We start from the raw sequence: 56210 nt of genomic DNA on the forward strand, positions 1-56210 counted from the left end.
TGCTGTCGGGCATGCTGGCGGCCGAGAAGCTGGCGGCGGCGATCGCAGCTGGCCGCAGCCATGACGAGGTCGTCGAGATCGAGAATGAATGGCGCAAGGGTGACATCGGCCGCGATCTGAAGCGGGTGCGCAACGTCAAGCCGCTGTGGTCGAAGTTCGGCACCGCGCTTGGCGTGGCGCTCGGCGGGCTCGACATGTGGACCAACACGCTGTTCGGCTTCTCCGTCTTCGGCACGCTTGGTCACGGCAAGACCGATGCGGCCTCGCTGGAGCCGGCCTCGCAGCATAAGCCGATCGCCTATCCGAAACCGGATGGGGTTTTGACCTTCGACCGTCTGTCCTCGGTGTTCCTGTCGAACACCAATCACGAGGAAGACCAGCCGGTGCATCTGCAGGTCAAGGACATGGGCCTGCAGAAAAGCTCCGAGCTCGGCATCTATGCCGGCCCGTCGACCCGCTACTGTCCGGCCGGCGTCTATGAATGGGTGGAGAAGGACGGCGACAAGAGCTTCGTCATCAACGCCCAGAACTGCGTGCACTGCAAGACCTGCGACATCAAGGATCCCAACCAGAACATCAACTGGGTGCCGCCGCAGGGCGGCGAGGGGCCGGTCTATCCGAATATGTGAGGCGGATCGGCATCGCAGCCGACAATTTCACCTGCTGACGTCTTCGTGATCGGCCGCCGGCGGCGGCTCTTAGCCATTCGTTAACCATAAATTCCTTAGCTTGCGACATCTTCTCGACGCACTAAGGACACATTCATGTCGATCTCCCGCCGGGGCTTCCTGATTGCTCTGCCTCTTTTTGTGGCCGGCTGCTCTTCCACCGGTCTCAACAGTCAGACGAATTACGCAGCGCTTCCCGATGAAAAGTTTCCGCTGAAGCAGGTGCCGATCGACAAGATCAAGCCGGAGCTTCGTCGTCAGGAAGTTGCTTACGAGACCGCGTATGCTGCGGGCACGATCGTCGTCGATACGCCGGCGCGTCGAGCCTATTATGTGCTTGGGAACGGCCGGGCGATGCGCTACGGCGTGGGCGTCGGTCGCGAGGGGCTGGCATTTGCCGGGGGTGCCTATGTCGGGCGCAAGGCGGAATGGCCGAGCTGGACGCCCACCGAAAACATGCAGCGCCGCGAAGAGCGCTACCGCAGGCTCGCCGGCGGCATGCCGGGCGGCCCGAACAATCCGCTCGGCGCGCGCGCCATGTACCTCTATCGCGGCGGCAACGACACCCATTTCCGCATTCACGGCACAAACCAGCCGGAATCGATTGGTCTTGCCATGTCGAGCGGCTGTATCCGCATGATGAACCATGACGTGATCGACCTCTATAGCCGCGTCGAAGTCGGCGCCAGGGTCGTCGTCATCCAGGCTTGAGTGGTCAACACTAGCCCCATAGAAAAAGCCGCCGCAGCGATTGCTGCCGGCGGCTTCGCTATTGTTGGTCGCAGCCGGTGCTCAACGACGCGCGGCAATGCCGGTGGAAAGCGCCACGCCAATGCCGGTGATCACAGCGGCGCTGATCTCGACGATGCCGATTGCTTCGCCGAGCAGGAAACCGCCGCCCAGCGTTGCCAACACCGGCGTCAGCGCCGTGAAGGCGGCGGCCTGGGTGCCGCCCAGTCGTCTCACGGCCGTTCCGTAGGCGACCATGGCGACGAGACCGGAAAGAAGACCGTGGCTTAGCGCCTGCAGGCCGATTTCCGGCAGCGATGCTTGCGGCAGCGAAATGCCGAAGACGAGCGCAAGCGTTCCCATGATTAGGAAGGACCAGACCGCGATCAGGGCGCTCGCCTGCACGGCCGTGAGGCCGGAGCGGCGGAAGGCATGCGTATAGCTTGCCCACAGCAAAGCGCCGGCAGGCAGCAGCACGAAGCTGGTCCATGGCAGCGAGGCGTCCGCAAGGCTGTGCGTGAGCAGGATCAGCACGCCCGCGACGATCGCGACGAGCCCGGCGATACGCGTGCCATCAGGTCTTTCCCCAAACAGCGCCACTCCGATCAACGCCGTGGCGAGCGGCATCGAGCCACCAAGCAGAATGCCCGACGAGGCGGCTGGCGTCGAATGGATCGCCAGCGTGGTCAGCAGGAAGAAGACCGCGCCGGAACCGCAGACCATGATTGCCAGCAGATGAAGCGGCAGGCCTTTCGGCAGCAGTCCTGTCCTGAGCCAGACCGGCGAAAGCGCAAGTGCCGGAATGCCGAAGCGGATCAGCCCGATGTCGATCGATCCGAGCGGCGTCGCAGCACTGTGGCGGGTTACAAGAAACCAGGTTGCCCAGATCAAGACAGTAATCGCGCCGCCTGCATAACCCAGCGCCTGCGAGGGTGACTTGTCGTCCGAAAAAGCAATAGTGGTCATCGTCCTATCCTTTCCTCCGTCCGGAGCCTGTCCGGTTGAGGAAAAGATTAGCCCCAGAGGGCAGGGCATGTCCTTGCTATCTCTGGCTCAAAAATGATGCTAAACGCAATCTTCTGCCAATTGATACGACCTGGATTCTCGAAAATGCCAAATCTCGACAAATTCGATATCGCCATCCTGAAGTGCCTGCAGGAGGATGCGCGCGCCACCAATGTCGAGATTGCCGAAAAGGTGAACCTTTCGCCGTCGCCCTGCCTGCGCCGTATCCGCAACCTCGAACGGTCCGGCATCATCCGCGGTTACACCGCCGATATCGACCGCAAGGAGGTTGGTCTCGGCCTGACCGTCTTCGTCGAATTCAAGGTCGCCCACCACAGCCGCGAAAATTCCGAGGCGCAGCAGCAGACGCTGCTCGCCATCCCCGAGATCGTCTCCTGCTTTCTGATCTCGGGCACCGCCGATTTCCTCGCCGAGGTAGTGGTGGAGGATCTCGCTGCCTATGAGCGGCTGCTGACGGAAACGCTGTTGACCCTGCCTAACGTCAGCGACATCCGCTCGAACTTTGCCATTCGCAGCATCAAGACGCATGGGCCTCTGAAGCTGCCCGAGGGGAAATGATTCCCCGGCTTTGTGCTCGGAACCCGCCCCTCATCCGCCTGCCGGCACCTTCTCCCCGCACGCGGGGCGAAGGGGGCAAGCCGAACCGGTTCTGTACCCTCGACGCTGCGTTTGGCACGTCCCCTCTCCCCGTTTTACGGGGAGAGGGCTAGGGTGAGGGGCAAATTCCAGGCGCTACAGCAGCGTCCCGCTGAGGATGAGCAGCGCCACCGAGAAGTAGATGACGAGCCCGGTGACGTCGACCAGCGTGGCGACGAAGGGGGCCGAGGCGCTGGCCGGATCGAGCCTCAGCTTCTGCAGCAGGAAGGGCAGCATCGAGCCGCAGATCGAGCCGAAGGTGACGATCCCGATCAGGGCGGCAAACACCGTGACGGCGACCATCTGCCAGTGTGGGCCGTAGTCGTAGAGCCCGGCCGACTGCCAGAAGACAATGCGGATGAAGCCGACGAGGCCGAGGATCGCGCCGAGCACGATGCCTGTGGGAAGTTCGCGGAAGAGCACTTTCCACCAGTCCGAAAGCTTCAGCTCGCCGAGCGCTAGGGCCCGGATGATCAGCGAAGTCGCCTGCGACCCGGAATTGCCGCCCGAGCTCATGATCAGCGGGATGAACAGCGTCAGCACCACGGCCTTTTCCAGTTCGCCTTCGAAATGCTGCATGGCGCTTGCCGTCAGCATCTCGCCGAGGAAGAGGGCGGCGAGCCAGCCGGCGCGCTTGCGGATCATGCCGGCAAAGCCGATTTTCATATAGGGCTGGCCGAGGGCCTCCATGCCGCCGAACCTCTGGGCGGCTTCCGTCGTGTCCGAGATCATCGTGTCGATCACGTCGTCGACGGTGACGATGCCGAGCACGTGCCCATGTTCGTCGGTGACCGGCAGGGCGAGCAGGTCGTGCTTGCGGATCAGCCGGGCGACATCCTCCTGCTTCATCAGCGGATCGGCCGAAACCGGGTTGCCCTTCTGCGCCACAGAGAGGATGGAAGCATCCGGCTCGCCGGTGATGAGACGGCGCAGCGTTACCACATGCATGAGCGCATGGCTGACCTCGTCAAGCACATAGATGGCATAGACGGTCTCGCGCGAGCGTTCGACCTGGCGCACATGGTCGAGCGTCTGAGCGACGGTCCAGCTGACCGGCACGCTGACGAACTCGGTCGTCATGATGCCGCCGGCGGTGCGCGGCGGATAGCCCATCAGGTGCTGAATCGCGATGCGCACCGGCTCGTCGAGGCTGGCAAACAGCCGGGCGCGGGTCTCGCCATCGAGTTCGAGCAGCACGTCGGCGACACGGTCGTTGGACATGCCGTGCAGCAGCCGTGCTGCATCCTCGGCGCTGATCAGCGCCAGGATTTCGGCGGCGTTGCGAAGCTCCGGCCGGTCGAGAATGTTGACGGCATAGTCGAGCGGCATGCCCGTCAGTACGCGGCCGGCCTCCTGGATGCTCAGCGCGTTCAGGGATTCGACCCGTTCGGCGATCGTTGCGCCGCGGCTGTTGTTGATGAAGGCACGGGCGGCATGGCCTGCCCGAAGAGGGAAGCGATTGATATTCATGTGAGGCTCGCCTTTCCGTCGATCCGCCGTAGCGTCCCGAACGGGCGAGCCGACAGGAGTCGGTCAGCGCACGAGGGCCGCGTACGGCAAAGGCAATCGACTGCTACTGTCGCTTGGCATCGTGAAGATGGCTCCGTTGAAATCCGTGGCTAACGGGTGTCGGCCACGTGTTGCTAGGTGGTCCCGAACGCGGAAAAAGTCAAGCGGGGTAAATGCTTAACGCCACAATGTCGCACCCTGCGATGCGCGCATTGTTGACGACCTCAAATGGTCTGTGCGCTCCGGTTGCGACGCTCCAGGTGGAAGGACGCTGCAAAGACGAAGAGGCCGAGGAAGGAGAGTGCTGCGCCGACATAGCCGGTCGCGGCAAAACCGTAGCCCCAGGCGATGACGAGACCGCCGAGCCAGGCGCCGATCGCATTGGCGATGTTGAAGGCGGAATGGTTGGAGGCGGCCGCCAGCGTCTGCGCATCGGCGGCGACATCCATCAGCCGCGTCTGCAGCGCCGGGCCGGCGGCGAAACCGCAGCCGACGAGGAAGACCGAGAGGCCGAGCATATAGGGGTTGGCGGCGGTCAGCGAGAAGGTGGCCAGCACGACGATATTATAGACGAGCGAGCCGCCGATCGTGCCGAGCAGCGATTTGTCGGCGAGCCACGAACCGATGAAATTGCCGGCATTCATGCCGACGCCGAACAACACCAGCATGATCGGAACCGCGCTTTCCGGCAGCATCGCCACCTCAGTCGTGGTCGAGGCGATATAACTGAACATGGCGAACATGCCGCCATAGCCGACGGCGGCGATGCCGAGCGTCAACCAGACTTGCGGCCGGCGGAAGGCGCCGAGCTCGCGCAGGAAGCTTGCCTCTTCGGAAACCCTGTCCTTCGGAACGTAGAACCAGATCAACACCACCGTCAGCAGGCCGACGATGCCGACCGACCAAAATGCCACCTGCCAGTCGAGCGATTGGCCGAAAAACGTCGTCAGCGGCGTGCCGAGAAGCGTCGCGACGGTGAGCCCGAGCATGACGCGTCCGACGGCGCGTGCCCGCCGATAAACCGGCACCATCGAGGCCGCGACAAGCGCGGCGACGCCGAAATAGGCTCCATGCGGCAGGCCGGTGACGAAGCGCAGGAATGTGAAGGATTGGAAGGTCGGCGCGACGGCACTTAATATATTGCCGACGGCAAAGACCAGCATCAGTGTCAAAAGCAGGGTGCGGCGCGCCATCTTCGCGGCGAGCACGGCAATGACAGGCGCACCGACGACGACACCAAGCGCATAAGCGCTGATGACATAGCCGGCCTGTGGTGTCGTGACTGAGAAAGTCTCGGCGACATTGGGCAGCAGTCCCATGATCGCGAATTCGCCGGTGCCGATGCCGAAGCCGCCGCAGGCGAGCGCCAGTTGGACCAAGGCGACGGTCGTTGCCGACGGCAGCTCGTCCTCGGGCTGGGTTCCGACGGACTCATTGATGGCGATCTCACTCATGAGAGCTCCTCGGGAAGGTTTTCTGCTTGGCAATGCCTCTGGCGCAAGTGCGGCGCGAGGCGATCGTGATAGATGGCGGGAAGTGGAGACGATCTCTCCGATATCTGATCTATCCGTCATGTACCGGCGGGCGTCGAGTGCATTTTACGCAGTGCAGCGTCCTGCTATGTGCATATGTCCGTTGCAATATTTGCATTTCTGTTGTTTTTGCGGAGAGGTGGGCGCGCTTGAAATCGCCAGTGCCGCAACCATTTCAGGGCAAAGGCAGGAGCATTTCCGCGCCAGGGACGGGAGCCCCTATGAAGCTTGTAGGCTTTTTCAATCGCGACGGCGGCACCTTCAGGACCACCGACATGGTGGCCTACGAAAAGAGGGCGGAGTCGGCCTTTCGGGATGCCGGGCATGATTTCGATGCCATCGTTTTCTCCGGCAAGGAAATCATTCCCGCGATGGAACGGGCGGCCAAGCGCGACGATATCGACGGCATCGTCGCCGGCGGTGGCGACGGCACGGTTTCGGCCGCGGCGTCGATCGCCTGGAAAAACGGCATCGCGCTCGGCGTCGTGCCGGCCGGCACCATGAACCTTTTTGCCCGCTCGCTGCGCGTGCCGCTCGATATCTGGCAGGCGCTCGACGTATTGGCTTCAGGTGAGATCGATAATGTCGATATTGCCAGCGCCAACGGCCGGCCTTTCATCCATCAGTTTTCGGCCGGTCTGCATGCCCGTATGGTGCGCTACCGCAACGCCTACAGCTATCGCTCGCGGCTCGGCAAAATCCGGGCAAGCACTAAGGCCGCTCTTGGCGTGATCTTCAATCCGCCGGAATTCGAGGTCGAGTTCGAGGCGGCCGGCATGCGGGAGCGCCGCTGGGTCTCGGCGATTTCGGTTTCCAACAATCCCTTCGGCGAAAATGCGCTGCTCTATGCCGATAATCTCCGAAGCGGCGAACTCGGCTTCTATACGGCAAATCCGCTGAATCCGCTCGGCGTCGCCCGCCTCGCCATCGACATGCTGCGTGGCAAGGTCCGTGAGAATGCCGACGTCATGGTGATGCATCCGGCCGAGGTACACCTGCATTTCCCGAAACTTCGCCGCAAGGCCAATTGCGTCATGGACGGCGAATTATTGCCGCTCCAACGTGATGTTTCGATCCGGCTGCATCCCGGCGAGCTGAAGGTCCTCGTAAAGCAGGGGCTCGCGGCTCAGGTGAATGAGGACGAACGCCGCGAGCCTGCAGCCTGAGGCCGGAAGACTTCAGAGCCGCGGCAGATAGGTGCGATAGTCGAAATCCGAGACGGTGCGCAGATGCGCGAGCGCTTCCTTGCGCTTGGTGTCGCCGTAAAGCGCCTGATAACGCGTGCCGAAGATATCGGCGATGAAGGGCGAGGCGCGGAAGGTTTCGACCGCGCTCAGGAAATCATGCGTCAGCCGCGTCGTATTGGCGGACGTGTAGGAGGGCGTCGTTTCCTCGCCGGGGTCGAGCTCGCGGTCGAGACCGATGAGCATGCCGCCGAGAATCGCCGCCAGCAGCAGATAGGGATTGGCGTCGGCGCCGGCCACCCGATGTTCTATGCGTGCGGCCGCGCCGTCCTTGTCGGGTATGCGGATCGCCGTGCCGCGGTGGCCGCTGCCCCAGGTGAGGTCGACCGGCGCGAACGAGCCCGGCTGGAACCGCCGGTAGGAGTTGGCGAAGGGGGCGAAGATAAGCTGCGCCGCGCGCATGGTCTCGAGCAGGCCTGCCGTGACCGATTTCAGCAGCTTGGGCTCGCCGCCCTTGGCATCGAGGATGTTGCGGCCTTGCCGATCGACGATGCTCGCATGTACATGCAGGCCGGAGCCGGCATGTTCGGAATAGGGTTTTGCCATGCAGGTCGATTTCAGCCCGTGCCGGCGCGCCGCCTGTTCGGCGATGCGCTTCAAATAGAGGCAATCGTCGGCGGCGGCGAGCGCATCGGCGCGGTGCAGCAGATTGACTTCGAACTGGCCGGGGCCGAATTCTGCCGTCGTCGCATCCGCCGGCAATCCCTGCGCCTTCGCATAGGCCCTCAGGGTCCCGAGATAGTCGTCGAGCGCGTCGACGGCGCTCATATCGTAGAGCTGGAAACCATTCGGCTCGCCACGATAGGTGAGGCTTTCGGGCGGGGAGGGGCGGCCGGTTTCGCGCCAGTCGCCCGACATCACGTAGAATTCCAGCTCGGTGGCGACTACAGGCGTCAACCCGCGGCTGCGATAGCGCTCGACCACGGAAGCGAGGATGGCGCGCGGATCCATGAAGCTCGGGCTGCCGTCGAATTCATGCATGGTGGCAAGCACCTGCATCGAACCCTCCGGCGCCCAGGGCATCGGCGAGAGGCTGCGCCGGTCGGGAACAACCATGCCGTCGGGATCGCCGATCGTCAGAGACAGGCCGGTAATGTCGTCATTGTCGTCACCCCAGATATCGAGCGACTGCGTCGACGTCGGCAGGCGGATGTCGCCGGCCCAGACCTTGTCTTCGCCGCCGGATGGAAGCTGTTTGCCGCGTAGCTCGCCGTTCATGCCGACGATCAGGATCTCGAAACGCGGGTCGCCGCCGGCCTTGCCGTCCATCCTGTCGCTCGCCATGACCTTGAAAATCCTCCGGGACAAGGCCAAGCTCCTAACCCATCGATAGCAGCCTTTCAATCCGCGAGGGTCTTCTACCAGCCATGCCCGATACCTACCCGCCATCGAACCTTGCCGCGATTGATGCAGCCCATCATCTGCACCCCTTCGCCGACATGAAGAAGCTGAACGCCGATGTCGCCCGCGTCATCCAGCGCGGCGAGGGCGTCTATATCTTCGATGATCGCGGCCGGAAATATCTCGACGGCTTCGCCGGCCTCTGGTGCGTCAATATCGGCTATGGCCGGCGTGAGATCGCTGAGGCCGTCGCAAGGCAGATGAACGAGCTGCCCTATTACAACACCTTTTTCGGTACCACCTCGACGCCGACTTCGCTGCTGGCGCAGAAGGTGACGTCACATGCGGGCGCGCGTTTCAACCATATCTTCTTCACCGGTTCCGGTTCGGAGGCGAACGACACCTGGTTCCGCATGGCCCGTGTCTACTGGAGCGCCGTCGGCAAGCCGTCGAAGAAGATCGTCATCGCGAGAAAGAACGGCTATCACGGTTCGACCGTCGCCGGCGCCAGCCTCGGCGGCATGAAATACATGCATGAGCAGGGCGACCTGCCGATCCCTGGAATCGTCCATATCGGCCAGCCCTATTGGTACGGCGAGGGCGGCGATCTCACGCCCGAGGAATTCGGGCTGAAGGTCGCCCGCGAACTCGAAGCGAAGATCGACGAGCTCGGCGAGGAGAACGTCGCCGCCTTCGTCGCTGAGCCGGTGCAGGGGGCGGCCGGCGTCATCATCCCGCCCGAGACTTACTGGCCGGAAATCGACCGCATCTGCAAGGCGCGTGATATTCTACTGGTGACTGACGAGGTGATCTGCGGTTTCGGCCGGCTGGGCGCCTGGTTCGGCCACCAGCATTTCGGCGTCGAGCCCGATCTCGCGCCGATCGCCAAGGGGCTTTCTTCCGGTTACCTGCCGATCGGCGGCGTGCTCGTCAGCGACAAGATCGCCGACGTGCTGATCAACGAGGTCGGCGAGTTCAACCACGGCTTCACCTATTCCGGCCACCCGGTCTGCGCCGCCGCCGCCCTCGAAAACCTGCGCATCATCGAGGCGGAAGGGCTGGTCGAACGTGTGCGCGACGATATCGGCCGCTATTTCGGAAAGGCCTGGGCAGCGCTCGCCGACCATGATCTGGTCGGCGAGGCCGTCAGCATCGGCCTGATGGGCGGCCTGCAGCTGGCCGCGGAGAAGAGCACGCGCACGCGTTATGAGAAGCCCGATCAGGTCGGCGCGCTGGTGCGCAATCACGCGCTGGCGAACGGCCTCGTGCTGCGCGCCACCGGCGACCGCATGCTGGCCTCGCCGCCGCTCGTCATCAGCCACGCGGAGGTGGACGAGATGGCCAGCATTACCAAGCTGGCGCTGGATGCGGCCTGGAAGGAGCTCAGGCGCTTCGGTTAAGTGGTCTTTAGCTTTCGTGCATGACGTCTTTGAGGATATCCGCGCCGGTTGCGTATTCCTTGCCAAGGCCGGCTTCAATCTCGGAGTCGGCCGTCTGAATGTCTCTACCCAGGGCCTCTATATTCAGCTCGTGGTCGGCGAGCATACGGATGCCCGCCCGCACGGCCTCAGTCTCTGTGCCGAACCGGCCATTACGGACAAGCTCCGACAGGATTCCGTCATAGGTATCGCCAAGGGAAAAAGTCTTTGCGCGTGCCATGTCAATTGTTCCTCGCCGTCAAGCTATTGCCAAATCGAACAATCTTACATTGTCGCTTCTGACGGAAGCTAAATTGGTTTGCGCCCCTGGCCGATGTCTCCTCCTGAGTAGCATATTCTGCGAGTTTAGTGAGAACGCCAACCCCACTCTCCGTCATCCCAGGCCTTGAGCCTGGGATCCATGCGACTGCTGCTTATGGGTGCGTTGTGGATGCTCGGCTCAAGGCCGAGCATGACGTAGAGTGGGGTGGGCAGGAGAAACATTCACAGTACAGGCGCCCGTGTTAGCGAGGCATTCGCTAGCAAAACCAGACAATGCCAGTCACAGCCTAAACTGACTTTGGTGAAGAGGCGGACGATAGCCTATGCGCAGATCAAACGAGGTCGGCCACCTTAATCACGGCTACACCTATTCCGGCCATTCGGTCGCGACGTCATACTCCTATTTCACTCGGTCCGACTGCTTGACCCAAGCATACCCGAAACGGTAGCGGTCATCGCCGCGCTGATAGAAATAGGGTACGTCGATCACCGATGCCGCAGGCGCGGACACGCCGAGATTGGCCTGGAGCCATTCAGCCATGGTCGGCGGAAGCCCTTCGCTTCCCCCCTTCGGCGGGATCAGCCACACGAGAAGCAGCGGTTGCCGGCCGGTAAGATCCGGGCGGAAGCCGGGATAATCCACGGAAACGACCGGCACATCGGGAATATCCTGCCTGAGATTGCCGGCAAGCAGGCTGTCGCCGGCAACGATCGCTGCCGGTTCGGCCTGTTTGCGCAAGCTTTCCAGCATTGTGGCATAGGGCCTGTTCAGCCGTTCGTAATGGCCGGTGAAGCGTGCGGCGGCGACGCTGCCGTAAAGGGCGGCCGGCACGCCGATCATGATGATGGCGACGATGGCCATGAAACGCCGGAACGCCCGGGCTGTCTGTACGCCGGCGGCGTCGATCTTCAGGCAGAAATAGAGCGGCAGGATGAAGAGCATCGGCACCAGCCAGCGATCCTTGATGCCAGCAGCTCCGCCGAAGACGATCAAAAACAGGATGCCGATGACGAAGACGAGCATCATCCGCTCGATGAGCCGCGTCCATTCCGACCGAGCGGCCAATGCCGGGCGAAGGTTCTTGCCGAAGACGACCGCGAACACCGCCACGGTCAGTCCGGCAAAGCTGACGATGGCAAGAGCGAGCGAGCCGACGCCCATGGCGACCTGCATGGGATAGCTGGCGTTGTCGCTGGCGGTCATCTTCTCCAGGGTGCGGGCGGTAGCGAAGTCGAGATTGTCCTTCAGCCAGAAGAGATGCGGCAGGGTGATGACGAGGGCAACGATAGCGGTCACCGCCAGCCGCCGATCAAAGATCCGCGACCGCCAGCGCACATCCGCCAGCGCGCCGATCAAGGCTGCGGCCGGCAGGATGGCGAAATTATATTTGGCGAGCAGCCCGAAACCGATGCCGATGCCTGTTATCAGGTAGGAGGCAAGGCTCGGCTGTTTCAGACTGCGGATGAAGCCGTAGAAGAAGATGCTGGCGGAGAGGAACACCGCGACCGTGTGCGTCAGGTCTCGCTGCATCTCGAAAGCCATTTGCGGGATAGTCAGTAATCCGAGCGTCGCGATCGCCACCAGCGCCTTGTCGCGCAAAATGAGACGCGCGGTCAGGCCGTACAGAAGGTAGGCGCTGAACAGCAGGAGATTCTTCACCACCGAAAGCGCGACAAGCGAAACACCGGCAAACTGAAAGACGGCATATTGCAGCCAGTTGTAGAACGGCGGCTGCGGGCCGTAGCCGGCGGCGAGCCATTGCGAGCGGAAAACCTGTTCGGCCTCGTCGAGATCGAGCGAATGCGAGGTTGCGAGCCGCACACCGACCTGAAGCGTGAAATAGACGGCCAGCAGCACGAAAATCCAGCTGACGTCGCGAAGACCGGTCTTGATCATTCTATCTGGCCCCCGGCCGCACCCAGGCATAGCCGAGTGCGAAATTATCGCCCTGGCGGCCGAAATAATAGGGGAGCGACAGGGCGCCGATCTCCTGCGGCGCGATGCCTGCCGCCGTCAGTGCCGATGAAAACCGCTCCGGCATGACTGCATCCGCCGCCGTCGCCGTTTTCTTGCCGCGCCAGACGATCAGCACCGGTCCGCCTGCTGTCGTGTAGGCTGGAATGCCGGCGACGGGAAAATCGGGGATGACGACGGGCACATGGGGAAGCTGCAGACGCATATTCCCGGCGACATAGGGATCTGAGGCAATCACCAGCGCGGGTTCAGCCTGCCGGGTCATTTCGCGGACAAGGTCGGCCATCGGCACATTCGGCCGGCTATAAGTGCCGATCAGCCCGGCGCCGACGACGCGGAAGCCGAGCGCGACCAGCACACCGGCCATCAGTACCGGCACGATCGGCCGGAAGCGGCGCAGCCCGGCGGAAAAATCGAGCCCGGCCGCCTTCATCTTTGCCAGAAAGTAGATCGGCAGCACCAGCAGGAACGGATCGAGCCAGCGCTCACGCACCGTGGTAGAGCCGGTGAACAGCACGATCAGAGCGATGCCGGCAAGGCTTGCGAGCATCATCCGCTCCATCATCCCGGTCCAGCGGTTCCTGGCCGAAAGCGCCCGGACAAAATCCCGGCGGAAGGCGGCTGCGAAGATTGCGACCGGCAGCGCTGCAAAGGCGAGGATAGCGATGAGAAAGGCGAGGAGGCCTTTGCCGATCCGGGCGATGCCGGCAGGTTCGTTGCCGGCGGCCATCTTGACCAGAGTATCGGAGGAGGCGAATGCGAGATTGCCCTGCAGCCAGATCGCATGCGGCAGGACGATGACGAGCGCGACGGCGACCGCGATCAGCATGCGCCAGTCGAGCGCCCTGCGCCGCCATTCGGCGTCGGGCAGGATGGCAATCAGCGCGACGACCGGCATCAGCGCAAAATTGTACTTCGAGATCAGCCCGATGCCGGTCGCAAGCCCGAGCAGCAGGTAGCTGCCGACGCCAGGCCGGTCGAGCGTGCGGAAAAAGCCGTAGAGGAACAGGGAGCTGGCAAAGAGCAGCGCCGTTGTGTGGGTCAGGTCCTGCTGGGCCATGTAGGAGACCTGGGGCAGGGTGATCAGCGCCAGCATGCCGATGGCGGCGAGCGCCTGGTCCTTCAGTGCTTCGCGCCCGGCGAGGCCGTAAAAGAGGTAACACAGGAAGAGCAGGATATTCTTCGGCACAACAAGCGCGCCGATCGACATGCCCGTCACCGAAACGATGGCATATTGCATCCAGTTGTAAAAGGGCGGCTGCGGGCCGTAGCCCGCCAGCAGATATTGCGAGAAGAAGGATTGCTCGGCCTCGTCGAGCTCCAGCGAATGCGGAAGCGTGATGCGCAGCGCGATGTTCAGCACGAAATAGGCTGCAAGCAGCAGCGCCGCGGTTTTGATCGTCCTCGTCGCGCGTTCCAGCATCGTGCTGCCGGCTTAGGCTTGGCTTTGATCGTCGAAGATCTGCCGCACGATATAGTTCGGAGAGGCGTCGTCACGATAATAGGTGCGCGCGATCATTTCCGCCAGAATGCCGGTGGTGATCATCTGCACCGACGACAGCAGCAGCACGACGCCGACCATCAGCATCGGCCTCGTGCCGATATCATTGCCCAAAATGAATTTGTCGAAGCCGAGGTAAAGCAGGATCAGCATGGCGATGGCGCCGAGGCCGAGACCCAGCGAGCCGAAGAAATGTCCCGGCCGCGCCTTGTAGCGCATGAAGAACATCACCGACAGCAGGTCGAGGATGACGCGGAAGGTGCGCGAAATCCCGTATTTCGAAACGCCGTGCTCGCGGGCATGGTGGGTGACGGCCATCTCGCCGATGCGCGAGCTCGGCACGACGCCGGCCACCCAGGCCGGGATGAAGCGGTGCATTTCGCCCATCAGCTTCACCTGCTTGATGATCGAGGCACGGTAGATCTTCAGGCTGCAGCCGTAATCGTGCAGCTTGACGCCGGTGATGCGGCCGATCAGGTAGTTGGCGCACCAGGAGGGTATCTTGCGCAGGAACAGACCGTCCTTGCGGTTCTTGCGCCAGCCGACCAGGAGGTCGAGTTCGCGCCGCTCGAGCTCGGAGACCATCTGGGGAATGTCCTTCGGATCATTCTGCAGGTCGCCGTCCATCGTCGCGATCAGCCGGCCCCGGGCGGTGTCGATACCGGCCTGCATGGCGGCGGTCTGGCCGAAATTGCGCTGCAGCTCGACGATTCTCAGCGTCAGCCCCTCGCGCCCGACGAATTTACGGGCGTTGACGAGCGTCGCATCGGTGCTGCCGTCGTCGACGAGGATCAGTTCCCAGCGATAAGGATATTCAGCCATCGCCGCAAGGATACGTTCGACCAGCGGGCCGACGCTTTCCTCTTCGTTGAAAACGGGCACGACCAGCGACAGCTCGAGCGATTGTACCGGATCATTCGTGCCGCGAATGGGTTCTACCGTTGTCTGCAACTTTCATCTCCAAAAGGCCGGCGGCCTGGCAATCCTTACTGCCGCCACCGCGTATGCGGAAGCCTACTACATGAAGTGTCCGTCCGTTGCCAGCGGACAATGCCGGTTTCCCTCGCTCCAGCTGCCGCAACGCTATTGCGCGCCGCCCTCCACCCAGGAGTAGCCAATCGAAAAGGTATGTTTGCCGTCACCGAAAAGATAGGGCAGCGTCAGCGTGTTTATCTCTTTCAGATGAATACCCGATTTCACGAGATCGTTGGCAAAACCCGGCGAAATGGTTGGATCGTTTGCCGTTTCGCCGCGCCAGACAACCAGCACCGGCCCCTTCGCTGTCGCATATTCCGGAACCCCGGGACCGGGGAAGAACGGGATCACGACGGGAACGTCGGGAAACTCCAGCTTCATGTTGCCCGCCACGAATTTGGTCCCGGCCACGATCAGAACCGGCTTGCGGGTCGCGGTCAGTTCGGTCACGTAGTTGGCGAAGGGGACGTTCGTTCTCGTATAGGTGCCGATATATTGAATGGCGACGATCCGCAGCAGAAGGATCGACAGGATGACGATCATGAAGACCGGCACCACGGGCCGAAAGCGTGCAAGGCCGGCGGAAAGATCGAACCCTGCGGTTTCCAGTTTCAGGAACAGGTAGATCAGCAGGACGAGAAGGCACGGGTCGAGCCAGCGTTCATGGATGTCGCTCGCGCCGGCGAAGACGACGATGCCGGCGAAGGCGAGCAGGCTGACAACCATCATCCGCTCGATCACCCGGATCATTGGACTGGACGAGGAGAGCGCCCGGAAGAAATCCCGCCGGAAGGCAGCCGCGATGAGAACGATCGGCAACGCGATGAAGCCGAGCACGGCGATGACGAGGGACAACAGCCCCTGTCCGATGCGGGGAAGGCCGGCCGCGGCCTCATGCTCGGCAGTCATCCGCTCCAGCGTCGGGGCCGAAGCGCTGACGAGGTTATCGGGCAGCCAGAGCGCATGCGGCAGAACGATCAGAATGGCGATGACGGCCGCCGGCAGCAGGCGCCAGTCGAACAGGCGGCTGCGCCACTTCCAGTCCGGCAGCACGGCGACGAAGGCGGCAAAAGGCAGGATGGCGAAATTATATTTGGAGATGAGGCCGATGCCGGTGGCGATGCCGATGACGAGGTAACTGCCGATTGTCGGCTGGCGCAGCGTCCTGAAGAAGCCGAACAGGAAGAGCGAGGTCGCAAACAGCAGGGCAACGGTATGGGTGAGCTCGCGCTGCGCCATCAGGCCGACCTGCGGCAGGGTAATCAGGCTCAGCATGGCGATGGGCGGGAGCAACCGGCTCTTCAGCACCTCGCGGGCAGCCAGACCGTAGAAAAGATAGCAGCCGAACAGGATGATGTTCTTGGGAACCGAGAGCGCCCACATCGTGATGCCGGTCACCGAGACGACGGCGTACTGGATCCAGTTGTAGAAGGGTGGCTGCGGGCCGTAACCAGCCAGAAGATATTGCGAGTAGAATGCTTGTTCCGCCTCGTCGAGATCGAGCGTATGAGGCAATGAGATGCGGAGCAGGATGTTCAGCAGGAAATAGACTGCCAGAAAAATGCTGGCGCTCTTGATGCTTTTGGTAATGCGCTCCAACATCGATCTCCCAGTCAAGCCGGCAAGGCCTCGCCATCTTTCGGTCTGCCGCGCGGATCGTCGGCTTGAGGCGATCCCGCCGCCAACGCCATCAACTCCGCCGTTGTGCGCAACCTTCATTTCTCCTAAAACGCCGGGACGGAACCGATGCCCATAGCGACGCCAAGTGAGGAATGCCTACTACATGAAGAGTTCGATCGTTGAAAGCCAGCAGTCCTGGTTTATGCGCAATCGCATGACGGCGCTGACGATCATAATTGTCGCAGCCTATGCGCTCTTCGTGCAATGGTTCTGGGGCTGGCCCGTCATCATCAGCCAATGGGCCGATGTCGGGGCAGGTCCCGTCATCGGCGCGCTCGTGGCCCTAACGGGCACCTATTTCCTGCGCACCTGGCGCATCTACGACTATTTTCCGCAGGAGACCACGGGCCGGTTCGCGACCCTCTTCCGCGTCACGCAGATCCACAATCTCCTGAACATCATGCTGCCCTTCCGGACCGGCGAAACCAGTTTTCCCCTGTTGATGCGCACCGAATTCGGCATTCCGCTGACGCGCGGAACCTCGGCGCTGTTCGTCATGCGGCTGCTGGACCTTCACGCCCTTCTTGCTGCCGCCGGCATCGGCTTTGCGCTCGCGGCGGCCGACGCGCTCGTCGCATGGTCGCTCTGGGCAATCTTCCTGCTGCTGCCGGTCGCAGCCTTCGCAGCGCGCAAGCCGCTGTTGCGCGTCGCCGCCAGGCTGCTGCCTTCCAAGGCGCAGAGATTGGTCGTCGAGATCGAAAACGGCTTGCCGCTCGATGCCGTCGCCTTTGCGCGCGCCTGGGCGATGACCATCGTCAACTGGCTGGTGAAGGTGATCGTGCTCGCATGGGCGCTCGGCCTGATGGGTGTGTTTCCCATGGCGGCCAGCTTCGGCGGCGCGCTTGGCGGCGAACTCTCCTCCGTCCTGCCGGTGCACGCGCCTGGCGGGGTCGGCACCTATCCGGCCGGCATTACCGCCGGCGCCGTTGCGCTCGGAGCGTCGAGCGAGCGGGCCGCGCTCGCCGTGCTCGCGCAGGCTAGCGTCAATGCCCATTTGCTGATCATAGTCTCGGCGCTGACAGGAACCGCGATCTCACTGCCGCTCGGACGCCGCGGCAAGCTCTGAAATCCGTTTGCGAAGAAAAGCCTGCTCCGGCTCCTGCCGGCACAGCGACAGCGCCGTTTCATAGGCCGCGATCGCCTCATCTCTCCGGCCGAGGCGGCGCAGGAAATCAGCACGCGCCGCATGGGCGAGGTGATAGGCCTGCAGCTCCCGGTGCCTCAGGACAGCATCGATCAACTCAAGGCCTTTCGACGGCCCTTCCGCCATCGCGATCGCCACAGCGCGGTTGAGTTCGACGACCGGCGAGGACTGGGCTGCGAGAAGCAGGTCGTAATAGAAGACGATCCGGCGCCAGTCGGTTCGCTCGGCGGCAGGCACCTTCGCATGTTCGGCGGCGATCGCTGCCTGCACCGTATAGGTGCCGACCTCTCCCGTCCGCATCGCCTCGCTAAGGAGTGCCAGGCCCTCCGAGATTTTGGCGCGGTCCCAGAGCGAGCGGTCCTGATCGGCAAGCAGCACGAGGGCTCCCTCCGCGCCGCTGCGGGCGTTGCGGCGGGATTCCTGCAGCAGCATCAGCGCCAGAAGCCCGCAAACGTCGGGGTGCGGCAGCAGCGCCAGAAGCAGCCGCGCCAGCCGGATGGCCTCTGCCGTCAGATCGGCGCGAACGACCGCGTCTCCCGATGAGGTGGAATAGCCCTCGTTGAAGACGAGATAGATGACGTGCAACACCCGATCGAGCCGCTCGGGCAGCGCCTCGCGGCCCGGCACTTCATAGGGGACGTTTGCTGCCCGGATCCTGTTTTTGGCGCGCACAATCCGCTGCGCAACCGTCGGCGCCGGAACGAGGAAGGCATGGGCGATCTCCTCGGTGGTCAGTCCGCAGATTTCCCGAAGCGCCATCGCCGTCTGCGCATCCGCCGGGATAGCCGGATGGCAGCAGGTGAAGATCAGCCGCAGCATGTCGTCCTCGATCGCTTCCATCTCGCCCATCTCCATTTCGTCGACGCTATAGAGGCTGTCCTCGATGTGCTTCTGCGATGCATCGAAACGCGCACGCCGCCGGATCGCATCAATCGCCTTGAAGCGGCCGGTCGACACAAGCCAACCGGAGGGGTTGGCGGGAACGCCGTCGACCGGCCATGTTCTTGCGGCCGCTGCAAAGGCATCGTGAAGCGCTTCCTCCGCACGGTCGAAATCGCCGAGCAATCGGATCAGCGTCGCCAGCACCCGGCGAGATTGGGTTCGGTAGATCTCGTCGATGACCGCTTCCACGGGGGCACCTCAGTTCGGAAGGGTGAGTGTTCGCACCGGTCTCAGTTCGACCGCGCCGTAGCGGGCCGACGGAATTCGCCCGGCGATCTCCTTCGCCTTCGCCATGTTAGGCGCCTCGATGACGTAGAAGCCCGCCAGATGCTCCTTCGTCTCGACATAGGGGCCGTCGGTGACGGAGAGCCTATTGTTTCGAACCCGCAGCACGCTCGCCTGGTCAGGCATTTCGAGCGCATCGGAATGGATCATGAAGCCGTCGCGGCACAGTTCGTCGTCGAAGGCAAAGTGCGCTTTGATGAGATCGTCGGTTTCATCCGGTGTCAGCCTGCCGTCGGTGTCGGTGCTGTTATAGATCAGGCAGATGTAGCGCATGGTTATTTCCCATCTTGGATGGAATAGGCTGGGCGGACTTCGATCGAGCAATATTTAAGAATCGGGAAACTGGACGCGATGGTCTTTGCCTCTTCGATATTCTCGGCCTCGAGCAGCACAAAACCGCCCAGATGCTCTTTGATTTCGGCAAACGGACCATCGGTTGCGGAGACTTCGCCATTGTGCAGGCGAAGCGTGATCGCCGTCGATGGTTCATGCAAGGCGTGCGCTACCAGGAGATGACCGCTGTCGCGCCAGCGATTGTCGCTGATAATGCATTCCTGCGTAACGGCATCCCACTCGGCCTGGGGAACCAGCTTGCACTTTTCGGTGTCGAACCAGATCTGACATAGAAACTTCATTGGCGCCTCCTCATTGGGCTCTCAAGTCATGGATTGGCCGCACCTCGATGGCGCCGAATTTGGCGAGCGGAATGCCGGCGGCGATGCGGATTGCGTCGTTGAGGTCCTTGGCATCGATCAGGATGAAACCGCCGAGCGCCTCCTTCGTCTCAGCGAAGGGACCGTCCGTCACCGATGTCTCACCGCTCCGCACCCGCACGGTCACCGCCGATGTCGGCGGCTGCAGCGCCTGGGCGACGATCATGTGCCCGCTTTCGGCAAGGTCCTTGTCGTAGTTCAAGGAATTCGCGTCGAGCGCGGCCTTCTCCTCTTTCGTCATCGCGTCGAGCACCGCGCCGTCGAACCAGACCTGACAGAGATATTTCATCGCAGACAGCCTCCTTGCGATGTTTCAATGACTCTGGACGATCGAGCTTCACACATTTCGACAGCGGCAGAAAAAATATTTGTCGCCGCCGGCTGTCGAAATCGCAGGGCAGCACTCGACAAGGCTTCATCGAAACCTGTCGAGGAGAACGGCAATGAGTATTCTTGAAATCGCGATCGCAAGCCAGATCTGGGCACGCCGCCATGACAAGCCTCGTCAGGCGTTCGAGGAAGGCGATGGAATGAAGGTTCTCTTACGCACCGCTTTCACCTTCATCGCCTTCAGCCTGCTGATAGCAGGGCTGAACCTTGCTGCCGGCCGACCGCAGGTGGTTGCGCAGCAGCCGGCGCCTGTCGTGGCGGGACGATGAGGAAACGGCCTATTGAAAGGCCGTTTCGAAGAAGCTGCGCAGCTTGCGCGAATGCAGGGCTTCCTTCGGCATGGCGGCCAGCTTCTGCACGGCGCGGATGCCGATCTGCAGATGCTGGTTGACCTGCGTGCGGTAGAAGGCCGTCGCCATGCCCGGCAGCTTCAATTCGCCGTGCAGCGGCTTGTCGGAGACGCAGAGCAGCGTGCCGTAAGGCACGCGGAAGCGGAACCCGTTGGCGGCGATCGTTGCCGATTCCATGTCGAGCGCGATGGCGCGCGCCTGCGATAGCCGCCTCACCGGCCCGCGCTGGTCCCGCAGTTCCCAGTTGCGGTTGTCGATCGTGCCGACGGTGCCGGTGCGCATGATGCGCTTCAGCTCGAAGCCCTCGTAGCCGGTAATTTCGGCGACGGCCGCCTCCAGCGCCACCTGCACTTCGGCGAGCGCCGGGATCGGCACCCAGACCGGCAGGTCGTCGTCGAGCACATGGTCCTCGCGCATATAGGCATGGGCAAGCACATAATCGCCGAGCCGCTGGCTGTTGCGCAGGCCGGCGCAATGGCCGAGCATCAGCCAGGCATGCGGGCGCAGCACGGCGACATGGTCGGTGATCGTCTTGGCGTTGGAGGGACCGACGCCGATATTGATCATGGTGATCCCGGCATGGCCCTTCTTCTTCAGATGGTAGGCCGGCATTTGCGGCAGGCGGGCAAGTGTCGCATCCGTTTCCGGCCCGCTCGAGCCGGGCAGGGTGACGATATTGCCGGGCTCGACGAAGGCGGTATAACCGTCGCCGCCCTCGGCCATCTGCTTGCGCGCCCAGCTGCAGAATTCGTCGATATAGAACTGGTAGTTCGTGAACAGCACGAAGTTCTGGAAATGCTCGGCATGCGTCGCCGTGTAATGCGACAGCCGGGCGAGCGAATAATCGATACGCTGGGCGGTGAACGGCGCAAGCGGCGAGGGCTCGCCCGGTGGCGGGATGTATTCGCCGTTGGCGATCTCATCGTCGGTGGTGTTGAGATCAGGCGTGTCGAAGATATCGCGCATCGGGACATCGACGAAGGCGGAGGCCGATGCCTCCACATGCGCGCCCTCGCCAAAAGCGAAGTGCAGCGGAATCGGCGTCGTCGATTCCGAGACGATCACCGGAACATTGTGGCTCTTCATCAGCAGCGACAGCTGTTCCTTCAGGTAATGCTTGAAGAGCTTCGGCCGGGTGACCGTCGTCGTGTAGATGCCGGGCGCCGTGACGTGGCCGTAGGAGAGGCGCGAATCGACATGGCCGAAGCTGGTCGTCTCGATGCTCACCTGCGGATAGAAGGCGCGGTAGCGCGAGGCGATCGGAGCGCCTTGGGCAAGCTCGGTGAAGCTCTGGATCAGAAACGCCGTATTGCGCTCGTAGAGTTCGGTCAGCGTCTCGACGGCCTTGGCGGGATCATCGAAGCTCTGCGGCTGGAAAGGAGAGGGAGAGGAAATGTCGAGGGGCGACAAAGGGGAGATTCGTTTGTTCATGGCGCATTATAGAGAGTTGTTTTTGACAAGCAAACGACGTGCGCCGGCGGAAATCGATTTTTTATCTTCTTCCGTGTCTGTACTGCTCACCGCACCGTCGGCGCGCAGAAGGTCCCGTTTCTCTCCAGGCAGGTATAGCTCGCACCGAAATGCGACTGCGTGCCGCCGCCGCCCTCATGCACGACGACCGCCGAAAATGTGACCGCGAAGATCGCTGCGAACAACGTGATGATGCTGAAACGTCTTGCCAGAATGTAGAGGTTCATCTCATGCCCCGATACGGCAACCTAACCATGACAAGAGTTTTGTCATGCGGCGGCTGAACGAGTGCTGAGATGCCGGTTCATCCACCGTTCAGCTTGCGGGGCAGGGTCGGGCGAATTGTCGCGAAAATCGGCGGGCGGAGAAGCTTTCGAAGCATGCCGCATTTCCGCCGGCATGCTTCGGCGTTTTGAATGTTTGCTGCGTCGGCCTTATCGCATCAGAGCCGCGTCCAGGTCTGCGACTTGCAGAGGATTTTCAGGACGCAGCCCTGCATCCGCAGCGAATTGCCGGAAACCTTGCCCGAGCCGCTATAGGTCTTGTCGGCGGCCGGATCGGTAATCTCGCCGGCGTAGCTGCCGCCGGTGCCGGCAAGTGTGCCGATCTTCCGGCCGCTGTATTTGCCGGTTTTCAGCGTCACGCAGTAACTGCCGCCGCAGGCCGCGATCACCGCCGTTTCGCCAGAGGCGGTTTTCCAATTGCCGACGATCGGCTCTTCGGCATGCGCGGTGCCCGCGATGACGGCGATGGCGCTGGCGAAAATGAAGCTGCGGATCATCTTTTCCTCCCTGATGTCCTTTTGACCGGCCGCGAAAATAACTGACGCGAACGTAAAGGTAAATACAGGCGATCGGCTATTGCCGGAGATCGCCGAAAGCAGAAAAAAAGCGAGAGGTCGATGCGTTTAAACTGTCGTCTGCTGATTTCATGATGAACGATCGGTTTATTTTCGAATCTGAATCTTTCGTAAAATTCGAACGAAAACCCCTAAGCTCCAAGGCATCCGATGTTTAACAAAAATTCAATTTTACCAAGTGTTTGCACTTTGTTTGTCTCAAATTAATCATGGATTTTAGGCGTTTTTTGAAGGCCGTTCGGCATAGTGAAGCCATCAAACGAGCGGGACAAACCCGCCGAAACTGAAGGGCTGCAAGCCGCGATAGACGGCAAGGTCCGGAGGTAAAACAGGGTAAGTCACAAACAGGCTAACAGGGATAAAACCGATGGCACGCTTTGAAATGCACAATGCTGAAACGGCCACCATGGGTGGCGACAACAGCGCCGATGTCTTCTGCGAAATGGGTCTGATGTATGCGACCGGCCGCGGCTGCGCCGTCGACCTCGTCGCTGCCCACAAATGGCTGAACATTGCCGCGATCAAGGGCAACGACCGCGCCGCCGAGCTTCGCGCCGACGTGGCCGCCACCATGAACAAGATGCAGCTCGTGGAAGCGTTGCGTGCTGCCCGCGAATGGATGACGGTCCACTGAAACCGTCTCCTGCTGGCGGTTCGACAGAAATAACAACCTCGAAAGAGGGGCTGGCGGGGCGATTTGAAACGCCGATGCCGGGAGAAGAGCACCGCGGCCGGCTATCCTCCACCGGCCGCGGTTCTTCGTTGAATTATCAGTATGACGTCGTCCGAAAACCGCTGACACGTTCGGCATCACGCTTTATCAGCCGATCGCCTTCAGCACCTGCGGCAGCGCTTCCTCGAACAGCGCCATGTCGGTCTCCGGTCCGACGCTGACGCGGATGCAGCGGTTGAGCGGTGCCACACCGGGCATGCGGATGAAGACGCCATGCTCCATCAGCCCGTCGACGATCGCCCGCGCATAAGCGCCGTCGCGGCCGGCGTCGATCGCCACGAAATTCGTGGCCGAGGGCAGCGACTCAAGGCCGTTTGCCCGGGCGATGCGGCCGATCCGCTCCCGCGCCGCATGGATCTTGCCGACCACCTCGGTGAGATAGGCTTGGTCCTTGAGGGCGGCGAGCGCGGCAGCCGTCGCCAGCCGGTTCATGCCGAAATGATTGCGGATCTTGTCGAAGGCCTGCGCCGTGCCCGGCGTCGAGATGACGTAGCCGGTGCGGGAGCCGGCAAGGCCATAGGCCTTGGAGAAGGTGCGGGTGCGCACGATGTTCGGCAGATCGATCAGCGAAGCGATCGACGGCAGCGAATTTGCCGGCCCCGTCTCGCTATAGGCCTCGTCGAGCACCATCAGCGTCGTCTCGGGCAGCGCCCGGGCGAAAGCGACGATGCTGTCGGCGTCCCACCAGCTTCCCATCGGATTGTCGGGATTGGCAAAATAGACGAGCGGCGCGTTCTCGCGCCTGACGGCTTCGAGCAGTCCGTCGAGATCCTCGCGGTCATTGACATAGGGCACGGTCACCAGCCGCCCGCCGAAGCCGGCGACATGGAAATTGAAGGTCGGATAGGCGCCGAGCGAGGTGACCACCGGCGCGCCGGCTTCGATCACCAGCCGGACGATCTGGCCGAGCAACTCGTCGATGCCGCCGCCGATGGCGATATTGGCGGGGGAGATGCCGAGATGGGCGCCGAGCGCTTCCCTCAGCGCGAAATTTTCCGGATCATTGTATTTCCAGATATTGCCGGCCTCCTCACTTATCGCCGCAAGCACCGAAGGAGCCGGGCCGAAGCCGTTCTCGTTGGCGCCGATGCGTGCCAAGACTGCACGTCCGCGTTGGCGCTCGATGGCCTCGGGGCCAACGAAGGGAACAGTGGAGGGCAGGGCGCTGATGAGCGGCGTGAAGCGCGAAAAGGCGGACATGCGAAGGCAAGTTCCCGGACATGTTGACGGTTGGCGCAACAATAGGCCGGGGTACGGCCAAGGCAAGCAAGATTATTTCGACAGCTGACCAATGGGAGACGCTTGCGGGCGGAACAGCGGCGCACGCCGTGCATCGATCGCTTCCATGTTGCCGACGAGGAAATCGGTGCGCACCACGCGGCGCAGGACCTCGGGATCCATCAGGTTGATGAACCGCACGCCGATGCGTTCCTTGTTGCGGTAGACCTCGGCACAGCCGATCCGATAGGCGAGGCCGAGGATGTTGAGATAATAATGTTTCGGCAGACCGGCGGTGGTCGACACGATGAAGGTCGCGCCGCCTTGCGAGATATCGATGATCTCGGCGCTTCGCATCGAAACCCCTGTGAGGCACGGCCGGACGGCGACGATACGGGCGGGGCGCTTGACGTGGAACTCTTCCCAGCGCAGGTCGTAAATGGCGGATTTGACCGTGGCAAGGTGTGTGGCGCGGAGCATAGTCATCTTACATTCTCCGTCAGACAGGGCATAGTTGGGGTTCTTGCTCTGGTGCAAGCTGATCTTGCTCCGGCCAAGGTCACATGAATGTTTTGCGCATTCGTCAAAGATAAAATGACAATTTTAACGAGTTTGAAATTTGTTCCCATTCGGGACGTCGGCAGTCATTCCAAATCCGTTTCAGCAAGATTTCTGACGGTATGTCATTTGAAACCGGATCGCCGCTCCACTCGATTTCTGACCCAATTTCTCGAACTCTTTCAACGGCCGGACGTTCTGTCTTGATCGATGAAGCATGGCGAGCTTCGATGACGACAGCGAGGAGTTGAAGATGACCGACGTCAGAATTCCCGGGAAATCATGGATTGTAGTCTGCAATGGAGCCAAGGCTCTGATCATGCAGAATGCCGGCGATGCCCAACTGATGAACCTCAAGGTGCTGGAAACCCTGACGCAGCCGAACGAGCCCGATCGCGAAGTCGGCGCCGACAAGCCTGGCCGCAGCCATGCCGCCGATGGGTTCAGCCGCAGCGCTGTCGAAGAGACCAGCTGGCAGGAGCAGGCCGAAGCGCAATTTCTGAAACATGTGGCGGAACGAATGGACGAGCTGACCCAGGCAAAGGATGCGCACCGCATCGTCCTCATCGCGCCGCCGAAGGCGCTCGGGACCTTGCGGCCGGCACTCAGTGCCGAGACGCAGGCAGCGATTTCGGCGGAATTGGCGAAGGACTATACCAATCTGCCGATCGACGAAATCGAGCGACATCTCGCCGCGTGATCAAACCCGAGCCTAGGAGAGCGCGGGCCTGAATGGTCCGCGTTTTTGTTTTGCCTCACATCGACGGCCGCTGCCCGGCAAATAGGTCTTCATGATCGGCAAACAGCGCTGCCAGGCGGTCGATGACGGTCCTGACCTCCGGCCGTTGCCGCTCATCGTCATGCGCGACGATCCACATCTCGTAGGTCAGGTCGTCGATGACAGGCCCGGCGCGTACGAGCTTGCGTTCCTGATCGCCGATGAAACAGGGCAGCACGCCGCGGCCGGCCCCGCCACGGATCAGGTAAAAAAGCATATGCGGCGTGTTCGTCCAGCTGGTGATCCAATAATCCGGCTGTTCGAACGTCCATTTGTCGGCCGGGGTGATCGCGGTGTCGGTGCCAAGCGAAATCCAGTTGCAATTGGTCTGAGCAAAATCGGCCGCCTGGTAAGCGGCATGGGCCACTTTGACCGAACGGCGAATGGCGACGTTGCCGCTGTCCGGCCGGCTGCGGCGAATGGCGATATGCGCCTCGCGATAGGTGAAGTCGACGCCCGCATCACAGGTCTTGTAGCACATGCGGAAACTGTCCTTCGGCGTCCAGACGCCGGCCAGATGGTCGGCGATGAAGCGCAGGGTCCAGCTGTCGGCGGCCGTCGAGACGATCGGCAACGTCAGAACCTCGCCGCGCCAGTCGGAGATCGCCTGCGCCGCATCCTGCATCAGCCGGACGCGATCGAGCAGTTCCTGACCATCCCTGGCCAGAAGATAACCGGTAGGACCGCGGCTGAACAACGAACGACCGGTCGCCCTTTCGAGCGCCAGCATGCGCCGGCCGATCGTCGGCGCGCTGATGCCGGTGCGTGCTGCAGCCGCCGAAAGCCCGCCGCCGGTCGCGACATGGAAGAAGAGTTGCAGATCGTCCCAGCTCGCATCTTTCATGGATGAAAACCCCCTTTCTCCAGCGCCTCTACATAGCCAGTGCGTGAAGGCCTAGCTCAAGTGCTCCAGCAATAGATGGAGGATAGGCAATGCTTCTCAACTGGGTCGTTCTCTTCGAGGAAGTCGAAACCCGCAATCGCCGCATGCGCCGCGATCCCATGGCCGATCCGCTCGATGGCCCGGAATGGCGCGGACTTCGCTGGATCATTCCGATCTTAACGCGTCTGGCCTCAGGAAGAGGCGAGACCGGAAAACCGCGCCGCGATAGGGCGCGGATTGACAATAGCCTCAGGTTTCGAAGCTCAGTCGCAGCACGTGGTGCAGGAATTCAGGATTGAGCAGCATGTTGAAGCTGATCGTCACCAGTCCCTCTTCGCGCTTGACCATGGTGGCGCCGATCTCGTCGTGGATGCCGAGGATCTCGAGAAAGAAATGGCTCGGCATCTCCAGGCTCGGGCTGACTTCGAGCACCGCGCCGGCCAGCGTGATCGTTCGGATCAGGCAGCGCACCTGCGTTCCGGTGCTGAGGTGATGGCCGACGAAGATGATGTTGCCGGGCCTGTCGAGGTTGAATTCCCTGTAAGCACGTTCCGCCTTGCGGTGTTCTGTGTCGAGGTGCATCTGAAAGGCCCTTTTAGCCTCCGCTTGTTCTACCACAGGATATTAGCTGAAGAATGCTGACGACTGCTGAAGAACATCGTTAGAATTGAGCGCATAGCCGGAACCTCCCGGAAAATCGCACCGATTTCGGGCAGATTTGCCCCGAATCTGCTCATTGCCCGGCGCACATGCGCCATTCTTGACATGTCGGCAGCCTTCGCGCATAGAAAGGGCCGGTTCGAGGCACCGGCCGCTCGCGGATGAAAATCCATGGTGAAGCCCTCGCGATCATGGTCACGGCCCTTTGTGCATGCTGACTGGCGGCAATGCGAGCTCCCATCCCGCAGTCGAAGAGCATGCCTTGCAAAGGCTGACGCCATGACGACGACCTATCCTGCCATTGAAGACTTGAAGGCCCAGGCCAAGCGCTTGCGCCAGGCGATGAACGATCGCGGCACCCCGCTGACCCACAGTGCGGCGCTGGAAATAATAGCCCGCCAGCACGGCGCGCGCGATTGGAATACACTCTCAGCCCTTGCGGCAAAGCCCAATGCGGGAGCGAAGACGCCGCTCTTCGTCGGCGCCCATATTCGCGGCCGTTATCTCAATCAACCGTTCACCGGCGAGGTTTTGGCACTGTCGGCCCTGCCGGGCGGCGATCTCCATAGGATCACCATCCATTTCGACGAGCCGGTGGATGTCGTCACTTTCGAGAGCTTTTCCGCCTTTCGCCAGCGTGTGAACGCGCAGATCGATGCCGACGGCCTCTCGCCGCGGAAAACCTCGAACGGCGTGCCGCATCTGGTGCTCGATCTTTGATTGCTCCTATTTCCTGGAAGGCCGACATGTAGATTCAAACTGCAGCAGCGCCGAGATGGCAAAGGCTTGGCGCTGCCAGATTATTTAGCGATCGAACCCGGGGCTTTACGCCTTCACTAGCCACTCGTGCTCGACGGCATTGTGGAATTTCCAGATCCGTTGCGGCCCGGCCATCACGTTGAGGTAATAGAGATCGTAGCCATGGCAGGCCGCGCACGGATGGTAGCCTTTCGGCACCAGCGTCACGTCTCCGTCCTCGATCGCCATCGCTTCGTCGAGCGAGCGGTCGTCGGTGTAGACACGCTGGAAACCGAAGCCCTGCGGCGGATTGAGGCGATGATAATAGGTCTCTTCCAGAAAGCTTTCGTTCGGCAGGTCGTCCTGATCGTGCTTGTGCGGCGGATAGGAGGAAGTATGGCCGCCCGGCGTGATCACCTCGACGACGAGCAGCGAATGCGCCGAATTGTCGTCTTCAGGCATGATATTGTTGACGTAGCGTACATTCGTGCCCTTGCCGCGCGTCACCTGCGGATGCGTGCCGGGCGGAATTTCCTTCGCCTGGTAGGTCCCGCCGCCGGGCGCCGAGCAGACGGCCAGCTCCAGATCGGTCTCCGCCGTCACCGACCATGTCGATTCCATCGGGATGTAGAGCGCATGCGGCGCGCCGTCGAAGGGGCTCATCCGCTCGCCGAGCGTGCCGAAATCCCTGGTGCCGGCCGACGCCTGGCCCTTGCCGGTGACCCAGACGAGGCACACTTCCCGATCTCCGGTCTCTCCCGAAACCGTCTCGCCCGGCTTCAAGCGATTCAGATCGAAGCCGACATAGGTCCAGCCGGCATTCTCAGGGGTGACATGCGTGACGCGGCCATGCGTGCCGGATGGTTTCACCTTGAGGTTTGGCATTGGTGTTTCTCCTCATAAATTGTGGGGTGCGGCCCCCTCATCCGGCTGCCGCCACCTTCTCCCCCAGGGGAGAAGGGATATGCCGCGCCGTCTCTATTCCCCTTCTCCCCAGCGGGGAGAAGGTGCCCGAAGGGCGGATGAGGGGGCTTCTTGCCCGACGATGCTCTTAAGCCCCGGGTCTTTTGCACCCGTTATCCCTTAGGAAAGCCTTCGGTCGCCACGGTATAACCAGCCGCCGTCATCACCCGCATCAGTTCGGCATGGCCGATCTCAGCCATCTTCTGCGGCGGCGCCTTGCGCGGATCCTGTTCGGCTTCGACGACGAACCAGCCTTCATAGCCGTGGTCGGCGAATCGCTGGACGATGGCGCCGAAATCGAGCGAACCGTCGCCCGGCACGGTGAAGGCGCCGAGCGCCACCGCGTCGAGGAAGGACTGCCGGCTGCGGTCGAGCCCATCCACCACTGATTGGCGAATGTCCTTGACGTGGACATGATTGATTCGGGCATGGTGATTGTCGATGGCGCGCAGCACGTCGCCGCCGGCAAAAGCGAGATGCCCGGCATCGAGCAGCAGCGGAATGCCTTCGCCGGAATTGCGCATGAAGGCGTCGAGTTCCGGCTCGGTTTCCACGACGGCCGCCATGTGGTGGTGGTAGGAAAGAGGCATGCCCTGCTCGGCGCACCATTCGCCGAACTCGGTGACGCGGCGCGCATAGGCCTTCATCTCGTCGTCGGCGAGGCGCGGCTTGGTGGCGAGCGGCTTGGAGCGGTCGCCCTGGATAGAGCGGCCGACTTCGCCATAGACGATACAGGGCGCATTGACCGCCTTGAACAGTTCGATCATCGGCGCGATGCGGTCCTTGTTGGCCGCAAGCTCCTCATCGACCAGCGTGCCGGAGAACCAGCCGCCGCACAGCGTCACGTCGGCGGCGCGCAGGATGGGCAGCATTTCTTCCGGGTTGCTGGGGAAACGGCGCCCTTGCTCCATGCCGGTAAAGCCGGCGCTGCGCGACTGCCGCAGGCATTCCTCCAGGGACACATCGTCGCTGAGTTCGGGAAGGTCGTCGTTCCACCAGGCGATGGGCGACATGCCGAGTTTGGCCTTCATCTACATTCTCCTTAAATGACATCGGGAGGAGCGGGTGCGCTCCTCCGGAAAATAGCGGTAACCTCGTTAACCGATGCGCTGGGAAGCGCGGGCTTCGACATAGCCCTTGCGCGCCTTGTTGACCTCTTCGCGTGGGCTGACCTCGGGCACCGCGACATCCCACCAGTGGCCGCCGGCCTCCGTGGTGATCAAGGGATCGGTGTCGATGACGAAGACCGAGGTTCGGTCGTTCTTCTTCGAGCTGGCGATCGCCTGCTCCAGCTCCGCGATTGAGCCGACCTTGACGGCGATGGCCCCCATGCTTTCGGCATGTGCGCGGAAATCGATCTCCGGCATCACCTCGTGGTAGGAGTCCTTCAGCAGATTGTTGAAGTTGGCGCCGCCTGTTCCCATCTGCAGCCGGTTGATGCAGCCATAGCCGCGATTGTCGAGCACGACGATGTTGAGCTTGAGGCCGAGCATCACCGAGGTTGCGATCTCGGAATTCATCATCATGTAGGAGCCGTCGCCGACCATGACGACGACATCGCGTTCGGGACGCGCCATCTTGGCGCCGAGGCCGCCCGCGATCTCGTAACCCATGCAGGAAAAGCCGTATTCCATGTGATAGCTGCCGGGCGCCGTCGCCGGCCAGAGCTTGTGCAATTCGCCGGGCAGGCCGCCGGCGGCGCAAAGCAGCGTCGTATTCTCGCCGCCGATCGTGCGCACCACCGCGCCGATCACCTGGGCGTCGGAGGGCAGGGCGGCATTGGTCGTCGCCATCGCCTTCGCCGCAGCTTCCATCCAGATTTTCTTCTCGGCCGCGGCCTTCTCAGCCAACGCCGCCGGTGCTTTCCAGCCGGAAAGGCCCGCCGAAAGCGCCCTCAGCCCTTCGCGGGCATCGGCCACAACAGGGTGGCTGTCATGCTTCACCGCGTCGTAGGCGGCGATATTGAGCCCGATCATCTTCAGGCTGTCATTCTTGAACAGTGCCCAGGAGCCGGTGGTGAAATCCTGGCAGCGTGTGCCGACGGCGATGACGAGGTCCGTCTCTTCGGCGATCGCATTCGCTGCCGATGTGCCGGTGACTCCGACCGAGCCGAGCGCCAGCGGATGGGTCTCGTCGATTGACGACTTGCCGGCCTGGGTGACGACGACCGGAATGGCGTGGGCCTCGGCGAAGGCGGCAAGCTCCTGCGTCGCCTGCGAATAAAGCACACCGCCGCCGGCAACGATCACCGGCTTCTGCGAGGCTTTGATCAGCGCGATCGCATTGGCGAGCTCATTCGCATCTGGCTGCGGCCGGCGGGTCGTCCAGACCTTTTCCTCAAACAGGCTTTCCGGATAATCGAAGGCTTCCGCCTGAACATCCTGGCAGAGCGACAAGGTCACCGGACCGCAATCCAAGGGATCGGTCAGCACCTGCATGGCGCGCTTCAGCGCCGAAATGATCTGTTCCGGCCGGGTGATACGGTCGAAATAGCGCGAAACCGGACGAAAAGCGTCATTGGCCGATACCGTGCCGTCGCCGAAATCCTCGATCTGCTGCAGCACCGGATCCGGCGCGCGGTTGGCGAAGACGTCGCCGGGCAGGAAGAGAACCGGAATGCGGTTGACATGCGCGACACCGGCCGCCGTCACCATGTTCAGCGCGCCGGGACCGATCGAGGTCGTGCAGGCCATGAAGCGCGTGCGGAAATTCGCCTTGGCATAGGCGATCGCGGCATGCGCCATGCCCTGTTCGTTATGGGCGCGATAGGTCGTCAATTCCTCGCGCACCTGATAAAGCGCCTCGCCGATGCCGGCGACATTGCCGTGACCGAAGATCGCCCAGACGCCGCCGAAGATCGGTACCTTCCGGCCGTCGACAACCGTCATCTGCTTTTTGAGGAAATGCGCGACGGCCTGCGCCATCGTCAACCGAATCGTCTTGCCCATCGGGGTCTCCCGCAATTCTTTCTCTTTACGTTTTCCCCTCCCCAACCCCTCCCCACAAGGGGGAGGGGCTAACCTGCCGGGCTCTTTCCATTCTCGCCGCAAGGTTTCATCCGCAGGACGTTTGCTCACGGCGTGAGGCGATGCCTCAGATTAAGTCCCTCCCCCTTGTGGGGAGGGGTTGGGGAGGGGTCTTATTTCCTACTGAAGCCCGCGCGTCTTCAGCCACGCCTCAGTCAGTTGCCGGAAGCGGCCGGCCATGTCGGCGATCGCCTCCTCGTCGTTCATGGCACCCGAAAGCCAGGCGCGCGCCGCGTCAGCAAAGATCGTCCTGCCGACGGCGAAGCCCTTCACCGAAGGAGCCGCCAGCGTCGCCTCGAAGCAGGAGATCAGCTCCTCGGCGGGTGCCTCGAGCCCGAGCAGCACGATACCGCGGCACCATGGATCATTTTTGGCAATCACCGCGTCGATCTTCTTCCAGGCTTCGCCGGAGGCTTGCGGCTCCAGCTTCCACCAGTCCGGCTTGATGCCGCGCGCATAAAGTTCTTCGAGCGCGGTTGCGATCGTATCGTCGGTAAGCGGTCCGTTCTTGCCGGCGATGATCTCCACCAGCAGCTCGCGGCCGACCTTGCGGGCGGCTTCGAACAGCGTGCGCAGCTTCTCCTGCTGCTCGCTCTTCAATTCGGCCGGATCGTCGGGATGATAGAAGCACAGGCACTTAATGCAGTGGCCGAGCGGCCATTCCACCAGCTGGGAGCCGATATCCTGGCTAAATTCGAAGCGCAGCGGCTTCGAGCCCGGCAATTCCACCGGCCGGCCGATCCAGGAGAAATTTTTCGTTGCCGCATCGAAGAAGGCGTCGCGGCCGAAACGTTCGTCGATCAGCATGCCGTAACCGTCGCGGCCGTTCGAAACCCGCGCTGCCGCCGAGACCGCCAGCCGCTTGAAGGCGACGATCTTCTCATGGCCGACGCCGAGCTCGTCGGCGACGCTGACGAGCTGCGAACGATGGTCGATCGCCAGCGCCATCAGCAGCGGAATTTCGCCACGCCGGGTCGATGCCCAATGAATATGGTTGATCGCCTCGTCCTTGCGCAGCGCCCGGTATTTGCTGCCCGTCTTCAGGAAGAAGTCGAGTTCCGCCCAGGTCGGATATTCCGGCGAGCAGAGCAGACGGGAGACGGCGAAAGCGCCGCAGGCATTGGCCCAGGTGGCGCAGGTCTTCAGTGGTTCGTCGCGCAGGAAGCCGCGCAGGAAGCCGGACATGAAGGCATCGCCGGCGCCGAGCACGTTGAAGACCTCGATCGGGAAACCCTGGCCGACGATGCCGGCTTCGAGATCGTCGGCGATCGGCCCGTCATAGACGATGCAGCCCATGGCGCCGCGCTTCAGCACGATCGTCGCCGGCGTCAGGCGGCGAATCTCCTTCAGCGCGCCGAGCACGTCGTCAGCACCGGAAGCAATCAGGATTTCCTCCTCGGTGCCGACGATGAGATCGCAATCGGGCAGCGTCTCCTTCATCTTCGAGGAAACGCGGTCGGATTTCACATAGCGCTCGAAACCTTCGGCATGGCCGGCAAGGCCCCAGAGGTTCGGCCGGTAGTCGATGTCGAAGATCACCTTGCGGCCGTTCGCCTTGGCGATGCGGATCGCCTTGCGCTGCGCGGCCTCGGTGTTCGGGCGGGAAAAATGCGTGCCGGACACCAGCACGGCGCGCGACGATCTGATGAAATTCTCGTCGATATCGCTTTCGTCGAGCGCCATGTCGGCGCAGTCGGAGCGATAGAAGATCATTGGCGATACGCCCTCGGCCTCCACCGCAAGCAGCACCAGCGCCGTCAGCCGCTCCTTGTCGGTGATGATGCCGTCGGTCGCGACACCTTCGCGGGCCGCCTGCTCGCGGATGAAGCGCCCCATCTGCTCGTCGCCGACGCGGGTGATGAGGCCGGATTTGAGACCGAGCCGCGCCGTACCGATGGCGATGTTGGACGGGCAGCCGCCGACCGATTTGGCGAAGGAGCCGATATCCTCCAGTCGTGACCCGATCTGCTGGCCGTAAAGATCGACCGATGAACGGCCGATCGTGATTACATCAAGCGCCGGCTCCGGCTGTGAACCCGGATTCGTTTGTACCATGATGTCCTCCCGCTAGATTTGCGCGGCTTCCAGTGCCTGCGAATTGCCAATAATGAAACATTGGTTCCGATATTTTGTCAATTCGGAATGTTTATTCCATTTTCGCTTTTCCCGCTTTTGCGTGCTGAAGCTTGCGTCGCCGCTCGGCGATGGCCACCGGCAGCGCCATGGTGAGCGCCATCGAGGCCGAAAGCGAGCGGAAGCCGGCGAAATCGGCCTCCGCCACCTCGAACCAGTGCGTGGCGCAGGCAGCAAGCGGCGAGAAGGCCGAATCGGTGATGGCGATGATGGGGACGCCGCGGTCGGCAAGCTCCTGGCTCTGGCTGAGGCTGTCGGCCGCGTAAGGAGAGAAGCTCGCGGCGATTGCCGCATCCTTGGGCGTTGCGAACTGCACCATTTCAGGGTCGACCCCGTTCGGGGAGGCGACGATCTGGTGGCGGATGTTGAGCTTTGCAAAAGCATAGGTCATATGCGCCGTCAGCGGGTAGGAACGCCGTTTGGCGATCAGATAGATCGTTTCGGCGGCGGCCAGAATATCCACCGCTTTCGTGAACGTATCGCTCTGCACCGTCGCCGCCAGTCGGTTGACCGACTGGCTTGCCGCGGCGATGAAGCCGGACAGCAGATTGGCGTCCTCGTCGTCGCCGCTCGCCTGCTCCAGCGTGACGAGCCGTTCTTCATAACTCAGTGTCCGGTCGCGCAGCCTTTCGCGGAAGATGCTCTGCAGATCGGAAAAGCCTTCATAGCCCAGATGATGCGCCAGGCGCACTAGCGTCGAGGGCTGGACGTCGGAGGCAGCGGCGATGCTGGCCGTCGTGCCGAAGGCGATTTCGTCGGGATTGCCGAGCGCGAAGGCGGCGACCTGCGCCAGCCGCTTCGGCATGCTCGCCTTGCGCTCAATGATAGTGCTGCGCAGGCTTTCGAAATCGCGCGGCACACGCGCCTGCCTCTGGGGGTCATTATCCATGCTTGCGGCTCACGGGATGAAACAAATATTCCATATTGTCGAGCATAGACGATTTCAAACGACACGCCTAATTGTTTTTAATCGCCTGTAAATCAAGGCTTTTAAACAATTCGGCAGGGAAGGGATGCGGAAATGCCGGTGAACCCTCTCTTGTCAAAATGATCCAAATATTCCAAAAATCGCGCGCAGTCCTGGAGGAGACGGAAATGAAGCCACTTGGCATCGGTTTGATCGGCACGGGTTATATGGGCAAGTGCCACGCGCTGGCCTGGAATGCGGTGAAGACCGTGTTCGGCGATGTCGAGCGTCCGCGGCTCGTGCATCTGGCTGAAGCCAATGCCGGGCTTGCGGAGGCGCGCGCCTCCGAATTCGGCTTCGAGAAGTCAACCGCAGACTGGCGGGCGCTGATCGCCGATCCAGAGGTGGACGTCGTTTCCGTCACCACTCCCAATCAGTTCCACGCCGAGATGGCGATTGCAGCCCTCGAAGCCGGCAAGCATGTCTGGTGCGAAAAGCCGATGGCGCCGGCCTATGCCGATGCCGAGCGGATGCTGGAAACGGCGGAGCGCTCCGGCAAGGTTGCCGTCCTTGGCTATAATTATATCCAGAACCCGGTCATGCAGCACATCAGGACGCTCCTGGGCGAGGGCGCCATCGGTACGGTCAATCATGTCCGCGTCGAAATGGATGAGGATTTCATGGCCGATCCCGACGTCTTCTTTTATTGGAAGAGCGAGCTTGCCGCAGGTTACGGCGCGCTTGACGATTTCGCCGTGCACCCGCTGTCGCTGCTCTGGTATCTTTTCGGCCACGTCGAGGCCGTTATTACAGACATGGTGAAGCCCTATGCCGACCGCCCGCTCAGCGCAGGCGGGCGCCGTGCCGTCGAAAATCACGACGCTGCCAACGTGCTGATGCGGCTTGGCGGCGGCATCTCTGCCGTGTTGATGGCCAATCGCGCCGCCTGGGGACGCAAGGGCCGCATCGCTCTGCAGATTTACGGCTCGAAAGGCGCGATCCTCTACGATCAGGAACGGATGAACGAATTCGAGCTCTATCAGGCCGATGGCCGCGGCTCCGAACAGGGTTTTCGCAAGATACTGGCGGCACCCGCCCATCGGCCGTATGATCGCTTCATTCCGGCGCCTGGCCATGGCCTCGGCTTCAATGATCTCAAGATCATCGAATGCCGCGAGCTGATCCGGGCGATCTCGGGCGAACCGTCGTCGATCGTGACATTTAAAGACGGTCTCAGGATAGAGAAGTCGGTGCATGCCATGGCACAATCCTTCCACGAGCGTCGCTGGATCGAGATCGGCCGAATGTAAGAGGCCGCTTCCGTTGACGGCGCATAGGGCAGGGGATAGGCCTTGGCGAGAGTGTCGAGCCTAGTTTCAGGAGTGAGATCGTGACGGACAGATTGGTGATCATCGGCGCTGGACAAGCAGGTTTTGCCCTGGCGGCCAAGTTGCGCGCTTTGAAGGATCCGCGCCCGATCACTCTCATCGGCGCCGAGGATGTAGCTCCCTATCAGCGCCCGCCGCTTTCGAAGAAATATCTGCTGGGGGAAATGAGCTTCGACCGCCTGCTGTTTCGCGACCAGCACTGGTATGCCGACAATGACGTCGACCTTCGCCTTTCCACCTGGGTCGAGGAGATCAAGCCGGACAGCAAGCAGGTGCTGCTGCAGGACGGCTCTATTCTCGACTACGGCACGCTGGCGCTGACCACCGGCTCGACGCCGCGCCGGCTGCCCGCGGCAATCGGCGGCGATCTCGAAGGCGTCTATGTCGCCCGCGACAAGCGCGACGCCGACCTGCTCGCCGACGAGATGCGGCCCGGCCGTCGCGTCCTCATCATCGGCGGCGGTTATATCGGCCTGGAGGCGGCAGCCGTTGCCCGCCATCTCGGCCTCGAGGTCACCGTTATCGAGATGGCCGACCGCATTCTGCAGCGCGTTGCGGCGAAGGAGACGGCCGACATCATGCGCGCGATTCATGAGGGTCACGACGTGGTGATTCGCGAGAAGACCGGGCTCAAGCATCTGATCGGCAAGGATGGCCGTGTTTCCGGCGCCGCGCTTTCCGACGGCTCGGTCATCGACGTCGATTTCGTCGTGGTCGGGATCGGCGTCGTGCCGAACGATCAGCTTGCCAAGGAAGCCGGGCTCGAAGTCGCCAACGGCATCATCGTCGATGACTTCGCCCGCACCTCCGATTCGGCGATTTTTGCGGCTGGCGATTGCGCGGCCCTTCCCTGGCAGGCCGGCCGCATCCGGCTCGAATCGGTGCAGAATGCCGTCGACCAGGCCGAAGCGGCGGCAGCCGTCATCGCCGGCGGCAGCGAGCCCTATGATCCGAAACCGTGGTTCTGGTCCGACCAATATGACGTCAAACTGCAGATCGCCGGCTTCAATCTCGGTTATGACGATACGTTGCTGCGCCCCGGCGCCCGCGAGGGCGCCCATTCGGTCTGGTATTTCAGGGAAGGCCGGCTGATTGCCGTCGACGCGATCAACGACGCGAAAGCCTATGTGACCGGCAAGAAGCTGCTGGAATCCGGAACCAACCCCGACCGATCGATTCTCGCCGACCCCTCCGCCGATCTCAAGAGCCTGCTTGGCTGAGCTGGTATCCGCTTATCGCCTATTCCCTGCAGCGGCACGAATGCGGTCGCGCGGCCGCTATGCGTTTCGCGATTGCGCATAAGAGGAGAGACGAGAAACGGCGGTGCTCTCCTTGAGCGCTTGGCGGTAGAGCCTCTCTCCTATTGAAGAGAGGCGCGATCGAATCATGCCGATCATGGGCGGGCAGCAACGCGCCTTTGCCCGACCCGATGGAAATGCCGGCCGCTGCATTTCTTCTGATGAAAACTCAAAAAGCCCTTGCATTCACAGACCGGTCACCATAGTTAGGCCGCACCGGAGAGGTGGCCGAGTGGTCGAAGGCGCTCCCCTGCTAAGGGAGTATACGTCAAAAGCGTATCGTGGGTTCGAATCCCATCTTCTCCGCCATTTCGATTTCCGCAGCGCATGTCGTGTCTTAACCCTTCGGTGGGAATCGTGGTCGCCTGATTGGCGATGTCTCGCAGTCGCGCGGCGGAGAAATCTCTTCCCTTCGAAGAGAGAATCGTTGGCGGGGAATCACTTCCCGCGTTCCTGTCTCGGCGACCTGCGAAAGCGGATCGGTGACCGGCCGGTTACGCTTCCAGCGATCCGGATGTCTCCCGCAATGATCAGATTTTGTCAGAAAAACGTCACGAATGTGTCGGAAGGCGCATGTCCAGCCCTTTTGTCGATCTCTACTAAGCACCCGCAAAATAAGACTTTTCTTAACAAAGCATAAAGGAAATCGAGGCCGGGTGCCCGACTTGTGTCCTTTCAGCAACAGAATGCGGGGAAGGCTCCCCCAAACCCCTCTTTGGAGTAAGTTGGTGATTGCGTGACGGCCGCCGTCTTGTATTTTCACCCTCGGAAGCAAGGGCGACGGATCGTCCACTTCTTGAAACACGGGGATGGGGCAGGGAACGCTGCTCAGCGAAAGATCCCAAACCCGATCGAAACTTTGAATTGGAGGTCATTTATGAACATCAAGAGCCTTCTTCTCGGCTCCGCTGCTGCTCTCGCAGTAGTTTCCGGTGCTCAGGCTGCTGACGCTATCGTTGCTGCCGAGCCGGAACCGGTTGAATACGTTCGCGTCTGCGACGCTTACGGCACCGGCTACTTCTACATCCCCGGCACCGAAACCTGCCTCAAGATCAACGGTTACATCCGTTTCCAGGTTGACGTTGGTGATCAGCCGCTCAACGGTTCGGACAGCAACGACTCGGACTGGGATGCTCGTACGCGCGGCCAGGTTCAGTTCACGGCCAAGAGCGACACCGAATATGGTCCGCTGACCGGCGTTATCGTCATGCAGTTCAATGCTGACAACGCTTCGGATCAGAGCGCCAAGCTCGACTCCGCTTACCTCGACATCGCCGGCTTCCGCGCTGGTCTGTTCTACAGCTGGTGGGACGACGGCCTCTCGGGCGAAACCGACGATATCGGCTCGCCGGTCACGCTGCATAACTCCATCCGTTATCAGTACGAAACCGACGCCTTCTACGCTGGCATCAGCGTCGACGAACTCGAAGACGGGTTCTACAAGTCTGACGAAGAGCCGAACAACGTCGGCGTAGCCGTCGGTCTCGGCGGCAAGGCTGGTGCGTTCAGCTACCAGATCACTGCCGGCTATGACGTCGACAACGAAGAAGGCGCTGTCCGTGCAATGGGTACGGTTGACATCGGTCCCGGTACGCTCGGCCTCGCTGCCGTATACGCTTCCGGCCCGAGCTCCTACTACACCAAGGCTGAATGGGCTATCGCTGCCGAATACGCTATCAAGGCAACCGACAAGCTCAAGATCACTCCTGGCGTCCAGTACTACAGCAACTACTACGTTGCTGGCGACGACTTCAGCGATGACGACGCTTGGAAGGTTGGTCTGACGGTTGATTACCAGATCGTCGACAACTTCTACGCCAAGGCTTCGGTTCAGTACCTCGATCCGGAAAACGACGACGACGCGACGGCTGGCTACTTCCGCCTGCAGCGCTCGTTCTAATCTGATGTGACTTCGGTCAATCAGGAAAGCCCGGCTCTCGAGCCGGGCTTTTTGTGTTTGTACGAATGGCGTGGAGGCGGCTGGCGCATCGGCCCGAAAAGCGGAGCCCGTTTCGGAAAGCACATCGGCTTGCAAGCTTGTGGCTCCCTTGCGCATCTCTAGAGGTGTGCGGCTGTAGCTGAGAGGTCTCCATCAGCTATCGGCAGCTGGCGAGGAACGCTCCAATTGCAGCAGGGATATTCCCAAGATGGAGCAGGGGCGCGTGTCCTTGTCCCTGAGCAGCATGCAGGATCAGGCTCGGATGCCGGCGGACCATTTCCTCGACCGTCTCCTTTGAGATCAGAGCGGTATTTTCGCCGCGGATCAGCATCAGCGGAAAACGGCTCAGGCTTTCGAATTGCTCCCAGAGCTCGGGGGGCGGCTGGCTGAAATCTACCGATCGCAGCGCCTCTGCGATCGCCGGATCGAAGTCGGCGACCGGTCTTCCGCCGATGTCGCGATAAAGCGCAAGCGCCATCTCGCGCCAGTCTTCCCCTGCAAGCGCGGTAAACGAGGCACCGTGATTCTCCTGCAGTATATCGGCCGCCTCTCTCCAGTCGGCCGGCTTCCTGCCGCTGTTCAAATAGTCGCGAATGAGTAGCAGCCCTCCGGCCTCGATAGCAGGGCCGATGTCGTTCAGGATCACGGCGTCGAGAAGATCCGGCCGTGTCGCCGCGATCAGATGCAGGATCAGTCCGCCACGTGATGTGCCGATGAAAATCGCCCGCTCGATGCCGAATGCCGCGCAGGCGGCAATAATGTCGCCGGCTTCGACGGCGATATTGTAATTGGCCTTGTTCTCATCCCATGCGGAGTTTCCGCGCCCGCGTGAATCGAGCGCGATCACCCGGCGTGGGCCTGTCTCGTCGCGGCAGAGACGCAGCGCAAGCGGGTGAAAATCGCGGCTATTGCGGGTCAGGCCGGGCAGGCAGATCACCGGCAGCCGTTCGGCGGCGGCCGGCCCCTCGGGCCGGTAGTCGCGGGCATAAAGCGTCAGCCCATCGGCAGAAGAATAATATCGTTCCTGGAAACCGCCTGCATCCATGTTCGCCACCGCATCTCAAGAACGATCTGAGCTCGAAGATGTAGCCTGCTTTTGAAGCCGCGCCAAACGGCTTCAGGAGGCGCTGCGTCCGCCAATCAGGTCGCGCTCGATATCCGTCGGCTGGCCAAGTCGAGCCTTGTAGACTTCGTAATTCTCCATCACCCGCTGCACGTAGTTGCGCGTCTCGGGGAAGGGGATGCGCTCGATCCAGTCGACGATCTCGTCGATCGACCTGCCGCGTGGGTCGCCGTAGCGGCCGATCCATTCCGGTACCCGCTTCGGCCCGGCATTATAGGCGATGAAGGTGAGGATATAGGAGCCGCCGAAGGCCTCGATCTGCTCGCCGAGATAATGCGCGCCAAGCGTTGCGTTGTAGCCGGCATCGGCCGTCAGCTTGTCTTTCGAAAAGGTGATGTTGTGGCGCTTGGCCACTGCCTGGGCCGTGCCGGGCAGTAGCTGCAGCAGACCGCGCGCATTCGCTGCCGAAACGGCGGCGGGGTTGAAGGCGCTTTCCTGCCGGGCGATGGCATAGGCGAGCGCCTTGCCGGAGCCTGATATATTGGCATTCGCCGGGATCACGCCGACGGGAAAGGCAAGCGCTGCGACGTCGATGCCGCGGCCATAGGCGATCTTGCCGATCTGCAGCGACAGATGGTGATTGCCCGATTGCTCGGCCTGTGCGGCGAGGACCGCTAGTTCACCCGGGCTCTGCAGCTGGTCGGCAAGCGCGAGATAGAGACTGTCGGCCCGCCATCCGTGACCTGCCGCCTCGAGCCGGCTGATCGCCTGCACGGCTTCGCGGGCCTGGAAGCGCTGGCGGTCGGCCGTGCTCGGCGCCGGATAGGTGACATTGAGCGTCTTCCGTCCCAGCTTTTCTGCCGCGAGCTGGCCGTAGAAGGTGCCGGGAAAATTCGCGGCCTTGCCGTAGAATTCGCCTGAACTGCCGGGGCCGCCGGCCTCGGCTGCCCGCCCGAGCCAATACCAGGCGCGGGACACCGAGATCGGTCCGTTCGACGTCGCCAGAATCTTGCGGAAATGTCTTTCCGCCGTTGTCGGGTCCTGCAGGCCGCGAAGCGCATACCATCCGGCATGGAACTCGGCCTCGACGATATCTGTCGGGCTGGTTGCCGCGGAGTTTGCGACGATGCGGTAGGCCGGCTTGAATTGTCCCTGATCGACGAGACCGCGGCTGACGATCCGCTGCTCGTTCCACCATTCTGCTGAGTTGACGAGTTCTCCCGGCTCACGCGGCATCTTCTCCAGGAGCGCCGCCGCTTCCGCATATTTATCCTGCTTGCGCAGATATTCGATCTTCGCAAACAGCAGGCCGGCATCGCCGCGCCATTTCGCCTCGACGCTATTGATGAGCGCGCCGGCGTTGGCGGCCTTGGCGTCGACCGCGGCCCAGGCCTTGTAGAGCGACTGCGCCTCGCCCATGTCGCCGAAGCGCTTGGCCTGCGCCACCCGGCCGCGATACATCAGGTAGTCCATGCGCGCCTTGTGGTCGGCTGGCGTCAGCAGGGCGGAAAACTCGAGGAGGATCTTGTCTTCGCTCGCTTTGTCGAGAGCCTCGGTGCGCCACAGCTTGCGGATATATTTTCCTGCCTGCGCCTGCTTGCCTGAGGCAATCAGCGCCCGCCCAAGAATGACGGCGCCCTGCATCGTCTCCGGCGCGGTATCGCCGAAGGCGGCAAGTACCGCTGGTGGCGCGGGGTTTTCGTCGTAGAGAGCACGTTCGGAATAGGCCCGCAGCCGCGAAAGACCGGGCCACCCCTTGAGCTCCTGCGCAGCACCGGCGATCTCATAGGAAGGAACCCCCTTCAGCCCCGACACGGCGATCGCCCAGGTGAGGATATGACGGTCGAGCGTACCCTCCGGCATCCTGTTGCGGATCGACAGAGCCAGTTGCGGATTTTTGGCGGTAAGCGCGTCGAGGCCGGTTTTCAGATCACTGGCGACAGGTGCTGCGCCCGGATTGCGCGGGATGGCGCCGGTGGTCAGCGCCTCCGGTATCGATGTCTCGGGAACGAAGCCGATCGGCTTGATGCCGGGCGTCGGAGGGTTTTCGCCGGCAAGCGGCGACGCAACGCTGCCCCACGCGGCGGCAACGAAGCCGAAGGCGGTCAGAATCAAGACAGCTTTCTTCATCCGGGATCTCGCAACGAAAACACGCCCTACCCATTTGGCTGGAGGCATCTTAACGAAACCTTACCGTACCAGGTAAAATTCATTCACATCTGCTATCGGAATTTGCCCTAAACCGAACTCTACGCGCTTGTCGCGATGATTTCGGCGCTCTATGGTGCGCAACTCTTATTCATGGAATGCGGCCGAAGCAAGGATTTGGTCGTGAGGAGCTTTGCATGTTCAATGGGTCCATTCCCGCCCTCGTCACCCCCTTCACCGATGCCGGACTGATCGACGAAGACAGCTTCGCCGCCCATGTCGACTGGCAGATCAAGGAAGGCAGCGGCGGTCTCGTTCCGGTCGGCACGACAGGCGAATCGCCGACGCTGTCGCATGCCGAACACAAGCGGGTCGTGGAACTCTGCATCGAAGTGGCCGCAAAACGCGTTCCCGTCATGGCCGGCGCCGGTTCGAACAATACGCGTGAGGCGATCGAGCTTGCCCAGCATGCCGAAAAGGTCGGCGCCGATGCGGTGCTGGTCGTCACGCCCTATTACAACAAGCCGACGCAGAAGGGCTTGATCGCGCATTTTTCCGCGATCGCCGACGCTGTCGCCCTGCCGATCTATATCTACAATATCCCGGGCCGCTCGGTGGTCGACATGACGCCGGAAACGATGGGCGCGCTCGTCAAGGCGCACTCGAATATCGTCGGCGTCAAGGATGCGACGGGCAAGATCGAGCGTGTCTCCGAGCAGCGCATCACCTGCGGCAAGGATTTCCGGCAATTGTCCGGCGAGGACGCCACGGCGCTCGGCTTCAACGCCCATGGCGGCGTCGGCTGCATCTCGGTAACGGCCAATGTCGCCCCGCGCCTCTGCGCCGATTTTCAGGCGGCAACGCTGGCTGGCGAATACGCCCGAGCGCTGGAATATCAGGACCGGCTGATGCCGCTGCACAAGGCGATCTTCCTTGAACCCGGTCTCTGCGGCGCCAAATACGGCCTCTCCAAGCTCGGCCGCATGAGCCGCAACGTCCGCTCGCCGCTGCTGTCGACGCTGGAACCGGCAACCGAAGCAGCGATCGATGCCGCCATGCGTCATGCGGGGCTGCTCAACTGAGAAGATCGGCTGACTTCACAAGGCCGGATCGTTCCCCTACATAAAGGCAAACAATGAGGGTGCGGCCTTTCGCGCGCCTCGAAGGGAATATCGTCATGGCCCCCAAAGGCAGCCAGCGCGTGGTGAACAAGGTCGTGGCCGAAAACCGCAAGGCCCGCTTCAACTACGAGATCATCGACACCTACGAGGCAGGCCTCGTGCTGACGGGCACCGAGGTCAAGTCGCTGCGCGAAGGCAAGGCCAATATCGCCGAATCCTATGCCTCGGATGAGGGCGGCGAGATCTGGCTGATCAATTCCTACCTGCCGGAATATCTGCAGGCCAACCGCTTCAATCACGAACCGCGCCGGCGCCGCAAGCTCTTGCTGTCGGGCCGTGAAATCCATCGCCTGCGCTCTGCCGTCAACCGCGAGGGCATGACGCTGATTCCGCTGAAGATCTATTTCAACGATCGGGGTCGGGCGAAGATGGAGTTGGCGCTAGCCAAGGGCAAGAAACTGCACGACAAGCGCGAATCCGAGAAGGAGCGCGATTGGAATCGCCAGAAGAGCCGTTTGCTGAAGGATAATGGCTGACCCACCACGCCGCAGCTGATCGGCTCGCGGCGCCTTCGATCATTCCTCGAAATCGCTGGCCGGGGCGACTTCGGCCGGACGCGGCGCTCGCTCCGACGGATCGCGACCGATCTCAGCCTTCAAGGACAAGAGATCGATGAAATGATCGGCCTGGCGGCGCAGGTCGTCGGCGATCATCGGCGGCTGGGTCGCCATCGTCGAGATCACCGAGACCTTGCGGCCTCTGCGCTGGAGCGCCTCGACAAGGTTGGTGAAGTCGCCGTCGCCGGAGAAGATGACGAGGTGGTCGACGGTTTCGGATTGTTCCATGGCGTCGATCGCGAGCTCGATGTCCATGTTGCCCTTGATCTTCCGTCTGCCCATGGAATCGGTAAATTCCTTGGCGGGTTTGGTGACGACTTTGTAGCCGTTGTAATCGAGCCAGTCGATCAGGGGACGGATCGATGAGTACTCCTGATCCTCGATCAAGGCCGTATAATAATAGGCGCGCAGGAGATAGCCACGTTTCTGGAATGCTTTCAACAGCTTGCGGTAATCTATGTCGAAACCGAGGCTCTTGGATGCAGCGTAGAGGTTGGCGCCGTCGATAAAGAGTGCAATTTTTTCGCGTGGGTCAAACATCGCTTACCAATTCCTAATGAGAGAAAAAGAAATTCGCAGGGCATCAAATTTCAATAAATACAGTGACTTATTGTGATTTTTGGTTTGGTCCTTACTTTACCAACTGTTCATATAAGACAGATTTAGGGCACGATTCGTCATATTCCAAGCAACCTTCGGTAGAATTGTGACGTTCTCCATGGAAATTTAGCTCAGCCTCGGATAAAGACGAGGGAGCCGGAACGAAAAACTTGTATTTGCCCGGTTTTAATTGTATCGGGCGTGCTAATCCCGAAATGACGACCGTAAAGGACAGGCAATGGCCCGTGTCACAGTTGAAGATTGCATTGACAAGGTAGAGAACCGCTTCGAGCTGGTTCTGCTCGCCAGCCACCGCGCCCGGCTGATTTCCCAGGGTGCCTCGATCACCATCGATCGCGACAATGACAAGAATCCTGTCGTCGCCCTGCGCGAAATCGCCGACGAGACCCTTTCGCCCGACGATCTCAAGGAAGATCTGATCCATTCGCTGCAGAAGCATGTCGAAGTCGACGAGCCCGAGCCCGATCCGGCCAGCATGATCGCCGCCGGCGGTGTTGCCGCAGCCGACAGCGAGGAGCAGGACGACCTGCCGGAGACGATCACTTTCGACCAGATGTCGGAAGAAGAGCTGCTTGCCGGCATCGAAGGCCTGGTGCCGCCGGAAAAGAGCGACGATTATTAAGCGCGTCGGCCGGATCTGATCCGGAAAAGAGCGGCGATTACCAATCGTCAATCTTGCGCCTTTATTGCTTAGGCATATTATTGCCCACGTGTGCGCCAATCGTTGATTGGCGCGCTTTTATTTTTGTCGGAGTGGCTTTGGAATGATGCGGCAGTACGAGCTCGTGGAGCGGGTTCAGCAATACAAGGCCGATGCCAATGAAGCACTACTGAACAAGGCCTACGTTTACGCCATGCAGAAGCATGGCCAGCAAAAACGCGCGAGCGGCGATCCCTATATTTCCCATCCGCTCGAGGTCGCCGCCATCCTCACCGATATGCATCTCGATGAATCGACGATCGCAGTCGCCCTTCTGCACGACACGATCGAGGATACGACGGCGACGCGCGCCGAGATCGACGAACTCTTCGGCGAGGATATCGGCCGCCTGGTCGAGGGGCTGACGAAGATCAAGAAGCTCGATCTCGTCACCAAGAAGGCCAAGCAGGCGGAAAACCTGCGCAAGCTGCTGCTGGCCATTTCCGACGATGTACGCGTGCTGCTCGTCAAGCTTGCCGATCGTCTGCACAATATGCGCACCCTCGATCACATGTCGGCCGACAAGCGGGCCCGCATCTCCGAGGAGACGATGGAAATCTATGCGCCGCTCGCCGGCCGCATGGGCATGCAGGACATGCGCGAGGAACTGGAGGAGCTTTCCTTCCGGCACATGAACCCGGAGGCCTACGAAACCGTCACGAAAAGGCTGGAAGAGCTCTCCAAGCGCAACGAGGGCATCGTCAAGAAGATCGAGGCCGAATTGCGCGATCTGCTGGTCGCCAGCGGCCTGACCTCCGCCTATGTCAAGGGCCGGCAGAAGAAGCCCTATTCCGTCTTTCGCAAGATGCAGTCGAAGTCGCTGTCCTTCGAGCAGCTATCAGACGTCTACGGCTTTCGTTTGATCGTCGAGGATATTCCCTCCTGTTATCGTGCGCTCGGCATCGTCCACACGCGCTGGCGCGTCGTGCCCGGCCGCTTCAAGGACTATATCTCGACGCCCAAGCAGAACGACTACCGCTCGCTGCACACCACAATCGTCGGTCCCTCCAGCCAGCGTATCGAACTGCAGATCCGCACCAAGCGCATGCACGAAATCGCCGAATTCGGCATCGCCGCCCATACGCTCTATAAGGACGGCGCCAGCAATGCCGACGGCGACATCCTTTCGCGCGAATCCAACGCCTATTCCTGGCTGCGCCACACGATCGAGGCGCTCGCCGAGGGCGACAGCCCGGAAGAATTTCTGGAGCACACCAAGCTCGAGCTTTTCCAGGATCAGGTCTTCTGCTTCACGCCGAAGGGCAAGCTGATTGCTCTGCCGCGCGGCGCCACGCCGATCGACTTCGCCTATGCGGTGCACACCAATATCGGCGACACCACGGTCGGCGCCAAGATCAACGGCCGCATCATGCCGCTGGTGACGCGGCTGGCAAACGGCGACGAGGTCGAGATCATCCGCTCCGGCGTGCAGGTTCCGCCGGCCGCCTGGGAAGAAATCGTCGTCACCGGCAAGGCGCGCGCCGCCATCCGCCGCGCCACCCGCATGGCGATCCGCAAGCAATATGCCGGCCTCGGCCACCGCATTCTCGAGCGCACCTTCAACAGAGCCGGCAAAATCTTCTCGCGCGAGGCGATGAAGCCGGCGTTGCACCGTCTCGGCCAGAAGGATGTCGAGGATGCGATCGCCGCCGTCGGCCGCGGCGAGATGTCCTCGCTCGACGTGCTGCGCGCCGTCTATCCCGACCACCAGGACGAGCGCGTCACCATCAAGCCTTCCGGCGACGACGGCTGGTTCAACGTCCGCAGTGCCGCCGGCATGATCTTCAAGATCCCCGGCAAGACCAAGGCCGGAGCCGAGGGCGGCCATTCCGAACTCGACGCCGATGTCGATATCGGCCCGATCCGCGGTCTGTCCGGCAATGTCGACGTCAAGTTCGCCTCCACCGGCGCCGTGCCCGGCGATCGCATCGTCGGCATCATGGATCAGAGCAATGGTATCACCATCTATCCGATCCAGTCGCCAAGCCTGCAGCGTTTCGATGATCAGCCCGACCGGTGGATCGACGTCCGCTGGGACCTCGACGAGGCCAACAAGTCTCGCTTCATGGCGCGCATCATGGTGAATGGATTGAACGAGCCCGGCACGCTTGCCAAGGTCGCCCAGACGGTTGCAGGTCTTGACGTCAATATCCGCCTGCTGAACACCGTACGGGTGGCCGCCGATTTCACCGAAATGATGCTCGAGGTCGAGGTCTGGGATCTGCGTCAGCTCAACCAGCTGCTCGCCCAGATGAAGGAACTCGACTGCATCGCCACGGTCCGGCGGCTCTACGAGTAGGCTGTTGTCAAGCCGTCGCGGAGCTGACCAAGAATTGCACATTTTATGACCGTTTCAAGGTCGAAATCGCGCATCAAAGTGGCAATGTATGCGCTCAATGCATGGCTGTCTCCATGTTGCGGTGGTGGTAATTAACCTTTGTCGGGACTATCTTCTGGTCATCGAAAACGTAAACAGAAGATGAGACAAGAAATGTTTGATCCTATCAGGAAAATCGCTCGGGCACTTCGCGCGCCGACCACACAGGAACGTGAAATGGCCTATCTGAACGGCTCGTTCGATCGTATCGATCTCGAGTTTCGTCAGCGCCAGGTCGACCGCGGTCTGTTCCGCAGCCGCTAACAGCATATTTGTACTTGGATGAGTGGGGGACGTTGCGTTACGAACGCCCCTCGGCATGAAGGCGCTGCTCTGCAGAGAAAATTGAGCGGTTGCTTTTCGGGTGGTATCATTTGCCGCTCTTGTCACGGTGCTGTGCGCTGCACTAAATAGCCGCCATGTTGTTTCGCCGTCGCAAGCCTGCTGGCTTCAAGGAAAAGATGCGGGAGCTTCTATGGCCCCGAAAAGGTTTCCTTCGCCCGATCCGTTATCTGACAATGCGCATCCTGCGCCTGAGCGCTTCGCCGCATGCGGTTGCAGCCGGCGTCGCCGCGGGCGCCTTCGTCTCGTGGACGCCGTTCGTCGGCGTGCATTTCATCATGGCTTTCGTCATCAGCTATTTCCTCTCCGGCAATATGGTGGCCGCCGCCCTCGGCTGCGCCGCCTTCGGCAATCCGCTGACCTATCCCTTCATCTGGGGCATCACCTGGGAGATCGGCCATCTGCTGTTGAGCCGCGAGGATCATCTGGCGGGGCAGGCGGTGGATCTCGCCGCCCTGTTTCACAAGCTGAACTTCTCCGAATTATGGAAGCCGGTGCTGGAGCCGATGTTGATCGGCGCCATTCCACCGGCCGCCGTGACGTCCGTTGCGCTCTATGCGCTGACGTTCTACACCGTGAAGGGGTTTCAGACGCGCCGCCGCACGCGCCTGACGGAGCGGGCGCGATTGCGTCTGGCGGGGCCGGCCAGCGACATGCCGAGCGTATGAAACCCGTGCAGAATGCTTGAGCGACGGAAGGATCTGGGATGATCATCGGCATTGGCAGCGATCTGATCGACATTCGCCGTGTCGAAAAATCGATCGAGCGCTTCGGTGAGCGCTTCACCCATCGCTGTTTCACCGAGATCGAGCGCGCCCGTTCCGACCGCCGGGCAAATCGTGCCGAATCCTATGCCAAGCGTTTCGCCGCCAAGGAGGCCTGTTCCAAGGCACTCGGCACCGGCCTTGCCCAGGGTGTCTTCTGGAAGGACATGGGCGTCGTCAACCTGCCGAGCGGCAAGCCGACCATGGTTCTGTCCGGTGGGGCCGCCGTGATCCTCGAGTCGATGCTGCCCGCCGGTCACAGGGCCGCCATTCATTTGACAATAACCGATGATTATCCCTTGGCGCAGGCCTTCGTTATTATCGAGGCGTTGCCCGAGAGCCTCTGATAGTGATCTCGGGAATGTTGATCGTGACCCCGGGGGCGCTTGATCGCGACCTCTCGTCGCTTTTGATCTTGTCGCCATTGCCGCAACCGGCCGAAGCCGCTAGAGAGAAGCACATAAAGAATTGCGCCGTCGCGGCGTCTTAAAGGAATAAGACTGCGTGTCCGATAAAGTCGAAGCCAAGCCGAACGCCCTCTGGGAAAATATCAAAGTCATCATCCAGGCGCTGATTTTGGCGATGGTGATTCGAACGGTGCTGTTCCAGCCCTTTACCATCCCGTCCGGTTCGATGATGCCGACGCTGCTCGTCGGTGACTACATCTTCGTCAACAAGTTCGCTTACGGCTATTCGAAATATTCGCTGCCCTTCTCGCCGGATATCTCCAATGGACGCCTGTTCGGATCCGATCCGAAGCGCGGCGATATCGTCGTCTTCCGTTTTCCGCCGAATCCCGATATCGACTACATCAAGCGCTGCATCGGCCTGCCCGGCGACCGTATCCAGGTCACCGACGGTGTGCTCTACGTCAACGGCAAGCCGGTTCCGAAGGTGGCGGACGGCACCTTCACCTCGGATTACAAGCTAGATCCGGGTGAGGACGTGCCGGTATTCCGCGAAACGCTTGATAACGGCAAGACCTACGACACGCTCGACCAGTCTCCGGTCTCGCGCGGTGACAACACCCGTGAATTCATCGTGCCGGAAGGCCATTATTTCATGATGGGCGACAACCGCGACAATTCGCTCGACAGCCGCTTTGATGTCGGCTTCGTGCCGGCTGAAAATCTTGTCGGCCGCGCCAGCGTCATCTTCTTCTCGCTCGGCAACGACACGTCGTTCCGCGAAATCTGGAAGTGGCCGACCAACATGCGCTGGGACCGTCTTTTCAAGGTTGTTGAATGAGCAAGGCGCCGACGCTTTCCGCGGCAGACCGCGCAAAGCTTGAAAGCCTGATCGGTTATGACTTCGTCGAAAAGGCACGCCTGGATCGCGCGCTGACCCATGCCAGCGCCCGGACGGAAAAGGGCGGCAATTACGAACGGCTGGAGTTCCTCGGCGACAGGGTCCTCGGGCTCTGCATTGCCGAACTCTTGTTCCGCACCTTCGGCACGGCGGGCGAAGGCGAGCTCTCGGTTCGTCTCAACCAGCTCGTCAGCGCCGAAACCTGCGCTGCGGTCGCCGACGAACTCAACCTTCACCTTTATATCCGCACCGGCGCCGATGTGAAGAAACTGACCGGCAAGCGCATGATGAACGTGCGCGCCGATGTCGTCGAAAGTCTGATCGCGGCGATCTATCTCGACGGAGGCCTCGAGGTCGCGCGGCGCTTCATCCTGCGTTATTGGCAGGGCAGGGCGGTCAGGGCCGATGGCGCCAAGCGCGACGCCAAGACCGAGCTGCAGGAATGGTCACACGCGAAGTTTGGCGTTACGCCGATCTACCGGGTTGATGAACGCAGCGGACCGGATCATGATCCGCGCTTCAAGGTGACGGTGGAAGTTGCTGGCATAATGCCGGAAACCGGCGTAGAGCGGTCGAAGCGTGCCGCCGAACAGGTGGCGGCGACCAAGATGCTCGAGCGCGAAGGCATTTGGCAGCAATCGCCTGCCGGAAACTGACGGGACAATGACACAAGAAGAAGATATCGCGGCTGAAGCTGCTGCAGAAACCCATGGTCCGACGCATTCGGGCTTCGTCGCGCTGATCGGCCCGACCAATGCCGGCAAATCGACGCTGGTCAATCGCCTCGTCGGCGCCAAAGTCTCGATCGTCAGCCACAAGGTGCAGACGACGCGCGCGATCGTGCGCGGCATTGCCATCCACGACAATGCCCAGATCGTCTTCATGGATACCCCGGGCATCTTCAAGCCGCGCCGCCGGCTCGACCGCGCCATGGTGACCTCGGCCTGGGGCGGCGCCAAGGATGCCGATCTGATCATGCTGTTGATCGACAGCGAACGCGGCCTGCGCGGCGATGCCGAAGCCATCCTCGAAGGCCTCAAGGAAGTCCGGCAGCCGAAGATCCTGGTGCTGAACAAGATCGACCGCGTCAATCGCGAGGATCTGCTGGCGCTGGCCGCGAGCGCCAACGACAAGATCGCTTTCGAGCGCACCTTCATGATCTCGGCCGAAAACGGTTCCGGCTGCGACGACGTCATGGACTATCTGGCCGCGACGCTGCCGGAGGGGCCGTGGTACTATCCGGAAGACCAGATCTCCGATCTGCCGATGCGTCAGCTCGCCGCCGAGATCACCCGTGAGAAGCTGTTTCTGCGCCTGCACCAGGAGCTTCCCTATTCCTCGCATGTCGAAACGGAGAAGTGGGAAGAGCGCAAGGACGGCTCGGTGCGCATCGAGCAGGTGATCTATGTCGAGCGCGACAGCCAGAAGAAGATCGCGCTCGGCAAGGGCGGCGAAACCATCAAGGCGATCTCGACGGCCTCCCGCAAGGAGTTGTCGGAGATTCTCGAACAGCAGGTTCACCTCTTCCTGTTCGTCAAGGTCCGCGAGAATTGGGGCGATGATCCCGAGCGGTTCCGTGAAATGGGTCTCGATTTTCCGAAATAGCAGCGGCAAGGATTTCGTCGGGCAGGAGCCAGCCCTTTGTTTCCTTGGAAAAAAATCGCTTCGTTGCGGAACGTATCCATGGCTTTGCGCATTCCCTGCTCGCCGGTGCGTCGATGAGGGGTGGCCGGCTTCCGCGGCCGCGAGGGCAGGTATGGCATTGTCGAGACCCATCAATTCCTTCAAGACCCCTTGCGAGCTGTGTCCCTTGCGGCCCCTGCCGAACTTCAGGGAGTTCAGCCGCGACGAGCTGGAATTCGTCTCCCGCTTCAAGCGCGGAGAGCTAGCCGTCGATGCCGGTTCCACCATCCTTGTCGAGGGCGCCCACAGCGCCCATCTTTTCACCGTGCTTTCCGGTTGGGGCTTCCGCTACAAGATGCTGGAAGACGGCCGCCGCCAGATCCTGAATTACATCATGCCGGGCGACCTGATCGGCCTGCAGGGAACCATCGCCGGCGAGATGCAGCATTCCATCGAAGCGCTTTCGCCGGTTTCCCTGTGCGTTTTCGAGCGCGACAGGCTGATGACGCTCTATAACAAGCACCCCTCGCTCGCCTTCGACATCACCTGGATCGCCGCGCGCGAGGAGCGGATATTGGATGAACATCTCCTCAGCATCGGCCGCCGCACAGCACTGGAAAGAGCGGCCTATCTGCTCGCATTCCTGTTTGAGCGCGGCAGGAAGCTCGATCTTTTCAACGGTCGCAAATTCATCCCCATCACCCAGCAGCACATCGCCGACACCCTCGGGCTTTCGATCGTCCACACCAACAAAACCTTGAGGAAGCTTAGCGAAAGGAGATTGATCCGCTGGCAGGAGCGCGGCTGCGAGGTGCTGAACGGCGAGGAATTGATGGCGATCGCCGGCTGGGAAGGGCTTGGAGAGGGCAAGCGCCCCTTCATCTGAAGCATGTTGCGCAAAGGTGCGCGGTGGTTTTGCGACAGGGACATGGGCAAAGGACCAGACGCGCGAGGAGTGACTTGAAAATCGGGCTTGCGCGTCATGGCAATCCGACAAATGGCAGCATTGTTGCGTGCGGAAACGCACAGCCTGTCCATCTATGTCTTTTTTAAATGCGCATTAGCATCCGGGAAAATAAGGTCGGCCGTCGTCTTTTCCTCCGATTTGATTCTTATTGGCCGGACAGAAAAATGGTTTATTCAGAAATGGTGGCGGAATTCACCGATAGCGTGCCATGCGGGGCACCGGAGGGCAATGATGTTGGCGAAACGGCCGGGGCGCTGCGACATGCGCCCGACGAGGGGCATGGAATCATGAGCGCAAACCGTGTTCTGGTTCTTGAGGACAGTCTGATCATCGCCATGGAGGCGGAGGATATTCTGCGCCTGTCCGGCGTCGACGGCATCGATATCGTCGGCAGCCTGGAACAGGCTAGGGCGGCGATTGCTGCGGAAAGCTATGACTTCGCCCTGCTCGACGTTAATCTCGGCGAGGGCATGAGCTTCGGATTTGCCCGCCATCTTCTCGATGTCGGCATCCCCTTCGGCTTCGTCAGCGGCTATTCCGATACACGCGATTTCCCGCCCGACCTGCAGCATATACCGCTTCTGGTGAAGCCTTTCGACGAGAAGGCGATGGGCGAATTCCTGCAGAGGCTTCTTCCGGCTGCGGCTTGACCCTGCCGGACGCCGAAAGCACGCTGTAACGCTTTGAATTACTGCATGATTCCTTAATTCGATTTCGATGTCGGGAATTATACGGTAGGATGGAATCGGCAGCCGCAGGGACTTTTTTCGATGCAGTGGCAGGACCACGCGATCATTCTGGGCGTCAAGCGTCACGGTGAGACGAGCGTCATCGTCGAAGTGATGACGCGTGATCGCGGCCGCCATCTCGGCCTGGTGCGTTCCGGCCGCTCTCGCGCCATGCAGCCGGTGCTGCAGCCGGGCAATGCGGTGGAAGTCATTTGGCGTGCCCGGCTTGACGAACATCTCGGTGAGTTCCGCGTCGAGCCGGTGACGCTGCGCGCCGCGCGCCTGATGGAAACGGCGACTGCCGTCTATGGCGTCCAGGCGATGGGTGCGCTGCTGCGCCTGCTGCCGGAGCGCGACCCGCATCCGCACCTTTTCGATGCGCTGGAGGTCATCCTCGACCATCTGCACAATCCAGCCGATGCCGGCGAACTCTTCGTGCGTTTCGAACTTGCGGTGCTGAACGATCTCGGCTTCGGTCTCGACCTTGCCGAATGCGCCGCGACCGGCGCCCGTTCCGATCTCGCCTATGTCTCGCCGAAATCCGGCCGCGCCGTCAGCCGCAGCGCCGGTGCGCCGTGGGCGGACAAGATGCTGCTCCTGCCGCCCTTCCTCGGGGTCGACGGCAATCACGCGGCCGACTTCGACAGTCTTGCAGCCGCATTCCGTCTGACGGGGTTCTTCCTGCACCGCCACGTTTATGAACCGCGCGGCATGGAGGCTTCGGCAGCGCGTGACGGCTTCGTCCAGGCCGCCCTCAAGGCGCTCAATCCAGCCCTGCGGACGCTTTCCGGTCCGAACGGCGTCTCCGCCTGACTTCATTTTTTACTGCTGCAAAACATCCTCCGGATTTGGTGGTTTACCCGCCTGGGAGCCCTTCCTATGTCTTGAAGGACTGCCAACTATGGAGGAAGCTCATGCTGACCAAGACCGCATCACCGACGACGATCACGCTTTGGAACGGCCGCGAAATACCGCGCCTCGGCATGGGATGCTGGGCGATCGGCGGCCCTTTCTTCGCCGGCGACACGCCGCTTGGCTGGGGTGAGGTCAATGACGACGAATCGGTGGAAGCAATTCATCGTGCCGTCGAGCTCGGCATCCGTTTCTTCGACACCGCCTCGAACTACGGCGCCGGTCATTCGGAGGAGGTGCTCGGCCGGGCAATCGGCAATCGTGACGACATCATCGTCGCCACCAAATTCGGTTTCGCCACCGATCCCGATACGAAGCAGGCAATCGGCGCCTTCGCCGATGAGGCTTTCATCCGCCGCTCCGTCGAGACATCGCTGCGCCGTCTCAAGCGCGACCGCCTGGATCTCCTGCAGTTTCACCTTAATGATTTTCCGCTGGAACAATCGGATGCCGTCTTCGATACGCTGGAAGCGCTGCGCGCCGAAGGCAAGATCGATGCCTTCGGCTGGAGCACCGATCATCCCGATCGCGCCGCCCGCCATGCCGGGCGAAAGGGCTTTGTCTCGATCCAGCATACGATGAATGTCTTCGAGCCGGTGCCGGAGATGATCGCCGTGGTCGAGCAGAAAGGCCTGATCTCGATCAATCGCGGCCCCCTGGCCATGGGACTGTTGACCGGCAAGTTCACTGCCGACAAGGCGGTCGGCGCCAAGGATGTTCGCGGCGCTGCGCTCGACTGGATGGTCTATTTTAAAGACGGGCGCATGGCCCCGGAATTTGCCGCAAGGCTCGATGCCGTCCGCGACCTTCTCAAATCAGGCGGTCGCACGCTGACGCAGGGGGCGCTCGCCTGGTTGTGGGCAAGGTCGCCGCGCACGTTCCCCATTCCGGGCTTCCGCACCGTCGCCCAGGTGGAGGAAAATGCCGGCGCGCTGGAAAAGGGCCCGCTGTCGGCCGGGGTTATGGCGGAGATCGACGCCGCGCTCGGGCATCCGTGAGAGGTGGGGACTTCCCCACGCTCCCTCATT

The 56210-nt window shown here is 61.5% G+C and carries 56 protein-coding genes and 1 tRNA gene; 29 read left to right on the forward strand and 28 right to left on the reverse strand.

The window, feature by feature from the left end:
• A partial coding sequence (locus tag EFR00_RS10925) for a 4Fe-4S dicluster domain-containing protein (RefSeq protein WP_208655958.1) occupies window positions 1-629 on the forward strand: 629 nt, incomplete at its 5' end.
• Between the two features lie 135 nt (window positions 630-764).
• Entirely contained in the window at window positions 765-1379 is a 615-nt protein-coding gene (locus EFR00_RS10930; RefSeq protein WP_009992680.1) for a L,D-transpeptidase, read from the forward strand.
• A gap of 81 nt (window positions 1380-1460) precedes the next feature.
• Here EFR00_RS10930 and EFR00_RS10935 read toward each other — a convergent pair whose 3' ends face one another.
• Window positions 1461-2363, reverse strand: a complete 903-nt coding sequence (locus tag EFR00_RS10935) for a DMT family transporter (protein WP_077993110.1) — start codon at window positions 2361-2363, stop codon at window positions 1461-1463.
• 96 nt (window positions 2364-2459) lie between these two features.
• On the opposite strand from EFR00_RS10935, the gene EFR00_RS10940 reads away from it, so the two are divergent.
• Window positions 2460-2981: an Lrp/AsnC family transcriptional regulator gene (locus EFR00_RS10940; RefSeq protein WP_183738110.1), complete on the forward strand. Its 522-nt coding sequence runs from the start codon at window positions 2460-2462 to the stop codon at window positions 2979-2981.
• Between the two features lie 174 nt (window positions 2982-3155).
• Here EFR00_RS10940 and mgtE read toward each other — a convergent pair whose 3' ends face one another.
• Both mgtE and EFR00_RS10950 read right to left on the reverse strand, forming a co-directional pair.
• Window positions 3156-4529 carry a magnesium transporter gene (mgtE, locus tag EFR00_RS10945; RefSeq protein WP_077993112.1) on the reverse strand — a complete coding sequence of 458 codons (1374 nt, stop codon included), beginning with the start codon at window positions 4527-4529 and terminating at the stop codon, window positions 3156-3158.
• A 263-nt stretch (window positions 4530-4792) separates the two neighbouring features.
• Entirely contained in the window at window positions 4793-6022 is a 1230-nt protein-coding gene (locus EFR00_RS10950; protein ID WP_077993114.1) for an MFS transporter, read from the reverse strand.
• 299 nt (window positions 6023-6321) lie between these two features.
• Here EFR00_RS10950 and EFR00_RS10955 point away from each other — a divergent pair, with 299 nt between their 5' ends.
• Window positions 6322-7266 (forward strand): diacylglycerol/lipid kinase family protein, encoded by a 945-nt coding sequence (locus EFR00_RS10955; protein WP_077993116.1) that lies wholly within the window; start codon window positions 6322-6324, stop codon window positions 7264-7266.
• A 12-nt stretch (window positions 7267-7278) separates the two neighbouring features.
• On the opposite strand, the gene EFR00_RS10960 is transcribed toward EFR00_RS10955, so the two are convergent.
• Window positions 7279-8628: a glutamine synthetase family protein gene (locus EFR00_RS10960; RefSeq protein WP_077993117.1), complete on the reverse strand. Its 1350-nt coding sequence runs from the start codon at window positions 8626-8628 to the stop codon at window positions 7279-7281.
• 83 nt (window positions 8629-8711) lie between these two features.
• On the opposite strand from EFR00_RS10960, the gene EFR00_RS10965 reads away from it, so the two are divergent.
• On the forward strand, window positions 8712-10085 hold the full coding sequence (locus tag EFR00_RS10965) for an aspartate aminotransferase family protein (RefSeq protein WP_077993119.1): 1374 nt from the start codon (window positions 8712-8714) through the stop codon (window positions 10083-10085).
• A gap of 7 nt (window positions 10086-10092) precedes the next feature.
• Here EFR00_RS10965 and EFR00_RS10970 read toward each other — a convergent pair whose 3' ends face one another.
• From EFR00_RS10970 to EFR00_RS10990, 5 genes are all read right to left on the reverse strand, one after another.
• A complete protein-coding gene (locus EFR00_RS10970) occupies window positions 10093-10344 on the reverse strand; it encodes a ribbon-helix-helix domain-containing protein (protein WP_009994488.1) in 252 nt (83 codons plus the stop codon).
• A gap of 441 nt (window positions 10345-10785) precedes the next feature.
• On the reverse strand, window positions 10786-12282 hold the full coding sequence (locus tag EFR00_RS10975) for a glycosyltransferase family 39 protein (protein WP_077993121.1): 1497 nt from the start codon (window positions 12280-12282) through the stop codon (window positions 10786-10788).
• 1 nt (window position 12283) lies between these two features.
• Window positions 12284-13783: an ArnT family glycosyltransferase gene (locus tag EFR00_RS10980; RefSeq protein ID WP_077993123.1), complete on the reverse strand. Its 1500-nt coding sequence runs from the start codon at window positions 13781-13783 to the stop codon at window positions 12284-12286.
• A gap of 12 nt (window positions 13784-13795) precedes the next feature.
• Window positions 13796-14812, reverse strand: a complete 1017-nt coding sequence (locus tag EFR00_RS10985; protein ID WP_039618800.1) for a glycosyltransferase family 2 protein — start codon at window positions 14810-14812, stop codon at window positions 13796-13798.
• Window positions 14813-14944: 132 nt separating this feature from the next.
• Window positions 14945-16438 (reverse strand): ArnT family glycosyltransferase, encoded by a 1494-nt coding sequence (locus EFR00_RS10990; RefSeq protein WP_077993124.1) that lies wholly within the window; start codon window positions 16436-16438, stop codon window positions 14945-14947.
• 181 nt (window positions 16439-16619) lie between these two features.
• Here EFR00_RS10990 and EFR00_RS10995 point away from each other — a divergent pair, with 181 nt between their 5' ends.
• A complete protein-coding gene (locus EFR00_RS10995) occupies window positions 16620-17582 on the forward strand; it encodes a lysylphosphatidylglycerol synthase domain-containing protein (RefSeq protein ID WP_077993125.1) in 963 nt (320 codons plus the stop codon).
• Here the strand turns inward: EFR00_RS10995 and EFR00_RS11000 are convergent.
• From EFR00_RS11000 to EFR00_RS11015, 4 genes are read right to left on the reverse strand one after another with little or no spacing between them, the layout of a single operon-like run.
• A complete protein-coding gene (locus EFR00_RS11000) occupies window positions 17550-18791 on the reverse strand; it encodes an RNA polymerase sigma factor (protein WP_009996026.1) in 1242 nt (413 codons plus the stop codon). The two genes, EFR00_RS10995 and EFR00_RS11000, sit on opposite strands and share 33 nt — an antisense overlap.
• A 9-nt stretch (window positions 18792-18800) precedes the next feature.
• Entirely contained in the window at window positions 18801-19160 is a 360-nt protein-coding gene (locus tag EFR00_RS11005; RefSeq protein WP_077993127.1) for a YciI family protein, read from the reverse strand.
• Between the two features lie 2 nt (window positions 19161-19162).
• Window positions 19163-19522, reverse strand: coding sequence for a YciI family protein (locus EFR00_RS11010; protein ID WP_009988990.1), 360 nt, complete (start codon window positions 19520-19522; stop codon window positions 19163-19165).
• Window positions 19523-19532: 10 nt separating this feature from the next.
• Window positions 19533-19889 (reverse strand): YciI family protein, encoded by a 357-nt coding sequence (locus tag EFR00_RS11015; protein ID WP_077993129.1) that lies wholly within the window; start codon window positions 19887-19889, stop codon window positions 19533-19535.
• A 154-nt stretch (window positions 19890-20043) separates the two neighbouring features.
• On the opposite strand from EFR00_RS11015, the gene EFR00_RS11020 reads away from it, so the two are divergent.
• Entirely contained in the window at window positions 20044-20259 is a 216-nt protein-coding gene (locus EFR00_RS11020) for a hypothetical protein (protein ID WP_077993130.1), read from the forward strand.
• 9 nt (window positions 20260-20268) lie between these two features.
• Here the strand turns inward: EFR00_RS11020 and EFR00_RS11025 are convergent, their stop codons facing one another.
• The 3 genes from EFR00_RS11025 to EFR00_RS11035 all read right to left on the reverse strand — a co-directional run bounded on the left by EFR00_RS11025 (window position 20269) and on the right by EFR00_RS11035 (window position 22591).
• Window positions 20269-21771, reverse strand: a complete 1503-nt coding sequence (locus EFR00_RS11025; RefSeq protein WP_038687881.1) for an AMP nucleosidase — start codon at window positions 21769-21771, stop codon at window positions 20269-20271.
• Window positions 21772-21857: 86 nt separating this feature from the next.
• Window positions 21858-22037, reverse strand: a complete 180-nt coding sequence (locus tag EFR00_RS11030) for a hypothetical protein (RefSeq protein WP_009995126.1) — start codon at window positions 22035-22037, stop codon at window positions 21858-21860.
• Between the two features lie 215 nt (window positions 22038-22252).
• Window positions 22253-22591 (reverse strand): DUF2147 domain-containing protein, encoded by a 339-nt coding sequence (locus EFR00_RS11035; protein WP_077993131.1) that lies wholly within the window; start codon window positions 22589-22591, stop codon window positions 22253-22255.
• 445 nt (window positions 22592-23036) lie between these two features.
• On the opposite strand from EFR00_RS11035, the gene EFR00_RS11040 reads away from it, so the two are divergent.
• Window positions 23037-23303, forward strand: coding sequence for an SEL1-like repeat protein (locus tag EFR00_RS11040; RefSeq protein WP_038687885.1), 267 nt, complete (start codon window positions 23037-23039; stop codon window positions 23301-23303).
• Between the two features lie 186 nt (window positions 23304-23489).
• Here the strand turns inward: EFR00_RS11040 and EFR00_RS11045 are convergent, their stop codons facing one another.
• Together EFR00_RS11045 and EFR00_RS11050 are read right to left on the reverse strand one after the other, a co-directional pair.
• Entirely contained in the window at window positions 23490-24602 is a 1113-nt protein-coding gene (locus EFR00_RS11045) for a pyridoxal phosphate-dependent aminotransferase (protein WP_077993132.1), read from the reverse strand.
• Between the two features lie 72 nt (window positions 24603-24674).
• Window positions 24675-25106 carry a pilus assembly protein PilZ gene (locus tag EFR00_RS11050; protein ID WP_039618820.1) on the reverse strand — a complete coding sequence of 144 codons (432 nt, stop codon included), beginning with the start codon at window positions 25104-25106 and terminating at the stop codon, window positions 24675-24677.
• A gap of 325 nt (window positions 25107-25431) precedes the next feature.
• Here EFR00_RS11050 and EFR00_RS11055 point away from each other — a divergent pair, with 325 nt between their 5' ends.
• On the forward strand, window positions 25432-25878 hold the full coding sequence (locus EFR00_RS11055; protein ID WP_038692389.1) for a baeRF12 domain-containing protein: 447 nt from the start codon (window positions 25432-25434) through the stop codon (window positions 25876-25878).
• A gap of 55 nt (window positions 25879-25933) precedes the next feature.
• Here the strand turns inward: EFR00_RS11055 and EFR00_RS11060 are convergent, their stop codons facing one another.
• Window positions 25934-26800, reverse strand: coding sequence for a LysR family transcriptional regulator (locus tag EFR00_RS11060; protein WP_077993134.1), 867 nt, complete (start codon window positions 26798-26800; stop codon window positions 25934-25936).
• An 89-nt stretch (window positions 26801-26889) separates the two neighbouring features.
• Between EFR00_RS11060 and EFR00_RS33515 the strand changes: the two genes are divergently transcribed.
• Window positions 26890-27138 (forward strand): hypothetical protein, encoded by a 249-nt coding sequence (locus tag EFR00_RS33515; RefSeq protein ID WP_077993135.1) that lies wholly within the window; start codon window positions 26890-26892, stop codon window positions 27136-27138.
• On the opposite strand, the gene EFR00_RS11070 is transcribed toward EFR00_RS33515, so the two are convergent.
• Window positions 27089-27421 (reverse strand): hypothetical protein, encoded by a 333-nt coding sequence (locus tag EFR00_RS11070; RefSeq protein WP_077993137.1) that lies wholly within the window; start codon window positions 27419-27421, stop codon window positions 27089-27091. The two genes, EFR00_RS33515 and EFR00_RS11070, sit on opposite strands and share 50 nt — an antisense overlap.
• A gap of 357 nt (window positions 27422-27778) precedes the next feature.
• On the opposite strand from EFR00_RS11070, the gene EFR00_RS11075 reads away from it, so the two are divergent.
• Complete coding sequence (locus tag EFR00_RS11075) at window positions 27779-28219, forward strand: glyoxalase superfamily protein (RefSeq protein ID WP_009996047.1); 441 nt, start codon at window positions 27779-27781, stop codon at window positions 28217-28219.
• Between the two features lie 105 nt (window positions 28220-28324).
• Here the strand turns inward: EFR00_RS11075 and iolB are convergent, their stop codons facing one another.
• The 5 genes from iolB to EFR00_RS11105 all read right to left on the reverse strand — a co-directional run bounded on the left by iolB (window position 28325) and on the right by EFR00_RS11105 (window position 35248).
• The gene (gene iolB / locus EFR00_RS11080; protein WP_009996048.1) at window positions 28325-29122 is read right to left on the reverse strand and encodes a 5-deoxy-glucuronate isomerase; all 798 of its coding nucleotides are present in this window, start codon (window positions 29120-29122) and stop codon (window positions 28325-28327) included.
• Between the two features lie 191 nt (window positions 29123-29313).
• Window positions 29314-30231, reverse strand: coding sequence for a myo-inosose-2 dehydratase (gene iolE / locus EFR00_RS11090; RefSeq protein ID WP_009996050.1), 918 nt, complete (start codon window positions 30229-30231; stop codon window positions 29314-29316).
• 66 nt (window positions 30232-30297) lie between these two features.
• Window positions 30298-32148 carry a 3D-(3,5/4)-trihydroxycyclohexane-1,2-dione acylhydrolase (decyclizing) gene (gene iolD / locus EFR00_RS11095; protein WP_077993138.1) on the reverse strand — a complete coding sequence of 617 codons (1851 nt, stop codon included), beginning with the start codon at window positions 32146-32148 and terminating at the stop codon, window positions 30298-30300.
• A 198-nt stretch (window positions 32149-32346) separates the two neighbouring features.
• A complete protein-coding gene (locus EFR00_RS11100; RefSeq protein WP_077993140.1) occupies window positions 32347-34281 on the reverse strand; it encodes a bifunctional 5-dehydro-2-deoxygluconokinase/5-dehydro-2-deoxyphosphogluconate aldolase in 1935 nt (644 codons plus the stop codon).
• A 91-nt stretch (window positions 34282-34372) separates the two neighbouring features.
• The gene (locus EFR00_RS11105) at window positions 34373-35248 is read right to left on the reverse strand and encodes a MurR/RpiR family transcriptional regulator (protein ID WP_038687902.1); all 876 of its coding nucleotides are present in this window, start codon (window positions 35246-35248) and stop codon (window positions 34373-34375) included.
• A 206-nt stretch (window positions 35249-35454) separates the two neighbouring features.
• On the opposite strand from EFR00_RS11105, the gene EFR00_RS11110 reads away from it, so the two are divergent.
• From EFR00_RS11110 to EFR00_RS11125, 4 genes are all read left to right on the forward strand, one after another.
• Window positions 35455-36576 carry a Gfo/Idh/MocA family protein gene (locus tag EFR00_RS11110; RefSeq protein WP_038692391.1) on the forward strand — a complete coding sequence of 374 codons (1122 nt, stop codon included), beginning with the start codon at window positions 35455-35457 and terminating at the stop codon, window positions 36574-36576.
• 80 nt (window positions 36577-36656) lie between these two features.
• Window positions 36657-37874: an NAD(P)/FAD-dependent oxidoreductase gene (locus EFR00_RS11115; protein ID WP_077993141.1), complete on the forward strand. Its 1218-nt coding sequence runs from the start codon at window positions 36657-36659 to the stop codon at window positions 37872-37874.
• Between the two features lie 296 nt (window positions 37875-38170).
• Window positions 38171-38261 (forward strand) — tRNA-Ser (locus EFR00_RS11120).
• Between the two features lie 568 nt (window positions 38262-38829).
• Window positions 38830-39852, forward strand: coding sequence for a porin (locus tag EFR00_RS11125; RefSeq protein WP_009991568.1), 1023 nt, complete (start codon window positions 38830-38832; stop codon window positions 39850-39852).
• Window positions 39853-40048: 196 nt separating this feature from the next.
• On the opposite strand, the gene EFR00_RS11130 is transcribed toward EFR00_RS11125, so the two are convergent.
• On the reverse strand, window positions 40049-40945 hold the full coding sequence (locus tag EFR00_RS11130; RefSeq protein WP_077993142.1) for an alpha/beta fold hydrolase: 897 nt from the start codon (window positions 40943-40945) through the stop codon (window positions 40049-40051).
• Between the two features lie 63 nt (window positions 40946-41008).
• Window positions 41009-43084: a lytic transglycosylase domain-containing protein gene (locus tag EFR00_RS11135; RefSeq protein WP_077993143.1), complete on the reverse strand. Its 2076-nt coding sequence runs from the start codon at window positions 43082-43084 to the stop codon at window positions 41009-41011.
• Window positions 43085-43299: 215 nt separating this feature from the next.
• On the opposite strand from EFR00_RS11135, the gene dapA reads away from it, so the two are divergent.
• Together dapA and smpB are read left to right on the forward strand one after the other, a co-directional pair.
• Entirely contained in the window at window positions 43300-44184 is an 885-nt protein-coding gene (gene dapA, locus EFR00_RS11140; protein ID WP_038687913.1) for a 4-hydroxy-tetrahydrodipicolinate synthase, read from the forward strand.
• 95 nt (window positions 44185-44279) lie between these two features.
• Complete coding sequence (smpB, locus tag EFR00_RS11145; protein WP_038692393.1) at window positions 44280-44759, forward strand: SsrA-binding protein SmpB; 480 nt, start codon at window positions 44280-44282, stop codon at window positions 44757-44759.
• A 39-nt stretch (window positions 44760-44798) separates the two neighbouring features.
• On the opposite strand, the gene EFR00_RS11150 is transcribed toward smpB, so the two are convergent.
• Entirely contained in the window at window positions 44799-45380 is a 582-nt protein-coding gene (locus EFR00_RS11150) for a LabA-like NYN domain-containing protein (protein ID WP_038687915.1), read from the reverse strand.
• Between the two features lie 298 nt (window positions 45381-45678).
• On the opposite strand from EFR00_RS11150, the gene rpoZ reads away from it, so the two are divergent.
• From rpoZ to EFR00_RS11210, 12 genes are all read left to right on the forward strand, one after another.
• A complete protein-coding gene (gene rpoZ, locus EFR00_RS11155; RefSeq protein WP_003574261.1) occupies window positions 45679-46083 on the forward strand; it encodes a DNA-directed RNA polymerase subunit omega in 405 nt (134 codons plus the stop codon).
• Window positions 46084-46225: 142 nt separating this feature from the next.
• Window positions 46226-48460 carry a RelA/SpoT family protein gene (locus EFR00_RS11160; RefSeq protein ID WP_038687917.1) on the forward strand — a complete coding sequence of 745 codons (2235 nt, stop codon included), beginning with the start codon at window positions 46226-46228 and terminating at the stop codon, window positions 48458-48460.
• Between the two features lie 192 nt (window positions 48461-48652).
• On the forward strand, window positions 48653-48802 hold the full coding sequence (locus EFR00_RS11165) for a DUF3563 family protein (RefSeq protein ID WP_004675049.1): 150 nt from the start codon (window positions 48653-48655) through the stop codon (window positions 48800-48802).
• A gap of 155 nt (window positions 48803-48957) precedes the next feature.
• Complete coding sequence (locus EFR00_RS11170; RefSeq protein ID WP_077993144.1) at window positions 48958-49548, forward strand: DUF2062 domain-containing protein; 591 nt, start codon at window positions 48958-48960, stop codon at window positions 49546-49548.
• Between the two features lie 38 nt (window positions 49549-49586).
• Complete coding sequence (gene acpS, locus EFR00_RS11175; protein WP_004675052.1) at window positions 49587-49991, forward strand: holo-ACP synthase; 405 nt, start codon at window positions 49587-49589, stop codon at window positions 49989-49991.
• 157 nt (window positions 49992-50148) lie between these two features.
• Entirely contained in the window at window positions 50149-50892 is a 744-nt protein-coding gene (lepB, locus tag EFR00_RS11180; RefSeq protein ID WP_038687925.1) for a signal peptidase I, read from the forward strand.
• Window positions 50889-51608, forward strand: coding sequence for a ribonuclease III (gene rnc / locus EFR00_RS11185; RefSeq protein WP_077993146.1), 720 nt, complete (start codon window positions 50889-50891; stop codon window positions 51606-51608). Before lepB ends, rnc begins: the two co-directional genes overlap by 4 nt.
• Window positions 51609-51615: 7 nt before the next feature.
• Window positions 51616-52557 carry a GTPase Era gene (gene era, locus EFR00_RS11190; protein WP_009995497.1) on the forward strand — a complete coding sequence of 314 codons (942 nt, stop codon included), beginning with the start codon at window positions 51616-51618 and terminating at the stop codon, window positions 52555-52557.
• Window positions 52558-52708: 151 nt separating this feature from the next.
• Window positions 52709-53461 carry a Crp/Fnr family transcriptional regulator gene (locus EFR00_RS11195; protein ID WP_009995498.1) on the forward strand — a complete coding sequence of 251 codons (753 nt, stop codon included), beginning with the start codon at window positions 52709-52711 and terminating at the stop codon, window positions 53459-53461.
• Window positions 53462-53706: 245 nt separating this feature from the next.
• On the forward strand, window positions 53707-54192 hold the full coding sequence (locus EFR00_RS11200; RefSeq protein ID WP_010049222.1) for a response regulator: 486 nt from the start codon (window positions 53707-53709) through the stop codon (window positions 54190-54192).
• A 120-nt stretch (window positions 54193-54312) separates the two neighbouring features.
• Entirely contained in the window at window positions 54313-55083 is a 771-nt protein-coding gene (gene recO, locus EFR00_RS11205; RefSeq protein WP_009993637.1) for a DNA repair protein RecO, read from the forward strand.
• 101 nt (window positions 55084-55184) lie between these two features.
• Window positions 55185-56180: an aldo/keto reductase gene (locus EFR00_RS11210; RefSeq protein ID WP_077993148.1), complete on the forward strand. Its 996-nt coding sequence runs from the start codon at window positions 55185-55187 to the stop codon at window positions 56178-56180.
• Window positions 56181-56210: the final 30 nt, after the last annotated feature.

It is taken from the genome of Rhizobium sophoriradicis (genome assembly GCF_003939025.1).
GTDB lineage: Bacteria > Pseudomonadota > Alphaproteobacteria > Rhizobiales > Rhizobiaceae > Rhizobium > Rhizobium sophoriradicis.

Coding starts and splice junctions, on each gene's coding strand:
- EFR00_RS10930 (WP_009992680.1), top strand. CDS start 765: ATGTCGATCTCCCGCCGGGGCTTCCTGATTGCTCTGCCTCTTTTTGTG.
- EFR00_RS10935 (WP_077993110.1), bottom strand. CDS start 2,363: ATGACCACTATTGCTTTTTCGGACGACAAGTCACCCTCGCAGGCGCTG.
- EFR00_RS10940 (WP_183738110.1), top strand. CDS start 2,460: ATGCTAAACGCAATCTTCTGCCAATTGATACGACCTGGATTCTCGAAA.
- mgtE (WP_077993112.1), bottom strand. CDS start 4,529: ATGAATATCAATCGCTTCCCTCTTCGGGCAGGCCATGCCGCCCGTGCC.
- EFR00_RS10950 (WP_077993114.1), bottom strand. CDS start 6,022: ATGAGTGAGATCGCCATCAATGAGTCCGTCGGAACCCAGCCCGAGGAC.
- EFR00_RS10955 (WP_077993116.1), top strand. CDS start 6,322: ATGAAGCTTGTAGGCTTTTTCAATCGCGACGGCGGCACCTTCAGGACC.
- EFR00_RS10960 (WP_077993117.1), bottom strand. CDS start 8,628: ATGGCGAGCGACAGGATGGACGGCAAGGCCGGCGGCGACCCGCGTTTC.
- EFR00_RS10965 (WP_077993119.1), top strand. CDS start 8,712: ATGCCCGATACCTACCCGCCATCGAACCTTGCCGCGATTGATGCAGCC.
- EFR00_RS10970 (WP_009994488.1), bottom strand. CDS start 10,344: ATGGCACGCGCAAAGACTTTTTCCCTTGGCGATACCTATGACGGAATC.
- EFR00_RS10975 (WP_077993121.1), bottom strand. CDS start 12,282: ATGATCAAGACCGGTCTTCGCGACGTCAGCTGGATTTTCGTGCTGCTG.
- EFR00_RS10980 (WP_077993123.1), bottom strand. CDS start 13,783: ATGCTGGAACGCGCGACGAGGACGATCAAAACCGCGGCGCTGCTGCTT.
- EFR00_RS10990 (WP_077993124.1), bottom strand. CDS start 16,438: ATGTTGGAGCGCATTACCAAAAGCATCAAGAGCGCCAGCATTTTTCTG.
- EFR00_RS10995 (WP_077993125.1), top strand. CDS start 16,620: ATGAAGAGTTCGATCGTTGAAAGCCAGCAGTCCTGGTTTATGCGCAAT.
- EFR00_RS11005 (WP_077993127.1), bottom strand. CDS start 19,160: ATGCGCTACATCTGCCTGATCTATAACAGCACCGACACCGACGGCAGG.
- EFR00_RS11010 (WP_009988990.1), bottom strand. CDS start 19,522: ATGAAGTTTCTATGTCAGATCTGGTTCGACACCGAAAAGTGCAAGCTG.
- EFR00_RS11015 (WP_077993129.1), bottom strand. CDS start 19,889: ATGAAATATCTCTGTCAGGTCTGGTTCGACGGCGCGGTGCTCGACGCG.
- EFR00_RS11020 (WP_077993130.1), top strand. CDS start 20,044: ATGAGTATTCTTGAAATCGCGATCGCAAGCCAGATCTGGGCACGCCGC.
- EFR00_RS11025 (WP_038687881.1), bottom strand. CDS start 21,771: ATGAACAAACGAATCTCCCCTTTGTCGCCCCTCGACATTTCCTCTCCC.
- EFR00_RS11030 (WP_009995126.1), bottom strand. CDS start 22,037: ATGAACCTCTACATTCTGGCAAGACGTTTCAGCATCATCACGTTGTTC.
- EFR00_RS11035 (WP_077993131.1), bottom strand. CDS start 22,591: ATGATCCGCAGCTTCATTTTCGCCAGCGCCATCGCCGTCATCGCGGGC.
- EFR00_RS11040 (WP_038687885.1), top strand. CDS start 23,037: ATGGCACGCTTTGAAATGCACAATGCTGAAACGGCCACCATGGGTGGC.
- EFR00_RS11045 (WP_077993132.1), bottom strand. CDS start 24,602: ATGTCCGCCTTTTCGCGCTTCACGCCGCTCATCAGCGCCCTGCCCTCC.
- EFR00_RS11050 (WP_039618820.1), bottom strand. CDS start 25,106: ATGACTATGCTCCGCGCCACACACCTTGCCACGGTCAAATCCGCCATT.
- EFR00_RS11055 (WP_038692389.1), top strand. CDS start 25,432: ATGACCGACGTCAGAATTCCCGGGAAATCATGGATTGTAGTCTGCAAT.
- EFR00_RS11060 (WP_077993134.1), bottom strand. CDS start 26,800: ATGAAAGATGCGAGCTGGGACGATCTGCAACTCTTCTTCCATGTCGCG.
- EFR00_RS33515 (WP_077993135.1), top strand. CDS start 26,890: ATGCTTCTCAACTGGGTCGTTCTCTTCGAGGAAGTCGAAACCCGCAAT.
- EFR00_RS11070 (WP_077993137.1), bottom strand. CDS start 27,421: ATGCACCTCGACACAGAACACCGCAAGGCGGAACGTGCTTACAGGGAA.
- EFR00_RS11075 (WP_009996047.1), top strand. CDS start 27,779: ATGACGACGACCTATCCTGCCATTGAAGACTTGAAGGCCCAGGCCAAG.
- iolB (WP_009996048.1), bottom strand. CDS start 29,122: ATGCCAAACCTCAAGGTGAAACCATCCGGCACGCATGGCCGCGTCACG.
- iolE (WP_009996050.1), bottom strand. CDS start 30,231: ATGAAGGCCAAACTCGGCATGTCGCCCATCGCCTGGTGGAACGACGAC.
- iolD (WP_077993138.1), bottom strand. CDS start 32,148: ATGGGCAAGACGATTCGGTTGACGATGGCGCAGGCCGTCGCGCATTTC.
- EFR00_RS11100 (WP_077993140.1), bottom strand. CDS start 34,281: ATGGTACAAACGAATCCGGGTTCACAGCCGGAGCCGGCGCTTGATGTA.
- EFR00_RS11105 (WP_038687902.1), bottom strand. CDS start 35,248: ATGGATAATGACCCCCAGAGGCAGGCGCGTGTGCCGCGCGATTTCGAA.
- EFR00_RS11110 (WP_038692391.1), top strand. CDS start 35,455: ATGAAGCCACTTGGCATCGGTTTGATCGGCACGGGTTATATGGGCAAG.
- EFR00_RS11125 (WP_009991568.1), top strand. CDS start 38,830: ATGAACATCAAGAGCCTTCTTCTCGGCTCCGCTGCTGCTCTCGCAGTA.
- EFR00_RS11135 (WP_077993143.1), bottom strand. CDS start 43,084: ATGAAGAAAGCTGTCTTGATTCTGACCGCCTTCGGCTTCGTTGCCGCC.
- dapA (WP_038687913.1), top strand. CDS start 43,300: ATGTTCAATGGGTCCATTCCCGCCCTCGTCACCCCCTTCACCGATGCC.
- smpB (WP_038692393.1), top strand. CDS start 44,280: ATGGCCCCCAAAGGCAGCCAGCGCGTGGTGAACAAGGTCGTGGCCGAA.
- EFR00_RS11150 (WP_038687915.1), bottom strand. CDS start 45,380: ATGTTTGACCCACGCGAAAAAATTGCACTCTTTATCGACGGCGCCAAC.
- rpoZ (WP_003574261.1), top strand. CDS start 45,679: ATGGCCCGTGTCACAGTTGAAGATTGCATTGACAAGGTAGAGAACCGC.
- EFR00_RS11160 (WP_038687917.1), top strand. CDS start 46,226: ATGATGCGGCAGTACGAGCTCGTGGAGCGGGTTCAGCAATACAAGGCC.
- EFR00_RS11165 (WP_004675049.1), top strand. CDS start 48,653: ATGTTTGATCCTATCAGGAAAATCGCTCGGGCACTTCGCGCGCCGACC.
- EFR00_RS11170 (WP_077993144.1), top strand. CDS start 48,958: ATGTTGTTTCGCCGTCGCAAGCCTGCTGGCTTCAAGGAAAAGATGCGG.
- acpS (WP_004675052.1), top strand. CDS start 49,587: ATGATCATCGGCATTGGCAGCGATCTGATCGACATTCGCCGTGTCGAA.
- rnc (WP_077993146.1), top strand. CDS start 50,889: ATGAGCAAGGCGCCGACGCTTTCCGCGGCAGACCGCGCAAAGCTTGAA.
- era (WP_009995497.1), top strand. CDS start 51,616: ATGACACAAGAAGAAGATATCGCGGCTGAAGCTGCTGCAGAAACCCAT.
- EFR00_RS11195 (WP_009995498.1), top strand. CDS start 52,709: ATGGCATTGTCGAGACCCATCAATTCCTTCAAGACCCCTTGCGAGCTG.
- EFR00_RS11200 (WP_010049222.1), top strand. CDS start 53,707: ATGGTTTATTCAGAAATGGTGGCGGAATTCACCGATAGCGTGCCATGC.
- recO (WP_009993637.1), top strand. CDS start 54,313: ATGCAGTGGCAGGACCACGCGATCATTCTGGGCGTCAAGCGTCACGGT.
- EFR00_RS11210 (WP_077993148.1), top strand. CDS start 55,185: ATGCTGACCAAGACCGCATCACCGACGACGATCACGCTTTGGAACGGC.